Consider the following 57,671-nt stretch of genomic DNA (forward strand, 5'->3'; position numbering starts at 1 on the left):
TTCTGGTTCAGGTGCTACAAATGGGCTTCGCAAATTGTGGGCAGTATATGCAAAGTGCGTAAAATCACGCATATGTGGTACTGGCTCAACCTGCGGCGTTGCGCTTGCTTGGATCTGATCGATAAACTCTTTTTGTTCTGCTATATCATCGTTACAACCCACCAGCAGTAGTAACGTTAAGAGTGACCAAATGTTGTACCTCGTCATGACTCATCACCTTGCCCGTAGCGATAAGTCTTAGCTACCACACTAAATATCAAATTATTATTGCCAGCATTCTCTATTCTAAAGTCATGTAAACTAACAATTCGAGGGAGCTGTGCAACCTTACTGACGAATTCACCAAATTCATGGTACGTGCCAATCACTTCTAATTTAATTGGCAACTCAGTGTAAAACTCTTTCTTATTCTCTGAAAGCCAACCTATTTTTAAAAATGTTAACCCGCTAGACGTACCAACATAGGTTAAATCATCCAATAGACCCGGCGTTTCATTTGATGAAGGCAGTTGACGTAACAATTGTGCAAACTGTGCCTCCATGTCTTTCATTTGTTGGCGATATAAATCAAGGTTATTCGCTCTAGCATACTTCACTCTGTAGCTATTACGTAGCTGAACCTCTTGTTTTACCACATGTTCGTAGCGCTTGATTGACGTTGACACTAACAGGCTATAACCAACCGCAAATGTGATCACGACCACCAGCACACAACACATCAACTTAACAGCAAACGGCCACTCTCCGATGTTATCTAGCTCTATTTCATTCCAGTCTATGTTTTGTAATGATTTTAAATCAAAGTTCACTCTCTAATCTCACTGGTAACGGGTTACTGAGCACGTGCTTCAGTGTCTATTTCTCGAAAGGGCTTTACATAAAAATGCATCGTAAAGTCACTTAATAAACGAGAATTTTGCTCACCTGTGACAATGCCCTGAATGGTTGGTCGCTCAAGCAAATATGAGCTTTCAACGCCACGTAACATTTGCGATAGGCGATTATTCGATTCACTTCGCCCAACCACTTTAATTAAATTTTCTTTGCGCTCCAGACTCGTTAAATAAACCCCTGCAGGAACAACCCGAACTACCTCATCAATAATCTGCGTCCCCAAATTACGATTACTTTGTAACTCCTCAATCAGATTGATACGCCGTTGCAGGTTTTCTTTTTGCTGACTCAAGTCGTTGATCTCTACAATACGGCTATCCAACTTCGCCACCTCGGCGCCCAAGTAATTATTTTTTACCTGCTGCCCTGCGGTAAGGCTGTCGTAAAACGAACCTATCAAATACAAAATAAGCATCACCACGACAATATTCACCGCAATGATGGTTAAAAACTTTTTCTGTGATTCCTTTCTGCGTTGGTCACGCCAAGGCAATAAATTTATATGTGGCATGAAGAAAAGCTCCTCAATGCAAGCCCCGTAGCAACGGCAAACTGCGGTTTGTGGCGCTCTAACACATTGCGGTCTACTTTAGGCGCTATATCCATATCGGCAAATGGATCGGCAACAATAGTATGAATGCCTAGTTCTTCAATCAATAACCTGTCGAGACCTTCCACTAATGCTGTGCCGCCGGTTAGTACAATATAATCCACTTGCTCTTTGCCACTGCTGGTCATAAACATCTGCACCGCTCTTCTGACCTGTTGCAGCAAAGCGGTCTGAAACGGAGCTAGCACTTCAAAAATATAGTTAGGAGGCAAGTCTCCGGTTGTTTTGGCTATCTCTGCTTCATCAAACGACTTGTTGTAATAGGCAACAATGCTATTTGTATACTGCTCTCCACCAAACACCTGATCTCGGGTATAAATTGTCTTACCAGACAGTACCACACTCACTAAACTGATCACTGATCCAATATCAAAGATGGCAACCGTTTTATCAAACGCATCTGCTGGGAGCTGCCCGTACAAGACACTAAGAGAGCGACTTAAGGCATAGTTTTCCACATCTACTACTTTGGCTTGCAACCCACCTTCTTCCAGCGCGCCCACCCGTGCCTCTACGCTCTCAGTGCGTGCCGCTGAAAGTAATACGTTCATCTTGGAAGGATCTGCCTCGTTGACAGAAACCTTTTCGAAATCAATACTCACTTCATCCAGAGAATAAGGGATCAAGCTATCTGCCTCAATCGCGATTTGCGACTCTAATTCAGCATCTGTTAATGCCACGTCCATAAAAATCACTTTCGTGATCACTGTCTGGCCTGATACTGCCACCGCAGCAAAGTGGGTCAATCTTGGGATGCGTTTTTTAATTTTACCTATCACTCGACCAATTGCTTCAATATCTTGAATCGCACGCTCAGTGATCGCTCCTTTTGGAACTGGCTCAATTGCTACCGCCTCAACTCGGTAGCCTGCCTCCGATTTAGATAGCAGCACAGCCTTTACACAATGAGAGCCGATATCAATACCGATCATCATTGGAGCTTGCTTCTGGAATAAATTACTGAGCATGCGCGTGGTCTTTACCCTTTGTTTTAACTTTGAACAAGTTATAATTATAACGACAAAAAATATTAATCGTTTTTTATTCAAGATATACTAGCAGTGTCTACCTATAATTGGGAGTCTAACTAGGGAACATTCCGTGACTTTATTGAGAAGAGCAATACAATTTTTCATCGTTATGAGCATTTTGGCTCTGCTAACGTTAATCAGTCTTTATTACTATGTCAAATCAGATATACCAAGCGTAGAAGTACTACGTGACGTACAGCTGCAAACCCCAATGCAAGTCTTCACTCAGGACGGAAAACTTATTAATCAATTTGGCGAAAAGCGCCGTATTCCGGTCAAAATTGAAGACATTCCAGCTCCCATGTTACAGGCTTTTTTGGCCACCGAAGATAATCGTTTTTATGAACACTTTGGCGTTGATCCCATCGGGATTGTACGCTCTGCATTTGTACTGATCAGCACCGGACAAAAGAAACAAGGTGCCAGCACCATAACCATGCAATTAGCACGAAACTTCTTTTTAACCCGTGAAAAAGCGTATATCCGAAAGGTTAAAGAGATTTTTATTGCGCTACATATTGAGCAATTACTGAGTAAAGACGAAATTCTTGAACTGTATTTAAATAAAATTGAACTCGGTAATCGTGCATTTGGTATCGGCGCAGCAGCGCAAGTCTATTATGGCAAGCAATTACACGAGTTAACCTTAGCGCAAATGGCCATGATTGCAGGTTTACCTAAAGCTCCATCTGCCCTAAACCCAATTCGCAACCCAAGACGCGCCAAGCTACGTCGCAACGTGGTTTTAGGCAGAATGCTCAATGAGAAATACATTACCAAAGCACAATATGATGACGCTCGAAGCGCGCCAATCACCGCCCGCTTTCACGGTGCTGAAATTGAGCTGTATGCACCTTACATAGCAGAAATGGTGCGTAGTTATATGGTGGAGACCTACGGAGAAGATAAAGCATACAACAGCGGCTTTAAGGTATTTACTACGGTAGAGTCTTCCATACAAGAAGCTGCGCAACAGGCATTAATCAACAATTTACACAGTTACGATATGCGTCATGGCTACCGTGGTCCAGAACGCATACTTTGGAGTGCGGAGCAATCGCCACTAAGCACCACCGAGATCTTAGGTACACTGCGCAAAGTGAAGGAAATTGACCCTCTAAAAGCTGCTGTTGTGGTAGATGTTGCTGAACAAAGCGCCACTGCACTGTTGAAATCAGGTGATTACATAACCCTCCCTTGGTCTGGTTTAAGTTGGGCGAGAGCCTACATTTCAGATACTCGTCAGGCGCTACCACCACAAACAGCAACCGAGATACTCACACCGGGGATGCAAATCTGGGTGCGTCAATATGAGCAGCAATGGCAACTTAGTCAGTACCCAAGACCTGCCAGTGCGTTAGTGTCAATGGATCCACAGGACGGGCGCATAAAAGCCCTTGTGGGTGGATACAGCTTCGCACAAAGCCAATATAACAGGGCGACTCAAGCCAAACGACAAGTTGGCTCTAATATTAAGCCTTTCGTATACTCCGCTGCATTTGAAAATGGCTATACGCTAGCAACCATCATCAATGATGCGCCAATTAACCAATGGGATAAGAGTGTAGGCGTGGCATGGCGTCCAAAAAATAGCCCTGAAGTTTACAATGGGCCCATTCGTATTCGCCGAGCGTTAGCGCAGTCTAAAAATGTGGTATCAGTGCGCTTACTTAAGGGGGTTGGGCTAGAACGCACCGCCGATCACCTACTGAAGTTTGGCTTTGCAGATCAAGATATTAATCGCAGCGAATCGCTAGCGCTAGGAAGTGCTGCCATTACTCCTTTAGAAATGGCGCGAGGCATGAGTACCTTTGCAAACGGTGGACACCTGATAGAGCCATATTTCATCCAAGAACTACAGGATGCATTTGGCAATACTCTGGGTAAAGCCGAACCGCTAATCGCTTGTGACGAGCAACAATTGGAAACACATCCACAGCGCTGCGCTCCAAGGGTAATTTCTGAACAGAATGCCTTCTTAGTCGCAAGCGCCATGCACAGTGCAATCTGGGGCGGCGGCAGCTGGCGTCATAAAACTGGTTGGACAGGCACTGGTTGGCGTGCACAAGCGTTGAAACGCCGTGACTTGGTGGGCAAGACGGGCACCACAAACGATTCTGTTGATACGTGGTTTAGTGGCTTTAATCGCAATGTACTAACCACGGTCTGGGTCGGCTTTGACGATGCAGGTAAACCGCTGGGACGTGCAGCTTATAACTCAAACCTTGATAGTAATCAGATTGTTGGGGCTGAGTCAGGGGCAACCACAGCACAACCTGCATGGGTTGAGTTTATGCGCGCCGCACTGGCCGACCAGCCAGTGGCACCAATAGAGCCACCTCCGGGTTTGATCTCAACGCGTATTGATTTGAAAACGGGCCTTTTGAGTAACAAAAATGATCACACCAGCCGCTTCGAGTATTTTGAGTCAGGCACGGCACCGACTAAATACGCGTTGGATGAGGATAACAGCACACCGTTTGACGATGAACCGATACAAGAAGAGCTATTTTAAGCATTAAAAAAGGCGATAGAAATATCGCCTTTTTTGTATTTCCCACAGGTTCACTTCAGCCTTTGTGTCAGCCAGTATAAATCGGAATGGATCCCAGCTGCTGTGACTTCTTTCCCCGCACCAGGACCTTGCAATACCAAGGGATTACTCTCATACCAGATGCTCTTAATGACAAAGATGTTGTCACCTGGCGTTAGGTGCGCAATGGCTGAGTCTTTTGCAACAAAGGCGATACCCACTTTAGCGCTCACTTTACCTTGTTCATCTATACTCAAGGAACCGGTGTAACGTAGCACTTGATTTTGCGCTTTTGCTTGTTGATATTGCTCAGCGTAGAAGGCATCAAGTTGCTCACGACGCGTCAGGAATTCATCCCAACTGCCTTGCGCCATATCTTCAGGCATAAGTGGCTGCAACGCGATATCTTCTAAATCTAACGTTAGGCCAATGTCGCGTGCTAAAATCAGCAGCTTGCGCTGCATGTCTCTGCCAGATAAATCTTCTCGTGGATCGGGTTCCGTATAACCCATTGCTTGTGCTTGTACGACCAACTCAGAAAACGCTGTAGAGCCATCAAAGCTGCTACATAACCATGAGAGTGTCCCAGAAAACACACCATCTATCTGCGTTATCTTATCACCACTGTGCTGCAAATCAGCTAAAGCAAAATTAATCGGTAACCCCGCCCCAACACTGGTGTTATAACGCCAAAATAGGTTGCGCTCGGTTAGCTGCTCACGTAGGTTCTGGTACCAAGTATTGTCTGCTGTGCCTGCGTACTTGTTGGCACTAATCAAATGGCAATCTTGCTTAATAAACTGCGGATAAAGATGACTGAATGCTTCACTTGCGGTGATATCTATCACTACCTTATGTTCGTAGTCTAACTCGCCAATTCGCTCAATTAACTCACTATTTGCATAGTCAACTGCTTCATTTTGCCATTGCTGTTTCCAAGTATCTATTGCAATGCCGCTAGCCGAAAACAACATTTTCCCAGAGCGAACCAAAGCAACCACTTTAACGTCAAACTGCTGTTTTAGATGAGCAACTTGACGCTGACACTGTGCTACAAATACCTCACCAACGTTACCTAAACCAGCAATGATCACGGCAAGCTCTCGGCCTTTGTTCACTAACTTGTCATGTAAGATGGCCAGCACATCGCTATCAATCGCTTGGTCGGTTAAAAACAACACATATTCATCATCGCTGTGTAAAAACCTCACAACCACATTTTGTTCATTCAGTAACTGTGTAGCTTGCACCTGTAGCTGAGCAACATCGCTTGGCGCAGCAACCACAGCAAAGCCTTGTAGCGCACTTTCCACGATATTTGCGCGTCCCGATAATGCTTGCAGCACTTCGTGTGTATGCGCGGCAGGAACCAGTATGTAACATTCGCCTTGCGCTATAAAATGATGAATGCTGTGCTGGATTAGCTGGCTTAACTCACCCACTTCCCCCTGACGCAAAGCGTCCACTCTAATGAGATCCAAGTCTTCAAAAGTAGTGATGAAGCGCTTTGCCTTGCTGTAGCCTTCTTTGACAATTTCAGTCGGTGACGCCTCTACATCAAAACTGCTACGTACTTGCAGTTTAATCTTGGTATTTTTCAAAGGAGACAAAGTTTTTGCATGTAGCACTGGATTGCCCAAGCGAGCTAATAGATGCGCCTGAGATCTACACACCTTGGGGTACTTTATTGCACTTGCAACCTTACGTGGGTCGGTGCTGAACACGCCCTGCGTATCCGTCCAGATAGACACCGCATCGGCATCAAGGTAGTTGGCGAGCAACGTCGCACTATAATCACTGCCATTGCGCCCCAACGTCACGGTTTGATGCTCCACATCGCTGGCGATAAAACCTGTGACCACAAATAACGCATTCGCTTGGAGCAACTCCTTACAAGCTTGTTTATTCTGTTGGTGTAACAGCTGGCCGTTGTGCAAAGTAAACAACTGTCTCGCATCAACGTGCTGAGCTGCAAACCCTAATTGTGTTAACAGGTACGCCAACACTCTTGCTGACCAAAGCTCACCATGAGCTAGCAAAGTGGCTTCATGTAACACCCCATGTTTAGCTTGTTCAGTAATGGTTTGTAGTTCATTATCTAACTGCGCGAGTAAATCGCTGCGATTGTGACCTACAAACAAGGCTGCGATAAGCTCACTTTGATGATTTTCCAACTGTAGTAAAATATCGCTGAACCCTTGGTTGTCATCTTGCTTATAGCTTTGCCAAAGCTTTACTAAGGTGTTGGTGGTTTTCCCTGCGGCTGACACCACAACACAGTCACCAGCTAGGCACTGGCCCAACACAATTTGCGCTACTGCTTGATAACGCGCGGCAGAACTTAAGCTAGAACCACCAAATTTATGTACAACTTTTGTCATCGTCTTACCACAATGCCGTATGAGCCGGCGTTAACTTAAATGCTTTACCTTCATCTGATGCGTGTGCAGATCCAGGCTGTACTTTTGCAAAGGCTTGTTCAAGATCCTTGACGAGATCCTCTACATCTTCAATGCCGACGGAAATACGGATCAAGGTATCACCAACACCAGCTTCTAATCTAGCTTGCGGCTCCATTCCTGCGTGCGTCATGGTCGCAGGGTGACATATCAAGCTTTCAACCCCACCCAGTGACTCAGCCAGTGAGAACTGCTTTAAGCTCGTTAAAAACGCAGCAGAGTCCTTAAGACCACCTTTAATATCAAAGCTCATCATGCCACCAAAACCCGACTGTTGCTTCTTAGCAAGTTCATGCTGTGGATGAGACTCCAAGCCCGGATAATAAACTTGACTGACATAAGGAGACTGTTCAAGGTATTTCGCAATAACCAGTGCATTCTCTTGATGCTGCTTTAAACGAATATTTAAGGTGCGTAACCCTCTTAGGGTTAGGTAGCTATCAAAAGGCGCTCCCGTAATGCCGATATTATTCGCCCACCAAGCCAGCTCCTCACCTAGTTCTGCAGTTTTAGCAACAACCGCACCTCCAACAACATCCGAGTGACCATTAATATACTTGGTTGTAGAGTGCACCACAATATCTGCACCTAGCTTGATCGGATTTTGCAATGCAGGGGATAAAAATGTGTTATCGGCCGCTACCAGTGCTCCTGCTTGTTTAGCAACTTTGGCTACGGCCTCAATGTCAGTGAGTCGTAAAATAGGGTTGCTCGGTGTTTCAATCCAAACCAACTTAGGCTTTATCGTAAGGATCTGCTCATAACTTTGCGCTTTTGTAAGATCTAATACCACGAGCTTTAGCAACCCACGTTTTTGCAAAGAGGTAAATAAACGATAGCTGCCACCGTAACAATCATGGGGGATCACTAAAGTATCATCATGGTTGAGTAGCTGAGTGACTAAGTGCACTGCGGCCATTCCCGTTGCAGTAATAATGCCTCGCTCTGCGCCTTCCAACTGCGCTAACGTTTGCGCCAAAATATCGCGGTTTGGATTACCGCTACGACCATAGTCATAATCACGTTTGGTATCAAAATCAGCAAACGAATAAGTCGTAGACAAATATAACGGCGGCACAACAGCACCGTGGTGCTTATCAGCATCAATGCCATAACGTACTGCGATGGTAGACTTTCCACTCTCACTCATATCATCACCTAGATAGTTGGATGTTTAGACGTCTAAAAGGTTAGATGATCAAAAGTTAGAAGTCAAAACATTTATACCTCTAAATGGCTATTTAACTAGTATTTGACTATCTTTTTTAAACCGATAAAATTTCGCCACTTAACAAACTTGTATTGCTAATAAGACTGCGTTTTTGAATAAACTATCATAGGTATATCTAGGAGTTTATGCCATATAGTGAGTAAACGCGTTGACGAACCCAGTCTTATTAGCATTCCCAACACTGAGGCAATAACAACACTATGGCTAAATGGAATGGTGAGTATATTCACCCATATGCAGAGCACGGTAAAAAATCTGAACAAGTAAAAAAAATAACCGTCTCTATCCCGCTAAACGTATTAAAAGTACTTACTGACGAACGCACACGCCGTCAAGTAAACAACTTGCGCCATGCCACAAACAGCGAACTATTATGTGAAGCTTTTTTACATGCTTTTACTGGCCAGCCGCTACCCAGTGATGAGGACTTGAGAAAAGATAATCCTGAAAAGGTGCCAGAAGAAGTACGTAAGATCATGGAAGAGATGGGGCTTGAAGTACCCATCATCAACGAAGAGTAAACAACTTTCGATGAAGCCCTCTTTTTCTCAATAGAGCTTCATTAATCACTATTCATGCCAAAGTTTGTAGCCGTAGATAACAACATCTAGAGGCTACAACTTACTGGCGCAGTCATAGCCGAAAGCGCCTATTATCGGTGCTCACAGTGCCTGCTCGCGCTATTTAAACATAGACCAAAATACATCTGTATCGGCCTGACCCGTTGTTACTTTCTAGCCGAATAATTCTCACTGTATTAGATACTAACCTTTATAAATGCATGCTCTTGTTCAACCCCTTATATCCTGCCAACTAAAAGTTGAAAACGATAGGTTGAATTCGAGATATGTAAACAGGCCTCGGACACGAAATAAAAACATCGCCCAACACGCAAAAAGCCCCGACCGAGGCCGAGGCTTTTGAAAACAAAGTTTAACTTAGTTTAAAACTAAAATTAAGCTTGCTTAGGACGTGAAACTACTTCAACTAAAGTCCATGATTTCTTTTTAGAAATCGGCGCACATTCACGGATAGTAACTGTATCGCCTGCTTTAGCAGTGTTGCTTTCGTCGTGTGCGTGCAACTTAGTTGTACGCTTGATGAATTTACCATAGATAGGGTGCTTCACCTGACGCTCGATAGCAACAACGATAGATTTGTCCATCTTGTCGCTTAGTACACGACCTTGAAGAGTACGGATCTTATCGCTCATTATGCACCTGCCTTCTGGTTGATAACCGTTTTAACACGCGCAATATTGCGACGTACTTTTTTCAGCTCGTGAGTTTGAGCTAGCTGACCAGTGCTCACTTGCATGCGCAGGTTGAACTGCTCACGTAGTAGCTCTAGAAGTTCAGCATTTAGCTCTTCTACGCTTTTGTCTTTAAGTTCGCTAGCTTTCATCACATTACCGTCCGAGTTACAAATGTTGTTTTGAAAGGTAATTTACGAGCAGCTAGGTTGAATGCTTCACGAGCAAGCTCTTCAGAAACACCTTCCATCTCGTAAAGTACTTTGCCTGGCTGGATTTCAGCAACCCAGTACTCAACAGAACCTTTACCTTTACCCATACGAACTTCAAGCGGCTTTTCAGTGATTGGCTTGTCTGGGAACACACGGATCCAGATTTTACCTTGACGCTTGATGTGACGTGTCATAGCACGACGAGCTGCTTCGATTTGACGAGCAGTCATACGACCACGACCTGTTGCTTTCAAGCCGAAAGAACCGAAGCTTACTTTGTTACCGCTGTTTGCAAGACCACGGTTGCGGCCTTTATGCACTTTACGGAATTTTGTACGTTTTGGCTGTAACATTAATCGCTACCTCTTACTTAGCACTTTTTTTGGCTTTCTTCGGCGCACGTTTAGCTGGCTTCTCTTGCTCTTGAACTAGTGGTAAACCACCAATTACTTCGCCTTTGAAGATCCAAACTTTAACACCGATGATACCGTAAGTGGTTAACGCTTCAGAAGTTGCATAATCGATATCAGCACGTAGAGTATGTAGAGGTACACGACCTTCACGATACCACTCAGAACGTGCGATTTCTGCGCCGCCTAGACGACCGCTTACTTCAACTTTGATACCTTTAGCACCAATGCGCATTGCATTTTGTACCGAACGCTTCATAGCGCGACGGAACATAACACGACGCTCAAGCTGAGATGCGATGCCATCTGCAACTAATTGTGCATCTAGCTCTGGTTTACGTACTTCAGAAATATTGATCTGAGCAGGTACACCCGCAATCTTAGTTACAGCTTGACGAAGCTTTTCAACGTCTTCGCCTTTTTTACCGATAACAACACCAGGACGAGCTGTGTGAATTGTTACACGGATTGATTTAGCTGGACGCTCGATAACGATTTTAGACACAGAAGCTGCTTTCAATTCCTTAGTAAGGTATTGACGCACTTTGTGATCGCCAAAAAGCTGTGCAGAGAAATCTTTTGTATTCGCGTACCAGGTAGAAACCCAAGGTTTAGAGATACCTAGGCGAATACCAGTAGGATGAACTTTTTGTCCCATTACTTATATCTCCTAGCTATCCGAAACCACAACAGTGATGTGGCTTGTACGCTTAAGGATGCGGTCTGCGCGTCCTTTAGCACGTGGCATGATACGTTTCATTGTAGGACCATCGTCCACAAAGATCGTAGCTACACGTAGCTCATCAATGTCAGCACCTTCGTTGTGCTCTGCGTTAGCAATAGCAGACTCAAGTACTTTTTTAACTAATACAGCCGCTTTTTTAGGGCTGTACGCCAGGATTTCTAGAGCGCGATCTACCGGTAGTCCGCGGATCTGATCTGCTACTAGACGTGCTTTTTGCGCCGAACCAGAGGCGAATTTGTGTTTAGCTAATGCTTCCATCATACCCTCCGATTAACGTTTTTTAGCTTTCTTATCCGCAGCGTGACCGCGGTAAGTACGTGTAGGTGCAAATTCACCTAGTTTGTGACCGATCATTTCGTCCGAAACAAATACAGGGACGTGCTGACGACCATTATGGACTGCGATGGTCAATCCGATCATATTAGGGATGATCATTGAACGACGGCTCCAAGTCTTGATAGGCTTCTTGTCACCGCTTTCCAACGCCTTCTCTACCTTCTTCAGCAAGTGTAGGTCAATGAATGGACCCTTCTTGAGAGAACGTGGCATGGCAATTCCTCAACTATTACTTAGTACGACGACGTACGATTAATTTATCAGTACGCTTGTTCTTACGTGTTTTAGCACCTTTGGTAGGCTTGCCCCATGGAGACACAGGGTGACGACCACCAGAAGTACGACCTTCACCACCACCGTGTGGGTGATCAACCGGGTTCATGGCAACACCACGAACTGTCGGACGAATACCACGCCAGCGGTTAGCACCTGCTTTACCTAGTGAACGAAGCATATGCTCAGCATTGCCTACTTCACCTAAGGTAGCGCGACAGTCAGACTCAACTTTACGAACTTCGCCTGAACGAAGACGTAGAGTCACATATTGACCTTCACGTGCTAGGATTTGAACGTATGCACCAGCAGAACGTGCGATTTGAGCACCTTTACCTGGCTTTAATTCTACGTTGTGTACAGTCGAACCTACAGGCATGTTACGCATCGGTAATGTGTTACCAGCTTTGATTGGTGCATCAACACCAGACTGGATCTGATCACCGGCTTTAAGGCCTTTAGGTGCAATGATGTAACGACGCTCACCGTCTGCATATAATACAAGAGCGATGTTTGCGCTACGGTTTGGATCGTACTCTAAACGCTCAACAGTAGCTGGAATGCCATCTTTAGTACGTTTAAAGTCAATTACACGGTAGTGTTGCTTGTGACCACCACCGATGTGACGAACCGTGATACGACCGTTGTTGTTACGACCACCTGATTTAGAGTTTTTCTCTAAAAGCGGAGCGTATGGCTTACCCTTGTGTAGATCAGGGTTAACCACTTTAACGACGTGACGACGACCCGCAGAAGTTGGTTTACACTTTTGAAGTGCCATAATTCTAACTCCCCTTATTACTCGGCGCCGCCGACAAAGTCTAGCTCGCTACCTTCTTTAAGAGTAACGTAGGCTTTCTTCCAGTCTGAACGACGACCGAAACGCATACCAGTACGCTTTGTTTTACCCTTAACATTCAAAGTACGAACACCAGTTACTTCTACTTCAAAAAGCTTCTCAACAGCAGCTTTAACTTCAGCTTTAGTTGCATCTTTAGCTACTTTGAAAACAATCGTGTTGTTCTCTTCAGCAGCGATAGTGCTTTTCTCAGAGATGTGTGGAGCAAGAATTACTTTTAAAAGACGTTCTTCACGGATCATGCTAGCGCCTCCTCAAGTTGCTTAACAGCACCTGCAGTAATAAGTACCTTATCGAAAGCGATTAGGCTTACTGGGTCAATGCCAGCTACATCACGAGTGTCAACCTTATAAAGGTTACGTGCAGAAAGGAATAGATTCTCATCTACTTCTTCAGTCACGATAAGCACGTCTTTAAGCTCAAGCTCTTTAAGCTTAGCTACAAGCTCTTTAGTTTTAGGTGCTTCTAAACCGAAGTTTTCAACAACCACTAAACGCTCTTGACGAACAAGCTCAGACAAGATGCTCTTAATCGCACCGCGATACATCTTACGGTTAACTTTTTGGCTGTGATCTTGCGGCTTAGCTGCAAAGCTCACACCACCGCTGCGCCAAATTGGGCTGCGAATTGTACCAGCACGAGCACGGCCAGTACCTTTTTGGCTGAATGGTTTCTTACCACCGCCTCTTACTTCAGAACGTGTCTTCTGAGCACGAGTACCTTGACGAGCACCTGCTGCATAAGCAACAACTACCTGATGTACTAATGCTTCGTTAAACTCACGTCCAAAAGTAGCTTCGGAAACTTCAAGCGCGCCAGCGCCTTTAATTGCTAATTCCATCACTAAATCTCCAGGACTTATGCTTTAACAGCTGGTTTAACGATAACGTCACCGCCGATAGCGCCAGGTACTGCACCTTTAACTAAAAGCAGGTTACGTTCAGCGTCAACACGTACTAGTTCAAGGTTCTGAGTAGTTGTTTGCACATTACCCATTTGACCAGCCATTTTCTTACCTTTAAACACCTTACCAGGTGATTGGTTTTGACCGATTGAACCAGGAGCACGGTGAGACAAAGAGTTACCGTGAGTAGCGTCTTGCATGCTGAAGTTCCAGCGCTTAACACCACCTTGGAAACCTTTACCTTTTGAAGTACCAGTTACGTCTACTTTGCTTACGTCGTTGAAAAGTTCAACTGTAAGTTCAGCACCTACTTCAAAATCGCCTTCACCACCATTTAGGCGGAATTCCCACAGGCCACGACCCGCTTCAACACCTGCTTTAGCGAAGTGACCCGCTGCTGCTTTGTTTACACGGCTTGCTTTTTTCTCGCCTGCAGTAACTTGAAGCGCTTCATAACCGTCTGTTGCGTCAGATTTGATCTGAGTAACACGGTTAGGCGTCGCTTCGATAACTGTCACAGGGATAGATACACCATCTTCAGTGAAGATACGTGTCATACCCACTTTACGACCGACTAGACCTAATGCCATTTTCCTAAAACCTCTCTAATCTTCCGATTAACCCAGGCTGATTTGAACATCAACACCAGCAGCAAGGTCTAGGCGCATTAGAGCGTCTACAGTCTTATCTGTTGGTTCTACGATGTCGATCAGACGTTTGTGGGTGCGGATTTCATACTGATCACGCGCATCTTTGTTTACGTGCGGAGAGATCAATACAGTAAAACGTTCAAAGCGCGTTGGTAGTGGGATTGGACCACGTACTTGAGCACCAGTGCGTTTCGCAGTTTCCACGATTTCCGCCGTTGATTGGTCAATCAAACGGTGGTCAAAAGCTTTTAGGCGAATACGAATGCGTTGATTTGACATTCTTAAACCTCAATTAAAAGAGCATTTAAAAAGAGCATAAAAAAACCACCAGAACGAAATAAATACTTAAATCGCTGGTTGTCTTCTTATTTCTACCATTGAATTCCAAATCGGAATTCCTGTTTAATTGGCTTGAAATCCAAGCCCTATATTTGCTTTCGAGCTACTTAGTAGCAAGAAAGTCCGCACATTATAATGAGATTGGTGATAAATGCAACAACTAATGCTAAGTTATTTTAAGTACTGACGTAGATTACTAAATAATCCGCACAAGTATGCGAGGCCACTAGAAATGGTCAGTCCAGTTAAAGCTTGCTATGCTATTGCAAATTTTTTGATGTGGTGTTGCCATGGGAATTGTTTCTCGAACCTTAAACCTGTTCGCTCATTGGGCTAATTTATTATTTGTAAAAACAAAATTATTACCAGACAACCCAATAGCGCAATTTGACCTCAACCCCAATTTGCCAACCTTTTATGTCGCAAGGCTCAATTCTCGCGCAGACTTGGCCGCATTAGATGCCGTTTGTAAAAAATTAGGTTTGCCTAGGCCAACCCAACCTCAAAGACTGGGAAATAACGACATTGACCGTTTTCTTGGCTTACAAAACCCAACCCCATTGTTTGCCAAAGTGGCAGCGCCTAGCAACGTATTAACTAAGGGCAGAGCTATTTTTACCGCATTACATGGTGATCCCCAAATACAGGCGCAAATTATCCCTGTCACCATTTTGTGGGGCCGAAATCCGGGCAAAGAAAAAGCTGGTATCGGCACACTCTTCTCTCACTCTTTAACGCCAAGCTGGCTGCGTAAGTTTTTCGTACTATTGTTTTCTGGTCGCGATAATTTAGTGAGATTTAGTCAACCGATAGACTTAAAGCAACTCATTAATGATAAGTCTGATGTTGATGAACTACCACAAAAACTGGTACGTGTGGCTCGCGTGCATTTTCATCGTCAAAAACTGGCCGCAACTGGCCCCAAGCTGCCTTCTCGTGATAAGTTGTTCAGCTCATTATTAGCCGCTCCAGCCATCAAAAAAGCAATAGCTGATGAAGCCAAAAGCAAAGGCTTGAGCTATGAAGAAGCACGCCTAAATGCGCAAGAGTTGCTTGATGAAATCGCGGCAAACTATTCTGATGCTATGGTGCGTGTCGGTGATCGTATACTTACGTGGCTTTGGACCAAACTCTACAATGGTATCGAAGTCAAGTATGCCGACCGCGTACATCAACTCGCCGACAAAGGCCACGAAATCATCTATGTGCCTTGTCACCGCAGCCATATGGACTATTTGTTACTGACGTATGTGATTTACCATCAAGGTCTTGTGCCACCGCACATTGCTGCGGGAGTCAACCTTAACTTCTTCCCTGCCGGTGGTATTTTTAGACGTTCTGGGGCATTTTTCATTCGTCGCTCATTTGCAGGTAATAAGCTCTACTCTGCGGTGTTTAAAGAATATTTAAGTCAGCTGTTTATAAAAGGTTATTCGGTTAAGTTTTACACTGAAGGCGGGCGCAGCCGTACGGGTCGTCTACTGCCACCTAAAACCGGAATGCTCGCAATGACGCTTCAATCTATGCTCAGAGGCATTGACCGTCCCATTTCAATCGTGCCCGTGTATATCGGTTATGAGCACGTTATGGAGATCAATACCTACCTCAAAGAGCTCGCGGGAAATAACAAAAAGAATGAATCTGTGTTTGCCGTGTTCAAGGCCATCAAAAATCTCAAAAACTATGGTCGTGGTTATTTGAATTTTGGCGAGCCCATTAACGTCAATCAGTACCTGACGGAGCATCAAAGTAACTGGCGTGATGCGATTCACCCAACCGACGTCCAAAAACCACAATGGCTAAACACTCAAGTGGCTGAACTGGCCGATACGATCATGACCAACATTAACAGTGCAACTGCACTTAATGCCATCAATCTATTAGCCACAATACTGCTGTGCAATAGCCAGTTTGCTTTGAGCAAACGCAAGTTGCTCACACAACTGTCGTTCTATCTGACCCTACAACGTAGTGCAAAATACAACGCACAGGTCACGGTTCCAGAAGACAGCGCAGAAGAATTACTCTCACACGCGTTGCAACTTAACAAGCTGGATGTTATTGCCGATGAGCTGGGCGAGATCATCGCCATAAAAGAAAAAGAGCGCACACTCTTTAACTACTATCGCAACAACATCCTACATCTATTCGCGGTGCCCAGCGTAATTGCTCAGCTGCTGTTCAATCGCTTCACTGTCAATGTGGATGAATGCAAAAAAATGTTTGCAACCCTATATCCGTTGTTTGCCAAAGAGTGGTTCCTCACACCGCTACGAGACGAATACATAGAGGAAGTATTGGTCTGCTTCGCACAGCAGGGGCTGATCGAATTTAATGGCCAAACCGCACAGGTCAAAAAAGACAGTAGCGTAGTAACACAGCTTGAAATGCTGGGTAAGGTCTGTCACTTAACCCTAGAGCGCTATGCGATTACAGTGAGCCTTATTCAAAATAATCAAGGTATTACCCGCAAAAACTTAGAAATTGAAAGCGACGTAATCGCCAATCGTCTAGGCACGCTACATGGCATCAAAAGCCCAGAATTTTTTGATAAAAAGGTCTTGGTGGCATTTATCAGCAGCTTGAAAGAAAACGGCTTTATCAAAATGTCTGATGAGCAGTGCATACGTGCAGAAGCTAAGCTGGAACATTTACAACACTACCTAGATGAATTACTGCCCGCTAGTATTTCTCATTCAATTCAAGATACGCTGTAACCAAAAACAAGTTGGCCGCTTTCGATAAGCGGCCAAGGCTGTTAACTTCTTTGGCGCATCACCCCTTCTTGAATGGTCGATGCCACCAGCTCCCCCTCGCGGTTGAAGAATTGGCCACGTACTAAACCTCTGCCATTTGATGCACTAGGGCTATCAACACTGTATAGGATCCAATCATCCATTCTAAAAGGACGATGAAACCACATCGCATGATCTATGGTCGCAACCTGCATGTTCGGTTGCATAAATGATAAGCCATGTGGCTGTAAAGCGGTTGGTAAGAACTCAAAGTCAGATGCATAGGCAAGTAAGTAGTTGTGAATACGCCTGTCATCAGGAAGCGGTCCATTTGCCTTAAACCACACGTGACGTTGTGGCTCTGTCACCTCTGGCTGAAATGGGTTTTGAAATTCCACCGGTCGCGTTTCAAGTGGCATATCGCAGGTAAACTTATTGCGTAACTTTTCAGGGATAAGCGCTTTGTTCTCACGATAGAAATCCAATGAGGATTTCAGCTCTTCTGGACCGGGGACATTCGGCATGGTGCTTTGGTGAGATAAGCCGGGTTCGTCGCCCTGAAAAGATGCGGTCATATAAAAGATTGGCTTACCGTATTGGATTGCACGCACTCGGCGAGTACTAAAACTGCGCCCGTCCCTGATCACTTCAACATCGTAGACAATCGGCTTTTTAGCATCCCCTGGGCGCAAAAAATATGAATGTAACGAGTTTACATATCGCCCTTCTGGCAGGGTATATTTCGCAGCTGACAGCGCTTGCCCCATTACTTGGCCGCCAAACACCTGAGGGAAGCCTAAATCCTGACTCTGTCCTCGATAAATACCCTGCTCTATCTCCTCAAGCTTCAATAAAGACAATAAATCGGTAAGAACTTGACTCATCGAGACCTCTTATTTCATCAGTTTAATTAAATAATCATAGTATAATAGTAACCTAAGTGAGTCACTCACCCCCAAGCTATTAGAGAAAATAGTTGTAGGCTCACCGCATCGTTATTCTTATATTTGCAACAAGGTTGGGCGCAACATGGCATATTGGTTATTCAAAACAGAACCCGATACATTTTCTATCGACGATTTAAAATCAGCAGGCGAGCAAGGCACTTTTTGGGAAGGCGTCAGAAACTATCAGGCTCGTAACTTTTTACGAGATAAAGTGCAACTTAATGACTTAGTGTTTATTTACCACTCTAGCTGTAAGGTGCCTGCCATTGTAGGAATCGCCAAAGTCACTAAAGCTGCACAGCCCGACCCACACCAGTTTGATTCAAACAGTGATTATTTTGATGAAAAGTCGAGCGCCGATAATCCACGCTGGTATGGCGTCACTTTGAAATATGTACAGCACCTTAAGCCAGTTAGTCTCGCTGCAATCAAAGCTAACCCCAATATTGTCGAATTAGCGTTGAAAAAAGCCAGCCGCCTGTCGGTAATGCCCGTGTCTGAACATGAGTGGCAGTTACTAACGCAAGCTTAGTGTCGATGACGTGAACGAGTTCTTTTGTCTTTTTCGACTTGCACACCACCTTTTGGCACGATGGAAAAATACAGTAATAACGTGAGCCATGAAAAAACTATCGTGCCGATTAACCAACCGTTTTTTTCATGGCCTTTTGTGCGTTTACTACCTAAAATGATTGCCAGCGGAATCAAATACCCGCACACGGCAATAAATAATAGTATTAGCTCATTCATGACAACCTTTGCCAAGCCACCTCATCAGGTAATACCCGTTCAGCGGCGATGTAGTGTAAAATATCCCCAGCATTGACTAGATAGTCAAGCGGCGGGTTCAAGTCCATATTCTGTGCACTTAAATCATGGGCCACACCCAGTAAAATTGCATCATGCTTTTCTTTAAAATAATGAAATAAAGCGCCAAACTGACAAGTCTTCACACTCGCTGGGAGCTGCAGGCTAAATTGGGTATCGCCATGTAAGGTCGACAACAGCTCTTCTTGCACACGGCTAGAACCTGGGTCCTGCATTGCTCTGACTAGAATTTCCGCAGATTTACTAGCTGAGCACTCCACATTCTGACAATGCGCTCTAAGCAATGCGACTTTGCTTTCATCCACAAAATGCGCACTGATATGCGCCCCTGTTTGTACCATAGGGCTTAGTTTAAGGGCTGTGGTGAAGGTTTGATCATCGTCTTGTCCATCGATGATAATTTTATCGGCAGTACTGATCGCAATACGTGCCAATTCGTCATTATCTGTAAAGCTCGATAACCTCGCAAAATCCACTTCTGAATAACTTAACAAGGGATGTTCAATTTCGTCGACCACTGCCAAAACAATGCGTCTATCCTGCCTTTTGGTATCGGCTAAGATATAGTCGATCATCTTCTTTGTGCGTATTGAGTGCCAACCAAAAATAATGATGTGATTACGTAGGTGGTTAAAGTTTTTATCGCCTGTCATTGCTCTTCTAATCCAAAATGTCATGAACTGACCCGCTTTACCGAGTAAAATACCAAATAAGGCTAGGCCGAACGGAATTTGTACCAATGCCACTATCCAGCGCCCCATACTGGTTGTTGCGCTGAAATCGCCGTAACCGACGGTTGAAGTGGTCACTATGTAGTAATAAATAAAAGTATCAGGCTCAATTAATGCCCGCTCACCCGCATAATTCAGCAACACCCATACAAGTAACAAATGGCAAACAGTGACCGTGATTAACAGCTGCCAGCTCGCTTTGTCAACGTGCGCTCTGAGCAACACCATAAAACGTTTAAAAATTAAAGGCATAATTTAATGCTATCTATTGTCCCATAGTGCCACCTTACTCTATCTCTACAGGCTTGAAAACCTTAAAAAATACGCATTTATGAGCAATAGCACAACGAGTAAAATATTAAATACAAATGTAGACATAGTAGCGAATCATGCAAAGCTCGTATTTTGTCCCAACTTCAGTATACTGGAGTGAGGCAATTGGGAGAAAAAGGTGAAGTAGTATGGGTGGTGTATTAGCTTCTGTTGATCAAAGAACGCAATTAGTAGGCGAAAACCGCTTAGAGCTGTTGCTGTTTCATCTTCATAGCCGTCATTTCTTCGCCCTAAACGTATTTAAAGTTAAAGAGGTGGTAAAACTGCCACACTTAAACATTATGCCCAATGCCCACCCAAAAGTTTGCGGTGTAACAACCATTCGTGGCGAGTCTATTCCCGTTATAGACTTGCGTCGCGCTATTTGCATGCCTGAATGTGACAGGGACGCTGACAGCAATCTGGTGATCACAGAATACAACCGCTCAGTACAGGCTTTTCTGGTCGGCAAGGTTGACCAAATCGTCAATACGACATGGCAAGATATCATGCCAACACCAAGCTCTGTAGGAAAAAACCATTACCTCACGGCATTGACCAAAATCAAACGAGATGGTGTTGAACACATCGTTGAAATCATCGACGTTGAGAAAGTACTGGCTGAAATTGTTGCTTATGATGTGGTGATCTCAGACGACATTCTGGACAAAAGCATTATTGAAGAATTTCAAGGCCGTAAAATTCTTCACGCAGATGACTCTCCAACCGCTCGTCGCCAAGTATCGGATACCCTCGCTCAACTCGGTATAGAAATCATTCCTGCAACGGATGGTCAAGAAGCCTTGAATTTACTCAAGCATTGGGCTGATGAAGGAATTGACGTTAACAAAGAGCTGCTAGCCGTGATCACCGATGCTGAAATGCCAGCAATGGATGGTTATCGACTCACCTACGAAATTCGCAATGACGCACGCTTAAAAGATCTCTACGTCATTTTGAATACGTCACTAAGCGGTAGTTTTAATCAGGCAATGGTTGAAAAAGTAGGATGTAATGCGTTTTTATCCAAGTTCCAACCTGATTTACTGGTAGAAGAAATTCAAAATAGATTAAAGACAGTGTTAGACCACGAATAACTGTTTATTTATACAGTTTTGTATTCTTTATTTCTCTAATTAATTCAAAATGATAGCTTTTATTATGTGAGTTTTTAACCCGTGTAACTGGGCAACGCCCCCCTAACACGGGTATACTTTGCGCTCATTTTACTGAAATAGGCGCGATAATGGACGTTTCTGAATTAATCGATGGCTTAAACGACAAACAACGAGAAGCGGTTGCAGCCCCTCTGAGCAATATGTTGGTTCTGGCAGGCGCTGGGTCAGGAAAAACCCGTGTGCTTGTACATCGCATAGCCTGGTTAATGCAAGTTGAACATGCCTCGCCCTATAGTATTTTTGCCGTAACATTTACCAATAAAGCGGCCAAAGAAATGCGTACGCGCGTTGAAGAAACCTTACGTATGCCCGTCGGTGGCATGTGGATCGGTACATTCCATGGCTTATCTCACCGTATTTTGCGGGCCCATCATCGCGAAGCAAACTTACCTGAAGCGTTTCAGATCCTAGATACCGATGATCAAGTCCGTATGATACGCCGTCTACTCAAAGCGATGAACATTGATGAGAAAAAGTGGCCGCCCAAACAAATTGCTTGGTATATCAGCGCGCGTAAAGATGAGGGACAAAGACCCAAAGACATTCAAGCTTATGATGTCAATGAACAACTGCTGCTGCGCGTTTACACTGCTTATCAAGATGCCTGTGACAGAGCAGGCCTAGTCGACTTTGCTGAAATACTGCTGCGCTGCTATGAATTATTACAACAACACCCAACATTATTGAGACACTACCAGCAACGTTTTCGCCATATGCTCGTTGACGAATTTCAAGATACCAACAGTATTCAATATCAGTGGCTAAAACTGCTAGCAGGGCAAGAAAACAATATGATGATTGTTGGCGATGACGATCAGAGTATTTATGGTTGGCGTGGCGCGAAAATCGAAAATATCAAACGTTTCTTAGAAGACTTTTCGGCAGAAACCATTCGCCTTGAGCAAAACTATCGCTCAACGGCCAACATTCTTAAAGCCTCGAATGCGCTAATTCAAAATAACGCCGAGCGAATGGGCAAAAACCTTTGGACCGATGGCAATCAAGGTGAGCCAATTTCGATTTATGCGGCGTTTAATGAACTCGATGAATCTCGCTTTGTGGTCAGTAAAATTCGCACTTGGCTTAATGCCGGAAATGCACTGCAAGACTGTGCAATTTTGTACCGTAATAACGCGCAATCACGGGTGTTAGAAGAAGCTTTGCTGCAAGAGGGCCTTAAATACCGAATTTACGGCGGTATGCGTTTCTTCGAGCGTCAAGAGATCAAAGATGCGTTGGCGTACCTCAGGCTATTGAGTAACCGTCAGGATGACGCTGCTTTTGAGCGGGTGATCAACACACCTGCTAGAGGGATTGGTGACAAAACACTTAGCCATATTCGCGACTGTGCACGTAATGAGTCGATGCCACTTTGGTACGCTGCCAAAGCCGTACTTGAACAAAAGCATTTAGCGGGTAGAGCCGCCACCGCTGTAGCGCGCTTTATTGAGCTTATTGAGCAACTGGATGACAAAATCACAGAACTGGAACTTTCTGAACAAGCCAAAACAACCATTGAATACTCAGGCTTAATGGCAATGTATCAGGCTGAAAAAGGTGAGAAAGGTCGTGCGCGAGTAGAAAACCTTGAGGAATTGATAAGCGCCTGTGGCCAGTATGAGCCGCCTATTGATGAAGATTTTAGCTCTCCACTGCAGGGCTTTTTGGCCTATACCTCACTAGAATCGGGCGAAGGCCAAGCACAGGAGCATGAAGATGCAGTGCAAATGATGACCCTACACTCAGCAAAAGGTCTGGAGTTTCCGTTAGTCTTTATGGTGGGCGTTGAAGAGGGTATGTTCCCATCGCAGCAAAGCCACGAAGAGTCTGGTCGCTTGGAGGAAGAAAGGCGCTTATGCTATGTTGGCATGACCCGAGCTATGGATAAACTCTACATCAGCCATGCTGAAAGTCGCCGTTTGTACGGACAAGAAAAGCATCATAGCCCTTCTCGCTTCTTACGAGAACTTCCAGAGGAGTGTATCGAAGAGATCCGTATCAAAACCCAAGTATCTCGCCCAGTAAACAGCGGTCGTTTCAGTGCATCCGTTACTCATGCTGCGTTTGAAGACAGTGGCTATAATTTAGGGCAACGTGTATTACATGCAAAGTTTGGGGCGGGCACGGTACTTAATTATGAGGGCAGCGGCGCACAATCTCGTATTCAGGTAAACTTTGATGATGTGGGAAGCAAATGGTTGGTCACCGCCTATGCCCGTTTACAAAGCCTCTGAATTAAAGCCGTTATTTTCCGAGCTGGAAAACAATCAGCACCGTCAGCTATTTTTGATCTGCGGTGCGCACGATTGGGCTGTTGAGCAACTTGGTCGGTTATTCCAGTTATCTGAAGATAGCTTGGTGCTATCTAAACACCAAGGGCTTAGTAACGCTTGCTGGCCTGAGCACCTCCATCAAATCTTAGGACAAGAGTTTGAATTAGCCGTCTACGATGGCTATGCGGGCATTAACCCCAATAAATTGGCAGCGCTTAGCGGCACGGTTAAAGCTGGCGGGCTCATGGTATTACTGCTACCTGAATTGGCAGAACTCGCTAATTGGGTGGATCCTAGCGCCGCTACTTGGTGCTCTTTTGGCTATACCGTCACCGATAGTCCTTTTCTAAAACGCTGGCAAAATAGTCTAACCCATGCGGATATATCCTACTGGTCACAAGTTAATGGCCTGCATCTGTCACTAAATGGTCTAATTCGCCACTCACCAGCTACCTATACTCAGCAACAAGAGGTTGTTTCATCTATCCGGCTTAGCTTAGTAAGCAGCGCGCCCATGCCCGTACTACTAAGCGCTGATCGAGGTCGTGGAAAGTCCGCAGCACTAGGCTTATTGGCAGCCAGTATGGCGCATAAGCAATTCATCATCTGTGCATTACAATATCGCGCGGTTAAAAATAGCTTTAAGCATTTAGCACAAGCATTAGGGCTAACTTATCAAGGACACGAAAAACAATTAGCCAATCTAAAATTTGTGCCACCAGATCAGTTACTTTCGCAAGATTTAGAGGGACAAGTGTTGTTGATTGATGAAGCGGCGTCAATCCCAGTACCAATATTGATAGCTTTGTCTCGCAAAACCAGTCAGTGCGTGTTTTCAAGCACCATTATTGGCTATGAAGGCAATGGACGTGGTTACACTTTGAGATTTCAAAACTACCTCAAGCAACAGTACCCTAATCATGTTTCACTTATCCTACAACACCCTATTCGCTATCAAGACAACGATCCGTTAGAGCGAGTTATCAATCAACTCTTCGCCCTTGATTGTCGGTACCCTATAGTGGAGCACATTGATCAACCCAGTTTTTGTCAGCTTGATAGAACCACCCTCGCTGATGATGAAGCTTTGCTACAACAAGCCTTTGCACTATTGGTATTGGCTCACTACCAAACAACGGTAAACGACCTGCGCCAGCTTCTAGATAGCCCATCTAATGTTATTTTTGCCATACGCAATCAAAAACAGTTGCTAGGTTTGTGTTTAGTCAATCTAGAAGGACAGCTCCCAGATGAATTACACTGTGATATAGCCGCTGGTGTACGTCGTCCTCAAGGCCACCTGTTACCGCAACAACTGTTTTCAGCTCAAGGGGATAACCATTTTCTTAAAGCAAAGTTTGCTCGTGTCGTACGCATCGTCATCACCCCTGAACTCCATCAAAAAGGACTTGGTAGTGACCTGCTGAACTATGCTGAATCACAACTTAGCACTCGGGTTGATTACTTTGGTAGCAGCTTTGGTGCCACTGCACAATTGCTCAACTTTTGGCAGAAAAACAGCTATCAATTAGTTAGATTGGGGTTTAAACAGGATAAGGCGAGCGGTGAATATGCAGCCATGGTTGTGAAAAGTTGCCAAAGTAACCACACCCACATTAATGACCTGAGCGCCCATTTTAGAACCAACTTTAGCTATCAATTACTCAATCATTATCAACGTTTACCTTGGCAACTGGTCAAGCAGATCCTCACAGCCATGCCCAATCAGCCAGTCCCTCCCCCCTTGCAGGCCCAACTCAAATTCTTGGCTACTAGAGGGCAAATGCTTGAGCAAGATAGCGCAACAATTTGGCATATACTGCTACTATCTCCCAAGTTATTACTACATATATCAGATATTTCACAACAATTAGGTATTAGACTACTATTACAAAACAAGACTAAAGCGTGGCTCGCAAGCGATTTAAATTTAACCTCGAGAAAGCAATTTGATCAAGCTCTCAACACTCTGGTGCATGAACTATATGGACAGCTCACTAAGCTACATTAAGGCTCTATTTGCCCTGCTACTACTGGGGGTTAGCGGAGCGAGTATGTCTGAACAAAACACCATTAAGCTTGGCATGTCCATCGCGCTTACGGGGCCTGCTCAAGGCATTGGCAAACAACTGTATGATGGTGCTTTACTCCATTTTAATGCCATCAACAATGAAGGTGGAATTGCGGGCAGACGTATCGAGTTGATAGTCATGGATGATGGCTATGAGCCAAATAGAACCGTCCACAACACACGGCAATTTATCTATACCCATAATGTCGATGTGCTGTTTGGTTTTATGGGTACCCCCACAACCGCTGCAATTCGTCCACTTTTGGAACACAGTAAAGTTCCCTTGCTCATGCCATTTACAGGTGCGGACTTTTTACACCAAGAACCTAAATTCCATGTCTTTAATCTAAGAGCCAGTTATCGTGATGAAGCCAATGAGCACATCAAATTTCTAATAGCCGAAAAAGAGCATCAAAATATCGCTTTGCTCATCCAAGCTGATGAGTTTGGGATCACCGTTGAAAAAAGCCTAACACAGGCACTGGCAAGGCAAGGCCTCAAACCCACCGTTATCTCACGCTTCAAGCGTAACAGCAATGATGTAGAAAAGGCCCATGAACAGATAAAAGAGACCAGTGCCACCGCGGTCATTATGATTGGCACGTACGAGCCCCTTGCCACCTTCATCAGGTTAGCCAATAATGCCAAGCTAGGCCTTGAGTTCACCAGTGTCTCGTTTGTTTCCAGTAAAGAGTTGTTCGCGAGGCTAGAGCCTGGTCAAGCCGTTATGGTCACTGAAGTGGTGCCAGACCCAAATACTTGCCAGGCAAAATTATGTAAACAGTTTCGCCGACGTGTAAAAGCGCACTCTGAGTTGAAGATCGACCATATCCTGTTTGAGGGCTACCTGAATGCGGTAGTTTTTAGTCGTGCTGCCAAACAATGCAAAGCCGACTACTCTCAGCAATGTTTACTCAACAACCTACCTAATGTGTTAGAGCATGATAGTGATTTGAAAACACTTTTTGGACTAACAACTCAACAAAAGAAATTACCTGTGTATCGCTCATATTCACCATAATGTTCTATCCTTAAACAAAACCAATGCGCAAGTTGAGGAAAATATGGATTTAATCAATTTCCGAGTCGGACAAAAAACTATTTCACTGAAGATTCTGGATATTCTGCTCACGGAACGCTACGAAGGAGACTTAACCACTCTGCCCAATGAAAACCCCAGCTTTCTTGGAGTAAAGGACTACATGGGTACACCCACTCCCATTTTCGACTTGGGCATTATTCTCAATAAACAGTCATCTTATGATATTAACAACGCGCTTGTTGAATTACTAAAAAACAGAGAAGAAGAACACAGACAGTGGTTACAAGCACTCGAGCGAAGCGTTATTAAAGGCCAAGACTTCGACAAACCACGAGACCCCAAACAATGTGCTTTCGGCCAATGGTTTTATAGCTTTAAAACAGAAAATGAGGACTTAAAAGCCATTTTAAGTCGCTTTGAAGAGCCACACAATCGACTACACTCGCTGGCTGATAAACTGCTGACGTTATGTGACCAAGATAAAAAGCAGCAAGCTGTTACAATGCTGGAAAGAGAGCGCGCAACCACTTTCATCAAGTTAATGCGCCTATTTGAATCCGCACGCGAGCAAATTAGCCTAGATCACAAGCCCATTATCGTATTTACCACGCAAGATGGTCATAAGCCACATATCGGATTATTGGTTGACCAAGTGGAAGACAACATTCATTGTGAAGAAGATGAAATAAAATCCTTGAGTGAAATTACCAATATCGGCTTTGAAATCGACCCACAAACCAAAAAGATGATGCAAGGGCTCATTAAGCGTGGCAACACACACAGCGTACTGATAGATCCCAGTTCGATTTTCCGCCCCGAGCACCTGCAAGGGTATGAGCCCGAAGAAACAGAAAGCTACGGACTCTTTTAACAAAGACATAAAAAAACGCCGCTATGTAGCGGCGTTTTTTATTCAACAATCGAAATTAATCTTTTGCTTGACGGCTAGCGCGCTTACGCTCGCTTTCCGTTAGTAACTTCTTACGAATACGAATATTCTCAGGCGTTACTTCAACTAGCTCATCATCATCAATGAACTCAAGTGCTTGCTCAAGTGACATCTTGATAGGTGGCACAAGTGTCTGCGCTTCATCAGTACCTGATGCACGCACGTTCGTTAGCTGCTTGCCTTTAAGTGCATTAACAGTTAGGTCGTTATCACGGCTATGAATACCGATGATCATCCCTTCGTAAACTTCAACACCGTGACCGATGAACAATTTGCCACGTTCTTGTAGGTTAAATAGTGCGTTAGTTAGAGCCTTACCAGTCGCGTTGGCAATTAATACACCGTTCTTACGTTTACCGATTGAACCACCTTTGTGCGGACCGTAATGATCAAACGTGTGGTACATGAGGCCTGAACCTGATGTCAAGGTCATGAAATCAGTTTGGAAACCGATCAAGCCACGGCTTGGCATGACAAAGTCTAAACGTACACGACCCTTACCATCTGGCGCCATGTCTGTCATCTCAGCCTTACGCAGACCAAGTTGCTCCATGATAGAACCTTGGTGCTCTTCTTGAACGTCAACCGTTACCGTTTCAAACGGTTCTTCTAACTGACCATCTACTTCACGTAGGATTACTTCAGGACGTGATACCGCTAACTCGTAGCCTTCACGACGCATGTTTTCAATCAAAATACCTAAGTGTAATTCACCACGACCAGAAACACGGAAGCTATCAGGGTTATCAGTCTCTTCAACACGTAATGCAACGTTATGTACTAGCTCGTTTTGTAGACGTTCAAGGATGTTACGAGAAGTCACGAATTTACCTTCTTGACCCGCAAACGGTGAAGTATTAACAGAGAAAGTCATGGTTACTGTTGGTTCATCAACAGACAGCGCCGGTAGGGCTTCAACCGCGTTCACATCACATACTGTGTCAGAGATCTTCAGCTCACCTAAGCCTGTGATGGCAATAATGTCACCAGCTTGTGCTTCTTGTGCTTCATGGCGGTCAAGACCTAAGTAAGTTAGTACCTGGCCAACTTTACCATTACGCTTGCTGCCGTCTGCACCCACAATAGTCACTTGCTGATTTACTTTAACCGTACCACGCTTGATACGACCTACACCGATTACACCAATATATGAGTTGTAATCTAATTGAGAGATCTGCATCTGGAAGCCACCAGCAGGGTCTGCATCTGGTGCAGCAACCTGCTCTACGATTGCTTCAAACATCGGTTGCATGTTGTCAGACGGAGTATCTAAATCAAGTGTTGCCCAGCCATTGATTGCTGATGCATAAATAACTTGGAAATCTAGCTGTTCATCTGTTGCACCTAGGTTGTCAAACAGGTCGAAAACCTGATCCATTACCCAATCAGGACGTGCGCCTGGCTTGTCGATTTTGTTGATAACAACGATAGGCTTTAGTCCCAACGCGAATGCTTTTTGCGTTACGAAACGCGTTTGTGGCATTGGGCCTTCTTGTGCATCAACCAGTAGTAATACTGAGTCAACCATTGACAGAACGCGCTCTACTTCACCACCGAAGTCGGCGTGTCCTGGAGTGTCAACGATATTAATGTGGTAGTCATTCCACTCAATCGCTGTATTTTTAGCTAGGATAGTGATACCGCGCTCTTTCTCGATATCGTTTGAATCCATTACACGTTCTTCGTTACCGCCGCGTGTTTCTAGTGTACCAGATTGCTCTAGTAGCTTATCAACTAGGGTGGTTTTACCGTGGTCTACGTGGGCGATAATCGCGATATTACGTAATTTTTCAATACTCATGTCTATAACTCAGATAATTACTCGAAAGAGTGGGTTAATCCTGTGCACCAAATTGCACAAAACAGTCCATAAAAGTAGACCGCCAGGATTTAAAGTGGCGTATTATCCCCTAATAACGCGGTAGATGAAAGTTTATGCAGCATTATTTTTTAATCACTAAGCATAAATTGTGTACTTTATGGCCGATATTCAGTTTAGCATAGCCTAAATTTAACGTAGCCGAAGCGTATAAATAGGCATTTCTGGTACTAATAAATAGCAACAATAAAGCTCGAAGATGTAAAAGTGATGACAAGCGTAAACTCTCAACAAATGGGCAAGTGTAAGCTGGGAATATAGTCAAGTTGCACTATACTCACCATGCACCAACCCTGTGCATTTGTGGATCATTTTGGTGCATAACTACGATACACTCTGGTGCATCAAAACAAGAAACACTTAATAATCATGAAGTTGAAAAAATGGCACAAATTAAGCTTACAAACAGCGCAATCGCATTAGAATGCAGCAAGCTTAAAAAACCCAACGAGTCGGAGGACACATGTCACAATCGGTTTTAGATTTTATCAAAGAAAATGACGTTAAATTCGTAGATTTACGTTTTACTGATACAAAAGGTAAAGAGCAACACGTTTCTATCCCACATCACCAAGCCGATGAAGACTTCTTCGAAGATGGTAAAATGTTTGATGGTTCTTCAATCGCAGGTTGGAAAGGCATCAACGAATCTGACATGGTATTAATGCCAGATCCTGCATCAGCAAAGCTAGACCCGTTTGCAGAAGAAACAACACTTATCGTTCGCTGCGACGTAGTAGAACCAAACACACACCAAGGCTATGAGCGTGACCCTCGCTCTGTTGCTAAGCGTGCAGAAGAGTACATGCGTTCAACTGGTATTGCTGACACCGTATTGTTCGGTCCAGAACCAGAATTCTTCCTATTTGACGATGTTAAATATAAAACAGATATGTCAGGTTCGATGTATAAAATCGACGCACAAGAAGCATCTTGGAACTCTGATAAAGACTACGAAGGCGGTAACACAGGTCACCGTCCGGGCGTAAAAGGTGGTTATTTCCCTGTTGCTCCTGTTGATTCATCACAAGACTGGCGTTCAGCTACATGTCTAGTACTTGAAGAGCTAGGTCACGTTGTAGAAGCACACCACCATGAAGTAGCAACAGCAGGTCAAAATGAGATCGCAACACGCTTCAACACGATGGTAATTAAGGCTGACGAAATTCAGGAAATGAAGTACGTTATCCATAACATGGCTCACCTATATGGCAAAACAGCAACCTTCATGCCTAAGCCAATCGTAGGTGATAACGGTTCTGGTATGCACTGTCACCAATCTCTTGCTAAAGATGGCAAAAACATCTTCGCTGGCGACAAGTACGGCGGTCTTTCTGAAGATGCTCTTTACTACATCGGTGGTATCATCAAACACGCTAAAGCAATCAACGCATTTGCAAACGCATCTACCAACTCTTATAAGCGTTTGGTACCAGGCTTCGAAGCACCAGTAATGCTTGCTTACTCAGCTCGTAACCGTTCTGCTTCAATCCGTATCCCAGTTGTACCGTCAGAAAAAGCTCGTCGTATCGAAGTACGTTTCCCTGACCCTACAGCTAACCCATACCTTGCGTTCTCAGCAATGCTTATGGCTGGCCTTGACGGCATTAAGAACAAGATCCACCCTGGCGACGCAATGGACAAAGACTTATACGATCTACCTGCTGAAGAAGCAGCAGAGATCCCAACCGTTGCAGCTTCATTAGATGAAGCATTAGCAAGCCTTGATGCTGATCGTGAGTTCTTAACTCAAGGTGGCGTTTTCACTGACGACTTAATCGATGCTTACATCTCACTTAAGTCAAAAGAAGTGGAAAAACTGAACATGACAACTCACCCAGTTGAGTTTGAAATGTACTACAGCGTTTAATCGCGCAATTAAATCATATGTGTTCTCAAGCCCGCTTTAGCGGGCTTTTTTAATGGTAAATCTATCTGTTTCATACTAGAGTATTACCAAGCGAGTCGAGAGTGTGAGGCCTGATTAATGATACGAATTTTGTTGGTATTCAGTATGATACTGACGTTCTGCGCAACGGCTTCACAACCACAGGTTTACCGCTGGAAAGACGAAAATGGCAACTGGGTATTTTCTGATGTTCCCCGCGCAGGCTCAGAAAAAATCAGTTTAAATAAACCCCTTAGTATGCCAACGACCGACACCTCAATTCTTAAACCCAAAAAAGTGAACAAAGCGGTGCAATACGAGCTGAGAATTTCCTCCCCAGGGCATCAACAAACCATCAGAGAAAACACTGGCACCGTGTATGTAAGCGGACAAGTCAAACCTGTTTTTAGCAAAGGCTTAACCGTACAACTATCACTCAACGGCCAATTGGTGAGTGACAAGCAAACCAACACCACTTTTGCGTTACACAATTTAGAGCGTGGCGAGCACCATTTGGTTATGTATCTGTTTGATGAGCACGGTACGAGAATTGCAACCAGCCCACAAAGTACATTTTATTTGCACAAAACCAGCCGTATCAACCCATAGCCCAATCAAATGGCGCATGTTATAGTGCACCAAATTGGTGCAAAAGACTCTACAGGTGACCCAACATGGTACAAAGTACCCACCCTATGCTGAGTGCCCTATGGCATAATCTATCCACATGTGTATTAGTGTTAGATAAAGAGTTTGTGATCCATTATGCCAATAACAGCAGTAGTGAGTTATTCGGATTGGGTCTTAAACGGTTAATAGGCCAACCTATTAACGACATCTTTAGCCACCATCATATTGACTTTGAACGTCTCTCTCAATACGCACTCAACGATGGGGTTGATTGCCAGCAACACAGGGTAGACGTGGTGTTCGTGGATAATCGAGCTGCCACAATCAACCTGCACGCAAGACGCATCAACCACCAACAACAAACCTTTATTTTACTTGAGTGTCGTCGTATCGATGATGAAGTTCGTTTTGATCAAGCCTCCAACCAAATGCATCAATACCAAGCGGCACGAACACTGATAAGAGGTTTGGCACACGAAATTAAAAATCCTTTAGGTGGAATTAGAGGAGCGGCGCAATTATTGCAGTACGAGACCTGTCAGCAAGAACGCGATCAATGTGCACAGTTGATCATAGAACAAGCGGACAGATTAACCGAGTTAGTGGACAGGCTGCTTGGGCCCAATCAATTGCCCAAAAAAGCGCCGTGCAACATTCACCAAACGCTCGAGTCCGTTATTAAGTTGAGTATGTTGGACAACGCCAGTCAAATAACATTATTAAAAGACTATGACCCAAGCATACCCGATATTGTGATCGACCAAGCGAAAATACAACAAGTTGTGCTAAACATCGTGAGAAATGCTCAACAAGCGCTAGAAAGTGCAGGCACCATCACCTTAACGACGCGGATTAAGCACCGCATGAGGCGTGGTGAGCGCTTGATGAAAAAAGCATTGTTGGTAAAAATTTCGGATGATGGACCGGGTATCGCCGAAGAGCTAAAGGATACCTTATTCTATCCCATGATCACCAACAAGGAAGGTGGCTCTGGGTTGGGTTTATCCATTGCACAAACTATTGTTGAGCAACATGGTGGCATGATCGACTGTGACAGCTGGCCCGGACATACAGAATTTAATATTTACTTGCCGTTTGACGACGACGGCACGGGGAGCAAGTAATGAAAACAGTTTGGCTCGTGGATGATGATGCTTCAATCCGCTTTGTTTTAGACAAGGCACTATCTCGCGCAGGGTTTAACACCGAAAGTTTCGCCAACGGCCAAGATGTATTAACAGCCTTACAATACAGCCAACCCGCTGTGTTGATTTCTGATGTCAGAATGCCAGGGCTAGATGGCATGGCATTGCTAGAAGAGATTGTCACACAATATCCAAGTCTGCCTGTGATCATCATGACCGCGCATTCCGATTTGGACTCCGCTGTAAATGCATTTCAAAAAGGTGCGTTCGAATATCTTGCTAAACCCTTCGATTTAAACGAAGCCACATCATTAGTTGAACGAGCCTATCAAGCCAGCCAGCAAGCACGTAAAACCAAACGCCAAACCCAAGAGCAAAAGCACCCAGACATTATTGGTGAAGCGCCTGCTATGCAGGAGGTTTTTAGAGCGATAGGCAAGCTCTCTGCATCTAGCATGAGCGTGTTAATTAATGGCGAATCAGGCACTGGTAAAGAGTTAGTGGCAGGTGCCCTGCACAATCACAGCCCTAGAAAAGAGAAAGAGTTTATTGCGCTCAACATGGCTGCGATTCCAAAAGACTTAGTGGAGTCTGAGCTATTTGGGCATGAAAAAGGGGCGTTTACTGGTGCCGATAGCACACGTAGAGGGCGCTTCGAGCAAGCGAATGGCGGTACCCTCTTTTTAGATGAAATTGGTGATATGCCATTGGATGTGCAAACTCGCTTGCTGCGGGTGCTAGCAGACGGTGAATTTTACCGAGTGGGCGGCCATCAAAGTGTTAAAGTCGATGTGCGTATCATTGCAGCCACGCATCAGGACTTAGAGCAGTTGGTAAAAAAAGGCCAATTTCGAGAAGATTTATTCCATCGTCTCAATGTGGTGCGCTTAAAGCTACCTGCGCTTAGAGAACGCCCTGAGGACATTGCCAAGCTCGCTCAGCACTTTTTAGGCCGCAGTGCCAAAGAACTGCAAGTGGAATGTAAGGTCCTCAACGACGAGGCTATTGATGTAATGCGGCTATATCACTGGCCCGGCAACGTGCGCCAACTCGAAAACACCTGTAGATGGCTGACCGTAATGGCACCTGGCGACCTGATTGGCGCACATGACTTGCCCGATGAGCTCAATCATAAGGCTATCACCGATGAAGCAACAGGCGACTGGTTAGATGCCTTTCAACTTTGGTTAAATCAAGAACTCAAACAGGGTAAGGAAAATATCTGGCCTGCGGTACAAGCGCAACTAGAAGTACGCTTGATAAAGACTGCACTCAGTGCGTGTCATGGACATAAACAAGACGCCGCGTTAAAAATTGGTTGGGGTCGCAATACCCTGACAAGAAAGCTCAAAGAAAGAAATATTCAAGAGTAAGGCTCGATAGGCTGGTGCCTTTGTGCCAGTCTAAGTATTCACCTTTTGAAGCCTTCACACACTATCCACATGCAGCTCTCAGTCACAGACGGGATCTGCCAGCGGTTATCCTTAGTATCAACTCCATAAAATTTCATTGACCCTATTTGCAAAAGCCGCCACTATTTAGTGATAAACCATAAGGCGACTGAAACCAATGAAATTACTTGAAAATGTGCCTCTTATAAAACAATTGGAGATCATTAATCGGCTCGATTTTTTCAAAGACTTTAGCATTGCCGAGCGACAAATATTATTGGAGTCTTTTGGTCGGCTTTACTTGGTGAACGCCAACCGCCACGCTTTCAAGCGCTTTGAACTAGATAACCGCCTATTCATTGTACTCAGTGGAGAGCTGGTGATTTTTAAAAGTAGTCAGCTTCATGAGCTAGGTCGGATCAGGCCTGGGGAGTTTATCGGTGAAGGGGCTTTTATTTGTCATCGCGAGCACTCCACCAGTGCAAAAGCCGTTAAAGACAGTATTTTACTGGCCATCACACCCGATGCCATGACCCGCCTACCCTCTGTAATAAGAGAAAAAGTCAAAGACCAAATTATTGAAGGGATGAGTGTTAGAATTAACACTCTCAGCAGCTTTATTGAAGATAATATGTGATAAAGCAAAACATTAGGCAATTTTCGCTGATATTATGAATAAGTGATGGGATGTGAAATCTAGTGGCATTAAATGAAGTGTATAGGTTACGAACCCTCATAAAAACGGTTATATCGTAAAGGTCGAATCTATATTCGACCTTTACTTTCATTGCTATTAAGAGTTACTTTGCGAATAACTGCTCGAATGCATTGAATAATTTTTCTAGCTCTTCGATAGTGTTGTAATGCATACAACCAATGCGCACGACGCCGCCTTTGTCCATGACACCGAGTTGTTCACATAAGCCCTGTGCATAGAAATTGCCATCCCATACGCACATGTGTTGCTTACCCAAAAACTCAGACACCGCTCGCGGCTCAATGTCTTTGAACGTCAAAGCGAAGGTCGGTGTGCGCTCAGCTAGGCGTGCTTTATCAGCGATACCAAATAACGAAATCTGTGGGAATTCTGCCAGTCGCGTTAAAAAGTAATCGCTGAGCGCCATTTCATGCTGTTTGGTTTTAGCAAACGCCTCCGCCAAACGTTCGCGACGTGGCGTATCTTCGCTCATCCCACTGAGTGAAGCGATATAGTCAATGGCCGCAACGACCCCGGCTAGACCTTCAAAGCTTTGTGTGCCTGTCTCCCAGCGACCTGGGATCACATCCTTAGCAGGCTCTACTTTGTAAGGCGTAAACCCTTCTAAATGTTCGCGCTTCCCGTAGACAATACCGACATGTGGACCAAAGAATTTGTAAGCCGAGCAAGCTAAAAAGTCACACTCTAGTGCTTGAACATCAACCAACTCATGTGGCGCATAATGTACCGCATCAACATAAACCAACGCACCAACTTGGTGCGCAAGCTCAACAATCTGCTTAATGTCGTTTATTGAGCCTGTAGTGTTAGAGGCATACGTCACAGCAACGAGCTTAGTGTTTTCGTTTAGCAGGCTTTTGTAATGTTCAAGATCAAGCGTGCAGTCATCTTCATTGATGCGCACGGCATTCACTGTCGCACCTTTATCTTCGGCCGCTAAGCGCCAAGAAGACACGTTAGAATAGTGATCTGCGTTAGTCACAATCACTTCGTCACCAGCTTGCCATTGGCGAGAAATAGCACGACTAAAACTAAAAGTCAGGCTGGTCATGTTGGCACCAAACACGATTTGCTCTTTGCTTGGTGCATTAAGTAAATCAGCAACAGCTTGGCGAGCGGTGTCCATCAAAGTAACGGTTTTCTCACTTGAGAAAAATGCGCCGCCCAAGTTGGAGTTAAAATAACCTAAATATGCCGACATGGCGCTGAGCACCGATTGAGGCACTTGTGAGCCACCTGGACCGTCTAAGAAGATGGGTGATTGGCCGTTAACCTGTTGCATAAGCGCAGGAAACTGACGACGAAGTTGAGTAAGTTCCATGCTCTGTCCTACGCTGTAAATACGAAACAGTCTAAATAGCCAACTTGGTCGGCATCAAGCTTATTCATTGGGGTTGCGTTGTGCCATACCTGACGGTCGTTGATCAGCGCAAACAAACCGTCTTTGATCTCCATTTTAAAACATGGCTCTGATTCTTTATTCTCATAAACAAGCAGCTCACCACCGGCAATATTTTCATGAGAAACACCACAGACACACACGTGGTCGAAGCCGTCTTGATGAATACCTTCCGGTGCCGGTGGTGTATCAGACTCAATCGCCAGCATACGGAATTGATGCACTTCAATATCGCGCTCATCATCAATGCCGGTCATCTGTTTAAACTCACGCAGCAGATGTTTAAAGCCATCACAGTTGATTAAACTCGTTTCTAGGTTTTCATATACGCGCTCAACATTACCTTGGAAGGTGTTTATTGAGTCATCCTGAACAAATGCTTTGGTTGGCTGTAAGCTCACGGCATCATCGGCAAACTTAAGCACCGAATAACGACGTTTACGAAATGCACCATCTGCATAAGGGTTGTCGGGAAGTTGATCAAATGAGGGCTTAACTGCTTCGATATGCGCCTGTTGGATAAAACGCAGTTGAAGCAGATTCTGGTTGTTTACTGCTGTCATTTTGCTGTCGCCTATTAGTGTGAAATTAGCGACAATTCTAATCGAAAATAAAATAAATTCTGTTTAATTTACCCAGTATTTGGCATCGATATTGGATTAACCATCCTTATAAACAATTAAAACTGGCTATTTAATTTAAGTTTTCCAGCACAAAATTCAACCTAAACTCAGACCAAAAAAAGCCGGTGTTAACACCGGCTTTTTTAGCAATGACTGTGATTAAACAGCTTGCTGAATGATTACGCCATCAGCTTTTTTCGTATACTGAGGCATCTTGTGGAAGTTCAAGTAACGGTATGTATCAGCCGCTGTTGCATTGATCTTCGCTGCGTACTCTTGATACTCAGCTGGAGTCGGTAATTTACCTATGATTGCAGCAACTGCTGCAAGCTCTGCTGACGCTAAGAATACATTTGCACCAGTACCTAAACGGTTCGGGAAGTTACGAGTAGAGGTAGACACTACCGTTGCTTTGTCAGCAACACGTGCTTGGTTACCCATACACAATGAACATCCTGGCGTTTCAATACGCGCACCAACACGGCCGAAGATCCCGTAGTAACCTTCGTCAGTTAGTTGGTCTTTATCCATCTTAGTTGGTGGAGCGACCCAAAGCTGTGTTGGGATACGACCTGTGTAACCGTCTAATAATTTACCAGCGGCACGGAAGTGACCAATGTTTGTCATACAAGAACCGATGAATACTTCATCGATCTTCTCACCTGTTACATCAGAAAGAAGACGTGCATCATCAGGGTCATTCGGCGCACATAAGATTGGCTCTTTGATTTCGCTAAGGTCGATTTCTAGTACATGCTTGTACTCAGCATCTTTGTCAGCTTCCATCAGTTCTGGGTTTGCTAGCCACTCTTGCATTGCGGTGATACGACGCTCAATGGTACGTACATCGCCGTAACCTTCAGAGATCATCCACTTAAGCATCACAATGTTTGACTCAAGATACTCAGCAATTGACTCTTTAGATAGCTTAACAGTACAACCTGCCGCAGAACGCTCTGCCGATGCGTCTGATAGTTCGAACGCTTGCTCAACGGTTAAGTGCTCAACACCTTCGATTTCAAGTACGCGGCCAGAAAACTCGTTGATCTTACCTTTCTTCTCAACAGTCAATAGACCTTCTTTGATACCGTAGTAAGGGATAGCATGTACTAGGTCACGTAATGTGATACCCGGTTGCATTTCACCTTTAAAACGAACCAAGATTGATTCTGGCATATCCAATGGCATAACACCTGTTGCTGCCGCAAAAGCAACTGCACCAGAGCCCGCAGGGAATGAAATACCTAGAGGGAAACGTGTATGCGAGTCACCACCAGTACCTACTGTATCTGGTAACAACATACGGTTTAACCAAGAGTGGATTACACCGTCACCTGGGCGAAGTGATACACCGCCACGGTTCATGATGAAATCAGGGAGTGTGTGGTGTGTGTTTACGTCAATTGGCTTAGGATAAGCTGATGTGTGACAGAATGACTGCATCGTTAAATCAGCTGAGAAACCTAGACATGCTAAGTCTTTAAGCTCGTCACGTGTCATTGGGCCTGTCGTATCCTGAGAACCAACAGTCGTCATCTTAGGCTCACAGTATTGACCTGGACGAACACCCGGCATGTTACATGCCTTACCAACCATCTTCTGAGCAAGCGTGAAGCCTTTGCCTGAATCAGTCACTAGTGCTGGCTTGCGGAAAATATCTTCAGCTTCTAAGCCAAGAGATTTACGCGCTTTATCTGTTAAACCACGACCGATGATCAATGGAATACGACCGCCTGCACGCACTTCGTCAAGAATTACATCTGACTTAAGTGTGAACGTAGAGATAACTTCATCTGTACCGTGACGCTTAACCACACCTTCGTATGGATAGATGTCAATTTGGTCACCCATGTTGAATTCATCAACATTTAGCTCGATTGGTAATGCGCCAGAGTCTTCCATAGTGTTGAAGAAGATAGGTGCGATTTTACCGCCTAGACAAACACCACCAACGCGTTTATTTGGTACGAACGGGATATCATCACCCATGAACCAAAGTACCGAGTTAGTCGCTGATTTACGAGAAGAACCAGTACCTACAACATCACCAACGTACGCCAATGGTAAGCCTTTTGTTTTTAATTCTTCAAGTTGTGAGATTGGACCAATTTCACCGTCTTTCTCTGGGTTGATACCATCACGCGCGTTTTTCAGCATGGCTAATGCGTGTAGCGGGATATCAGGACGTGACCAAGCATCTGGTGCTGGTGACAAATCATCAGTGTTTGTTTCGCCTGTTACTTTAAATACAGTCACAGAGATTTTCTCAGCAACTGCTGGCTTGTTAAGGAACCACTCAGCTTTCGCCCATGATTCAATAACTTGCTTAGCAAATTCGTTACCTGCTTTCGCTTTTTCTTCTACGTCATAAAACGCATCGAACATTAATAATGTGTTTGAAAGACCTTTAACAACGATAGGCGCAAGCGCTTCGTCATCAAGTAAGTCAATCATAGGTGCGATGTTGTAACCACCTAGCATAGTACCTAGCAATTCTGCTGCGTATTCTTTGCTCACAAGTGGTGATGTCGCTTCACCTTTAGCCACTGCCGCTAAAAAACCCGCCTTGATATAAGCGGCATCGTCCACACCTGGTGGTACACGGTTAACTAAAAGGTCTAGGATAAATTCTTCTTCACCTGCTACTGGTGATTTTACTAATTCAATAAGGTCTGCAGTTTGTTGTGCGTCTAACGGCTTAGGTACGATCCCTTGCTCTGCGCGCTCTTCTACATGTTTACGATATTCTTGAAGCACAATTTTGCCCTCTTGGTGACGTGAATCGTCTAGTCTATGTGATTGTTCATACAGACAAGACCGATAAATTCTGGTGGTTAATTATAAGGCCTTTGAGTATAGATGAAAATCTTGCAACTGAAACTGGCGCTTAATAGTGACTATAAATACTATGAATGGTCTTATTGAAACAAGTATATCTTCATGAATGTTTGGTAAGTAGGAATCATTTGCAATTGCAAACAGTAAACCACGCCTGCCGATTTACTGTGTATGAGCAATTAATAGTTCAGCCACGCGCTGCTTAACAGCACGTTTATCGTCAGCGTTAACGCCAAAGCGCTCGGCGAGCAATGCGATTTCTTCGTTACTGAGATTAAAAGACAAGCGCTGCCGAGTCTTTTTAGATTTTACTTCCAAGCTGAGGATTTTTCGGATCATATCCGAGGGGGTCAGCTCCTCATCGATTGCCTGCTTTTTTATTGACTTTTGTACTTCGCTACTGAGATCAAACGCCATTTGCGTTGCCCTTACGGCCTGCTCTTGGCGTTGCCATTTCGCTTTAGCATCACTCACTTAGTCACTCCCTGGAAACAGTTCTACAATATCTGATATCGGTCTGCTAAGCGTTAAAGACACATCCGTTTCACCGCCATCCCAAACCTCTATATTTAAGCTGTGTTTGTCATCATCTGATGCCAAGCTAATCACCTCGCAAGGCTCACCGCCTTGTTGCTCAAATTGAGGTAAAGACTGTTGACGATAATCACGTTGATGAAAATAGCATACAAAAGGAGCTTGAGTTTGATGGTAGCTACGCGCTAAGAACTGGCTAAATCGCTCGGGCGTGTTTGCAACACTAATTTGTGTCAAAGCTTCTTCGTCAAATATTCTGGCAAATTCATCTAAGGTGAAAATCTCGTCGACGTCGTCACGCTCAATTTTTATCGAAAAGTTTGCCCACTGCTCACCATCTTCTTGCTCAATTTGCAAAAACACGACTTGGCCTGAACTGTTTTCCAAAACCATTTCATATTCAGCGCCATATTGATACTGATAAGTATGCACAGCAATGACTCGTAAGCTTTGGCCTTTTAACCATTTTGGATATGCGAAGGAGTCTATCAATGTCAGCATGTCACCCACTTTTAACTGTGAAGGTTCAGTTAGTTGGCGTGTCGGTGCTGTTTTTTTCTTAAAAAAATTAAACATATCTCACCTAAAAAATGGTAGGGGCTCACTGAACAAATAGCGCCCCCCGATTGGGTTACTGACCTTTCTTTGCTTTGATACGTGCTAAAATGTCTTCGCTTTTTGGGTTGCTTGCACCTATACCCGCTTGCGCCATTTTGGCTTTTAGGTCGTCACCATTAGTTTGCGATTCAAGTGCTTTCGCCGCCCCAAGCTGATCTTGGCGGTCTTGCTGGCGCTGCTTGATACGTTCCAATGAAGCTTTTGCTGATGTCATTGATGAACTGTTGGTGTTTAATGTGCTATTGACCGCCATCGTTGCTTGCTGAACACTTTCGGTGGTTTTAACCATGCTTAACTGGCGTTGGTTTTCTTTAATTGACTTTTCCGCTTCTTTTACTTGTTGCTTTAAAGCCACAATATGTTGGCTAAAGCCATTGAGTACTTCTTCATGTTCGGCTTTTTCGGTTTCAAAATCACCAATTTTCTCTGCAATTTCAAGTGCTAGCGCTTCATTACCCTGCTCTAGCGCCTGTCCTGCATAACCTTCATGTTCTGCAATCGAATCTTCAAGCGCTTTCACTTTGCGTGATGTCTGCATTTCTTTCGCCATCACTTCGGTCAAGCTGCGCTTCGCTTTTTCTAGCGCATTCTTAGCATCTGCGATTTCTTGTTCAAAAATACGAATACCGTTAGCATCTATGATTGCTTCTCCGGCTTCACGCGCACCGCCACGCACAGCTGTGAATAATTTTTTTAAAATACTCATAATCTTAACTCCTAAAAACTTATTTAATCTTTTAAATAAGGGGTAACGGCATCTAGCGCTTCTATCGCATTATCTGCAAGTGTCACTAATTCGTGGGTAATATCATCAAATGACGAGTTAACCGACAAGGCACCAAAGATTGCATAGCGATTATCAACTTTGGCAAATGCACTGAGTGGAATAGGTACGTTCAAACGCAATAGCGTTTCATTAAGCTCATCTTTAAGCTCACCTTTAACTTCTTCATCAGCAAACAAATAACTAATACAAAGCAACTGTTCTTGTGTTTGTGTGACAAAAATTGGCAGTTCATCGTTACCATCTACAATCACTTGCAAAACATCTTGTTGCTCAGGGTTGGCTATCATAAATGATTCAAAGCCTACCCCTTCGGTTTCGAAAGCAGCCAGTTTGATTGAAAGTTCATCTAATTCCATTTTATCGCCTTATTAATTTGACATATTATGTCTTAGTTAAGAGTTGCACGGCTGACATATTATGTCAACCTTTCGAACTAATTTTTATACAGCTCATTTTCTATCTGCCAAGCCTGACGATAATAGTCGTACAAAACGCCTGACCCTAGCTGGTTAACATCAATCTGCTTCTCTAGCGCAAAGAATTGGCTTGGAAATACGAACGCAGCCAGCAAATATTCTTTGCTCGCCCAGCGTGATGCAACGGGTAGTTGCTCTGCCCGACGTACTCTGGCACTGGCTGAACTACCCGCTTTAGTTGCTATCGTCCACCCCCATTGGCCAAATGAGGGCACATTTTGCTGATATTGTTCCACATGACTAAACCCCGCTGACTTGACTGTTTTTGCGATGCTGATAAACGCTTTTTTCGCGTGATATGGAGAAGTTGACTGCACGACCATAGCTCCATCTGCTGCCAATAGTTGCCGCAAATGGTTGTAAAAGTAGTCGCTATAAAGTTTGTTTAAATCAGGATGGTTTGGGTCTGGCAAGTCCACAATGATAGTGTCAAACAGCGCGCCCTGAGCTAATAAGTTTTCAACCTCTAAGAATGCATCAGCCACGATAATATTGGCTCTTGGGTCTGACATGGCTGAGCTATTTAATTGCACGAGTCTTTGTTTTATATGATCGGGCGCGTTGTATTGCTCACCCGCATAGCCAAACAGATTGAGTAGCTGTGCATCTAAATCCACCAATGTCACGTTTTTTACAGGCCATTTAAGTACATCTCTGAGTGCCAGTCCGTCACCTCCACCAATGATCAATACCTTATCATGGCGGTTAGAAGCGAGCATGGCTGGGTACACTAACATGGTATGATAAATCTGCTCATCAACGCTTGAGAACTGCAACCGACCATTGAGGTAGAGATCCGTGATTGGCTCACTCTGATTACGGCTCAAACGCTCAGTTAAAACCACATGCTGATACTTGGTCGCCTCAGAATAAATGACCTTGTCTTTGTAAAGCACATTGCTCAGATCCTTCATCCAGCTACTACCAAACAGCAACACGAAACCAAAAAGCACCAATAATAAGGCATGGCAAACAACCAGTACTTTGACATAACGAACATGCTGATGATAACGCCATAAGAACGCCAAGCCCGCTACAATATTGAACAATGCCGTCCAAGCTGCCGCCTGCATTATGGGCATGGCCAGCATGATGCTGACCCAAATGGCAGCGCCAACTCCCGCACCAATATAATCGGCACCATAAATCGTGCCAGCATTGTTTTCCAAAAAGCGCCCATACACCTGCTGACGAATACGCGCGATCAGTGGTATTTCCATGCCTATGAGCATGCCTAATAACAACCCAAATACATAGGGTAAAAACCTTGCAATCTGTTGGAGCTTTTCGAATACATAGCCATTGAGCACAACATCCGCTGGCAAGTTAAAAATTGAAGAAAATAAATGAGGCAAGGAGTAACTGACCGCTATCACACTAGCGATAGCCAGAATACAGCCCATACCAACCAGTGCGATGATGCTTTCTAACCAAGCAAAGGCGGTAAATGCATCTTTGAACCATCTCGCCAAAAAAGCGCCAATCCCCATCGCGACGATCATCGTGCCAATCATGGCATAAATGGCGCTTTCAACCGACCCCAGCACTCGTCCGGCATAGTGAGAAAGTAAGTATTCATAGATCAGGCCGCATCCAGCAAGTACGGCCATCACAGTGATCAGTAAAAAGTCGTGCCCAAGTAGCTCTTTACGGCTTGGGCCTATGGTCGATTCAGACAAGACTATGCACCAAGTAACGTCGCCATGCTGATGCCAATGGCAAAAGAGATGGCTGCGGAGATGGTTGCAACCCCTACATTTTTCTGGCGATTGACCTCATCTGAAATATCGCAGCCAGCCAAAATGATTTTTATCGTCAATAAATGAAGGAGAATAAACACAACCAAACTGACCAGCGCACTTAATGCCCAGCTAGTTAAGCTAACCAGTAAATTATCAGCCGCATACGGCGCTATCCCAGAAGCTGCCGTTACAGCCAGCGCACTGCCAATTAAAAAGCCGGCATAACGCACGCCAACGGCTAAGTTACCATCAACAATGGCTTGTTGTAGGCAGTCACCGCTGCGGTTCGTTCGTTTAAATAACTGCACGCGATATTGGCTCACCAACAACAATGCAATGTTGGCAATAATGAACGCAGCAATCACAATGGGTAAACCATGCCAGCCCTCAGTTGCAACCCACAATAACGCAGAGCGAATAACCACCGCAACGCTCACCACATGGCCGAAGTCAATCAATGAGGCTGTGGTGTTACCTTTTGCAATCTCACTGTGCAGGCTCACCTTAGGTAATGCGACTTTGTCCTGGAAAAAATGACCTAATTTGATGAGAACAATAGCCAGCAGTCCATATCCTCCCATCAGCAGCGCTTCTTGGCTCAAAGATGGGGCAAATGAGCCACTACTAACGCCCGTCAGCACAATTGCTAGAGCCGCAAGCCCACCCGCAAAGCTAATACCAAAGGCAAAGTTGTCTCGCTCAGTGATCTCGTCGTTGGCATGTAGGTTTGATACCCAGCCCTTAATAAACTTTAGGCTCACAAATAATGCGATAATGATTGCAAAATCAATGGCCAAGGCTTGTAAAGACCATATCGCTATTCCATTTAATTCGTACATTTTTATAACTCCAACAATTGTTCTTTACACGCGGCATTACTTGCCACGACTTACGCCACGAGATGTTCGGCTACTACTGTTTCGCACCGTCCCCGAGCCACTTTTACTATAGCTGCTGGTACTTGCATAACTGCTACGCGTGCGCACGGGTGTGTAGCTACTTCGGCTTAAGCCTGATGCGCCGCTGCGCTTTTTGGCGTAAGGGCTAGTAAATTGTTTGCCTTGGCGCTGATAGGACTGACGTGTGCGAGTTTCCAAGGCGGATTGTGTTTTGATCTGTTTAGGACTTGAATAGCGATAGCGTCCATAATCATGGTAATAACTGTATTTTCGACGTTTACTCCAACCGCCGTACTCTACCGCATCAAAGACATCATCTAATAAACGATACATGCCATACCAATGCCAAAACGTCATGCCATTGTCGTTTGTTTGCCACTGACCATAATTTGGGTTGCCAACGAGCTGATTACCCGCTCCTTCCCCTTCAGCACGCTGACTAATTGCTCCCACCCTTGCCAATGCACCATTTGACATATCCGCTAACATGTTGATTGGATCCGTCAATGCATCGTTGAACAAACTGGGTTTCATCGCTTCATGTAACACATCTAAGCGTAACAAAGTATCTTCACTAGGCGGCGTTTTTGGTAGGTTTTTAATGTCTGTGAGACGATTGGCAAGGCCTGTGTAGAGCGGTCCTTGACTCGTGGCATCTTGCGCGATTAACGAGCTTATTTGCGATAGTTCAGGGCGCTGCTGTTGCAATACTTTTTGATACTCTTTTAACAAGGTGGCATTACGAATTCTACCCTGTTCCAGCGCGGCTTTTAATTCTATGAGCTCTGTCTCTGCCTGTTGAATTGATTGCGTGATGGACTGCTGTAATTGCTCTTCTTTTGAAGAGCACGCACTCAGTAAACACACAACCAAAAACAAGCCAACAAGCTCCCATGCTTTGATTTTCGACATTCATGTCACCGTTTGACCAATTCAAGTCTGTTGTGATTGAGCGTTTATAACGCCAAACACACAGCACTCAATCATATTATTTTAATTCCCTGTATTAGTGTCACATAGCTTTTGCACGATGCCAAGCTGCAAATTGCAACAAAATAACCGCTATGGATATATACCGCTATTGCTCTGAATATAAGTGTTTTACGGATCTATCCGTTAGCAAATATAAAAATGTGGCAGCCAAAAGCAGTAAAGCGACCATTTGGTCGCTTTACTCATATCAGATATATCAATACGCTTACTGGAATACAACGTTCTCACTACCTGGCAGTGCCTGAAACTGCGCGACCAGCTTTTCGCAATCATCTAATATCGCTTGCTCTAGCTGCTCTTCTGCACGCCAGCGTGTAGTATCCATCTTGAATACTTCTTTCTTTGAATACTTTTTCCGCGCATCATGTGTGGGCATGTCTTTGACCACTTCATACATTTGATGCACACCCGGGTAAACTTCTGGCAATTTAACCTCATCGGCAAAACTGTATTGAGAGATCAGTACCCACACCCGCAAACACCCTTCAGAATATTCGCACTGTTTTTCTTTCATGGCTCTGGCCAATAGATTAATACTATCGGCAAGTTTGGCGTTGCGCTGTTGGCGAGCTTGCATGAGTTTTTCAGCTTGCTCCGCTTGGTGCTTTGCAATCAGCGCTTTTTGCTCTTTTAATTGCCATAGCAATTTGCCCGCATAAAACGATAACCCTGCAATGATAGCTGCACCACAGATTACGGCAATTACCAGCCCTGTAGACATTACCTTTCCTCGTCTTCGTCAGTTAACCACTCATCCGCTAAGTCATTACTCATAAATTCCGCTAACGGATCATCGTCAATCATGTCTTGCTCTTCAAACTCGTCATCCAAGCCCAATAACTCACAAAGCTCCTGATGGCGCGCAACTGAGCGATTGAAGTATTTCGCATCTTTGCCAGTTAATAACTCACCACGTTCGTGACGCTCTAATAACGACATTAAGCGTTCGTCATTTTCAAGTTGCTCAAGTTCTTGTTCCGGTGACAATGTTGGTTTAACTTTCTTCAACTCTACTTGAGGTTGCAAATGACGCTTCATCACAGGTTCTTGCGTGTGCTCTGATGCTTGAGCAACCAACGGAACAGGCTTTTTACTACCTACGCGCTGATCTTTCGCGCCATTATTCGTGGTTTGCTCTTTATTCACTTTTGCTTCTTGGGCATTACGTGAGCCCGGTTTCGCCCCTTTGGTTTTCTTAGTGCGCTGCTCCTTTATTGCTCGGAGCTCTTTGAGTTTTTCTTTACTCAATCTTGGCGTACCATTACTGGCTACCTTACGGGTTTTCTTCTTTCTGGTCATAATATTTCTTCACTCGGTGCTACGAGCACCTCTGGTTTTGTTAAGATAATGACATCGTTACCAACGAATTCGATATCGCTGCCATAAATTTGTGCCACATATGCAAATGTTTTGCGGCTAAAAAACGAAATATGGGTGAGATCATTTTTGTAGTGCCATGTTGCAAAACGTGTCTTGTCTATTACCAGCTTAGTCATTAACACCAGAGGTGCTCCGGGTTTTAACAATGAAAACAGCTGGCTCAAAATGCTTTTGGGTTGTGCAATATGCTCTATCACTTCGGTACAACTAATAAAGTCATATTGCCCCGTAAGTACCTCAGGATCATTAGCATAGTATAGGTCATATACTGACATCTTATGTCCCGCTTCTGTAAGCATATGTGCAAGCAAAGGGCCCGGCCCACAGCCAAAGTCCAGCCCTATAGCAGGCGGAGAAGTACGCGCTAGTATGGGGTCTGCCACCCTTGAAAGAAAACGCCGATAACCCTCGTCACCTAAATCGTTTTGATGGCTGTCATAAATCACTTTCTCTTGCTGTGGCGTCAATCGTTCACTTTCGTCCACAAATACCAACTGGCAGCATTCACATTGCCAATAATGACGCAATTTATCCTGATGGTAATGTGTAATCTTCACACCACCACACAGGCCACATGATGAGTTTATTTGCACGACTGACTTACAGAATATTAATTAAGGGGCGTATTGTAGCAGGTCTATTTGTAGGCATAAATAAAAAGACGGTAGAGATTGCTCCCTACCGCCTACTAATCTGAGCGTCTCAAAACTGGACACTTCTCCCTTCGACTTTTAAGTCTTTATTATTTTTATTATGCTGTCTTCCATTTTGTTTTTATTGTTACTTCCCTGAGCCTTTCCATATTGTTTTTATTATTAAACTTCCATGGGGCTTTTATTTTTATCGGTCAATCCTGACACTTTATTGTTATTTCCATAATGATGAGTACCAGACTTAGTACTAAACTTGTCACCTACGCTTCCATCGCGCTCAATCCGTATTGTTTTATTGTCTTGGCGACACCAGTTAATCTACGCCTTAATGAAATAGTTACAACTGGTTAATAGTAAATTTCCTATAATGTCTTTAATTAAAAATATGTAAACCTCAAAATTACAAATACTTACACATTAAACAGAAAACAAAATAAGAGATATCTCACAAATTGGAATGGCAAATGTCTCACAAAGGATTGGGTGAATATCGTACCTGTTTACAGAGATCAAAAAAGGCAGCGAGCGCTGCCTTTTTGCACGATTTGCTTAGTTTATACGCGAGTGTACAAACTGCCTATCAGACTTTAGTGTAAGCCACCCAAGTACTTCGAAAGGGTTTCGATGTCTTTGTCTGTCAGCTTTTTCGCAATGTCCTGCATCATGCCATTGAGATCATTTTTGCGAGTTCCATCACGGAATTTAAGCAATTGAGATTTAATATACTCAGGATGCTGGAAAGAGATTTTAGGGAATTTTGCTAACGATGTACCGTTACCACGAGGTCCGTGGCACGCCGCACATGACGGAATACCGCGTTCAGCGTCGCCCGCTTTATAAAGCTTTTGGCCAGCTGCAACCACATCTTCAGGCGTTGTGCCTTCACTCATATTTAAAGTAGAAAAATAGGCAGCTAAGTCCTTCATGTCTTGATCAGAAAGAGGCATGGCCATACCACTCATGACTGGGTCCATACGACCTTCGCTACCACCTGATGTCATGCCAAGCTTAAATTCTTGTAGTTGCTTATAAATGTAGTCAGCATGCTGACCTGCAATTTTCGGATACATAGTTACAGGTGCATTGCCATCTGGGCCGTGACATGCTGCACAAGTTGCAGACTTTGCTTTACCCGCTTCTGCGTCGCCATCAAATGCTGTTGCGTTGCTTGCTGACAACGTACCAAGCAACATTGTTAAAGTTAATGCTATTTTTTTCATGGTAAATTCTCTGTTTCGACCCTGTAATATTTAGTCCCAAGACACGATGACATGCTTTTCAGCGTAACTTGAGTAGACAATCTTTATCTTTACGTTGCAATTTTTACATTCTACACGATATAAATTTTTCTGGCACGTTTTCTGCCCACATTAAGCTTATAAATTATGGGGTTTTGACCTAGATTAAGTTCTAATCCTACCCAAAAGCAGTTTTAAAAGCATCCTGAGTCAACAATGCCTGCTTTTGCAACGCCACTAAGTGTTATAAACTAAGCTTGTTTTAGCCATTTTGTTTTATTGTTAGGAGAGCCAGTGCTCAAATCTCGGATTAAATACCATACTGCTAGTTTCATTACCAGTGCCCCTGATATTTCTAAGCTGCCTGCTGATGCGGGTATCGAGGTCGCGTTTGCGGGTCGCTCCAACGCAGGGAAATCGAGCGCTCTAAATGCCCTAACAGATCAAAAGTTGGCGCGTACTAGTAAAACTCCTGGTCGTACACAGCTCATTAATACCTTTGAATTAGACGAAGAAAAACGATTAATCGACCTTCCTGGGTATGGTTTTGCCAAAGTCCCCATCGAAATGAAAAAGAAATGGCAACGTTCATTGGGCGAGTACCTACAAAAGCGAAAAAGCTTAAAAGGGCTTGTCGTGCTAATGGATATTCGCCACCCTCTGAAAGACTTAGATATGGATCTAATTAACTGGGCTGTTGACAGTGAAATCCCTATTCTGGCACTACTGACCAAAGCAGATAAGCTCAAACAAGGCAAGCGCAAAGCTGAGGTTCTGCAAGTACGCAAAGCACTGGCGGAGTTAGACGCTGATATTACAGTCCATGCATTTTCATCTTTAAAAGGTATTGGTTTAAACGAGCTGGCTTGGAAACTTGATGATTGGTATTTAGGACCCTTTGTTAAGCCTGAGGAACAGACTGAAGATAGTGAATAACCTTAAAGGTTATTCACTTAGATAAAACTGTATGCCTGCTGAGCGCAGATAAACGCCCTGTTTGTCTTGCTCAGCAATCTCAGCCCATTGGTAGTAGACATTTCTCGCCACTCTGGCATGTAGACCATTGCTTAAACCTAGATAGGGTAATTGCTGTTGCTCAAAACAACGCAACTCAAGTGGATACTGCTGGCAAATCGGCCACTTTCTTCCTAAATTATCCACGGCCACCAGCACATCCATATCATCTAACTTATGGCTATACCAACTGGTTACTAGAAAGGCGACATCTTCTACGGCTATTTCGCAGCGTTCAGCAGGAGTCGTTAACCAGTGAGTGTTTTGCTCACAGCTGAGTACACTGGCAAATAACTTCAGTAGCCCCAGTCGCTTTATTTCTCCACCTTGATGAAACCAACGACCCTGCCTATCAATACGCATGTCTAGCATACCACAGGTTTGCCCCGTCCATTTTTCAGTTGGGGCATGTGGGGTAACAAGCTCAGCGACTAATTCACTTAGCTTGCTCATTAAATACCAAGCTAAAGGTTACCGGTACTGTTGTCGCGATACTGTCTAGACCCGCTACTTTTCTTAGAGCTTCAATACCTGCCACCATGTTAAAGTCACTTGCCTTAATCAGGACAGCGCGCTGCGGCGTTACATGTAGTTGCTGGTTATTCTTATTTACCACTAAATCCAATGTTAATGTCTGTTGTTGGCCGTGTAGTGATAACTCAACTGGTACCGATTTAATTACCTGTATGCCGTTATTTAGCGTCTTATAAAATTTGCTTAAATCTGCAGTGATATTCGCCTTAGGAAAGCTACTGACATTAAATAGCATCTCTTGCATGCGCTGATTACGGATAGGGATCATGGACTCAATGGTTTTGAGATCAATTGAAAACTCCAATTCTCCATCATCTGAAAGTGTACCTTCCAGCTCCTTAAAATAGTGATTCTCAGCAATCGCGCTCTTTTTGATAGAAGTGATACTTAAATCACTTTGGCTATTATCTAACTGCCAAGCTGCAAACACTTGAGTTGAAAGCAAACTTGCACACAGTAGTACAGACTTAAGCATGACATGATCCTTTTTATGTAATGAAGAATCCTAATATTAACACGCAATGCTCAATGATACATGAATGAAAAGAAAAACACGGCTCACCAAATTCAGTGAGCCGTTATAGCAATCTGGGGAGAAGCTATCAATACGTTGTATCCTCTTGCGAGAGATACATCATCAACAGGATGTCCTACAGGATGAGGACGCGCGCACTGTAACAAAACCACTTACAGAAATAAACGCCCAGAGGCAAAAATTGGGCCAATTTGATATTTTATAAACATTCCGTTGTCCCTATTTACGCTTTTTTTACTAATAGCCCAGTAAAAAAGGGCGTCACACGCCCTTTTATAAATAAATTAATTTTCCCTATCTAGGTAAAAACCCCTTCGAACTTGCACTTTAATGCGCTTGTTCCCAGTTTTCACCATGATCAGCTTCTACTAATAAAGGCACATCCAAGGTCGCGGCTTCACTCATCAGTGCACAGATTTTATCGCTAAATTGCGCCACTTTGTTTTCTGCCACTTCAAATACCAGTTCATCGTGTACCTGCATAAGTAGTTTTATGTCATCGCGAGATTGGGTATGTAGCCAGTCACTCACCTTAAGCATTGCCTTTTTGATGATATCTGCCGCAGTACCTTGCATCGGTGCATTGATAGCGGCACGCTCAGCCGCTTTTCGACGAGCGCCATTGCGCGCTTTAATATCAGGCAAATGCAAACGACGGCCAAACAATGTCTCCACGTAACCTCGCTCTGCGGCTTCTTCACGCGTGCGCTCCATGTATTCCAATACGCCTGGGAAACGCTCAAAGTACTTATCCATATAATGCTGCGCTTCATGACGCGGAATATCCAACTGGCGAGATAAACCAAATGCGCTCATGCCATATATTAAACCAAAGTTTACCGCTTTCGCTTTACGACGCATGTCTGAGGTAACTTCCTCTAGCGGTACGGAAAAAACTTCTGATGCGGTCGCACTGTGCACATCTTTGCCTTGCGCAAAAGCATTCAGCAGCCCTTGGTCTTGAGATAAGTGCGCCATGATCCGCAATTCAATCTGACTATAATCCGCCGCCAATATCTGCTTACCTTTATCGGCAATAAATGCTTGGCGGATACGACGACCCGTTTCGTTGCGAATAGGAATGTTTTGCAAGTTAGGATCACTGGAGCTTAAGCGACCTGTCGCGGTAACCGCTTGATGATATGACGTATGGACCCGCCCAGTGTCAGGATTAACAAGCTTGGGTAATTTGTCGGTGTAGGTGGACTTTAATTTAGCTAACCCACGGTGCTCTATGATGAGTTTTGGTAGCGGATAATCGTGCGCTAACTCCTGTAGCACTTCTTCAGCGGTGGAAGGCGCGCCCTTGGGCGTTTTCTTAACAACTGGCAATCCCTGCTTTTCAAACAAAATGACTTGAAGCTGTTTTGGTGAACTTAAATTAAACTCTTCACCTGCCAATTCAAATGCTTCTTTTTCAATTTCAGCTAAGCGTTCACTGATTTGCACACTTTGCTGCGCGAGCATTGATGAGTCAATTTTCACGCCGGTGCGTTCAATCTCAGACAGCACAGATAACAGTGGCAATTCGATATCGAGAAACACGTCTTGTAGCTTGTCTTGCTGTTTTAACAATGGCCATAAATGTTCATGTAGTCGCAATGTAATATCAGCATCTTCTGCCGCATATGGGGCCGCTTTTTCCAGCTCAATTTGATTAAACGTCAACTGCGATTTGCCTTTACCGGCAATCTCTTCAAAGCTGATATTTTTATGGCCCAAGTATTTTAGTGCCAATGAGTCCATATCATGGCGTGTTGCCACGCTATTGAACACATACGACTCCAGCATAGTATCAAAGGCGATGCCATTGAGCTCTAACCCCGCTCTGGCCAATACGCTCTTATCATACTTTAAGTTTTGCCCAACCTTTTTTATTTTATCGTCAGCTAAAATCGCACCTAGCTTTTCAAACACCAAGGCTTTTGGTAATTGCTCAGGGGCACCAACATAGTCATGTGCGATAGGTAGGTAGGCAGCTTCACTGGGTGCGACCGCAAAGCTCATTCCTACCAAGTCAGCTTGCATATAATCAAGGCTTGTTGTTTCTGTATCAAAGGCCATCAATGGCGCTGATTGCAATTTATCCAACCAACGCTCTAACTGCTCTTCGGTTAAGATAGTCTCATAATTAGCCTCTGGCTGTTGTGCCATAGGTGCGCTACCTGATGCTTCGATATCGGCAATATCTGGTTTGCTCGCGGCACTGGCATCGTCAAGCAATTCACTTAACCAGCGCTTGAATTCACACTCGGCATACAATTCTATCAGTCTATCTTTATCTATAGGCGCAATCGCAAACTGCTCCAGATCTTGTTCAACCTCAACATCAAGTTTGATAGTCGCAAGTTCATAAGATAGCTCTAACTGCTCTTTATGCTCCTCAAGCTTTTTAGCCATGGTTTTAGAACCACGAAAGCCAAGCGCAGCGATTTCGTCAAGATGCTGATATATACTCTCAATCGATCCAAGGCCTTGTAACATAGCCAATGCCGTTTTTTCACCAACACCAGGCACACCAGGGATGTTATCAACCTTATCACCCATTAACGCTAAGTAATCGATGATAAGCTCTGGACCTATACCAAATTTATCCACCACCCCCTGTGGGTCTAGCACTGTGTTGGTCATGGTGTTAATCAGTGTGACATGTTCATTCACTAGCTGAGCCATATCTTTGTCACCCGTGCTTATCAACACGTGACGTTTTTGCTCCGCCGCGATACGCGCAAATGTACCAATGACGTCATCGGCTTCTACGCCAGTAATACTAACAAGCGGCAACCCCATCGCTTCGATAATGTCGTGAATTGGCTTGATCTGAGACCTCAGATCATCAGGCATGGGCGGTCGATGAGCTTTGTACTCGCTGTACATCTCATTTCTAAATGTTGGTCCCTTGGCATCAAACACGACCACCATGTGACTTGGCTGATATTGCTTCAACAAGCTCTTGAGCATGTTGATCACGCCATAAATAGCACCTGTTGCTTCTCCTTTTGAGTTAGTAAGATGCGGTGGCGCATGGTACGCCCGAAAAAGATAAGAAGAACCATCAACCAAGATCAAAGGATTTTCAGGGATCAAAGACATAATAAAGGGGATCCTAAATGGGCTTTTAAATAACTACATAAGGATGCCATAAGGACACAGATAAAACGAGGGATAAAAACGAAGAAGATAATCAGTGTTGGCTCGAATAAACTGTGGATAACTTTGTAGATAAACACAGCCGATTGCAGCAAGAATGTTTTAAAACATTTACCGTATATTTTAAGTTTTTGATATTAAAGAGAAAAGCAAACTCTTTTTTTATTATTATTTAAGCCTAAAATGTGGAAAAACATTTTGGCGCTCACAAAGATTAGAACAAGCTGTACAAAAATCAAGCTCTATTTTGTGAGCGGACGGGTATACTAACACAATTGATCCAAGATCAAATAAGATCCTTTATAATATTTTTCTTCGCTGTTAATTACAATTAAGCATAAGCCTGTAAGATCTTACATTAGAGGGAGTACATATGAAAAAAATCGCAATAATTTTGAGTGGCTGTGGCGTCTTTGATGGAGCAGAGATCCATGAATCTGTCTTAACGATGCTGCACATCGAGCAACTTGGGGCAAGCTATGAATGCTTCGCACCCAATATTCAACAACATCATGTGCTCAACCACTTAACTGGTGAAGAGCAAGCACAACAACGCAATGTTCTAGAGGAAGCTGCGCGTATCGCACGAGGTAACATTAAGGACTTATCGTTATTAAACGTTGATGAGTTCCACGCTTTAGTGCTCCCTGGTGGCTTTGGTGTTGCCAAGAACCTCAGTAGTTTTGCTTTTGAAGGTGCACAATCAACTATCTTAGAGCTACTAAAACAATGTTGTCAAAGCTTTGCACAACAACATAAACCAATTGCATATTTATGTATAGCGCCAGCACTAATCGGCCATATTCACCCCCAAGGGACCCTTGCCACAATCGGTAATGATGAGCAAACCGCAGCTGCGACAGAACAACTGGGTGCTAAACATGTTACTTGTGGAGTTGAGGAGATTGTTGTTGACGAACAACAAAAAGTAATCAGTACTCCAGCCTATATGCTAGCAGGCTCAATCACAGAAGCATCAAGTGGGATCCAAAAGGCGATCAAAGCACTTTTGGACATGTCCTAAGTGATGGAGCAGTTGCCTATATTTGCGCTAAAGCAATAAATTGGGCATTTTTCTTCTAATATACACAAGTTTAGTTTTATAAATTAGTTGGTGGCGTTATAATCGCTAGAAATTCCGTCATCTTATCGTGATTGATCACGTCCAAATGAAGTGAGCAAGACAAATGAAAAAACTTTCTGCAGCATTATTATTGCTATCAACGGCCGCAGTAGCGCAGCCTTATGACAATGCTTTAACTGAAGAAGCAATTCAGAAACGTATCGCACCTGTTGGCAGCGTATATTTGGCTGGTGCAGAGAGCGCCGCTGAAGCGGCACCAAGCGGGCCTCGCTCTGGTGAACAAGTATATCAAGCCGCATGTTTTGCCTGTCACGGAACTGGCGCGTTAGGTGCACCAAAAACAGCTGATGATTGGGCTCCTCGCCTAGCAAAAGGCGCTGATGTATTGTTAGATCATGCAATCAACGGCTTCAACGCAATGCCACCTCGTGGTACGTGTATGGACTGTTCTGATGATGAGATTGCTGCAGCAATTGAATTTATGACAGCTAAATAATATCAATAAAATTAAGGAGATCGCTCGATCTCCTTCGATATTGCCGTGTAAGTTCAAAAAACCTCAACCAAAGTCACCCATATTGAACTTGACCCTTGCCAATAAAAGTGAAAATATACGGATAATAATTGAGCAGATAATAATAACTATGGGTTAAATCATTGGAAGATCCCTCACCTGTACTTCGAAAACTTGAACGTAATAATAAACGTTTACGGTTTTTACTTAAAAAGTATAAACAGAACAACCACTTACAGCACGCTCTGATTTTATTATCAGAACGGGCAAGTACGGTTGCGGAACTGACTTTGCTTTATCCTGCGATACATGACATTTTAGTCAAGTACCTTCCCAGTCGCAGTTTCTACGTAGTACTTCAAAATCAATATACACAAACCCTTGAATTATCTTATTTTGTCGATGAAAAAGATGGCATTGCTGTACCACTACATGAAGACAGCCACTTTTCCGACGGAGTGACTGGGTACGTTTTTCGCACAGGTGAGACCGTTTACCTCACCAAAGAGAGTATGCTTGAACAAACCAAAAAAGGGGAGTTTAAGGCGCTGGGCAGTCAAGCCGAGCATTGGGTTGGCGTGCCCATTTATCGCGACAGTAACATTATTGGTGTGATGGTGTCGCAAAGTTATCAGGCAAAACAAAGCTACAGCGAGCAACAAATCGAGCTGCTTGAGGTGATGTCTTTATACTTGGCAACCGCCATCGAGCGTGTCAAAAAGCGTGAATTACTTGAGTCTGAGGTTAAAATTCGCACTAGAGCATTGATGCAAAGCAACGAAGCCCTCAACAAAGAGATTGAGCACCGTAAACGAGCGCTGGATCGCCAACAGATCCTCTTCAAGATATCTGAGCTGGCGACGCAATTTAGTGACATCGATGATGTATACAAACAAGTACATGACATCATTCGTTCAATTACCTTCGCTGATAACCTATATATTGCTTTGTATGACAAACATGCAGGCTGGCTAAGCTTCCCTTATAGCGTTGATGAAGTCACACAATATAAACCCAGACCTTTCGCAAAAGGCTATAGTGAACTGGTGATCCGCACGGAGCAAAGCCAGCTCATTGATACTGTGCGGGCAAAAACGCTGATTGCCGAAGGCACCGTACAACGTTCCAAAGAGTATAATAAAATTCAGCTGGCAACTAGCTGGATGGGGGCGCCGTTAAAAACCGCCAATGGTGTGATAGGACTG

At 44.2% G+C, this 57,671-nt stretch carries 56 protein-coding genes (2 of these 56 cut by a window edge); 18 read left to right on the forward strand and 38 right to left on the reverse strand.

What is annotated here, in order from left to right; genetic code table 11:
* The 4 genes in view from BET10_RS14970 to BET10_RS14985 are tightly spaced (at most 23 nt apart) and all read right to left on the reverse strand, a layout consistent with a single transcriptional unit that may run on beyond the window.
* On the reverse strand, positions 1–207 hold the beginning of the coding sequence (locus BET10_RS14970) for a pilus assembly protein PilP (protein WP_070986399.1). The gene continues 339 nt to the left of window position 1, outside the view; the window shows 207 of its 546 coding nt (coding positions 1–207); it begins with the start codon at positions 205–207; its stop codon lies beyond the left edge, outside the window.
* Complete coding sequence (locus BET10_RS14975; protein WP_070986400.1) at positions 204–809, reverse strand: type IV pilus inner membrane component PilO; 606 nt, start codon at positions 807–809, stop codon at positions 204–206. The genes BET10_RS14970 and BET10_RS14975 overlap by 4 nt, the downstream gene beginning before the upstream one ends.
* Before the next feature lie 23 nt (positions 810–832).
* Positions 833–1,405 carry a PilN domain-containing protein gene (locus BET10_RS14980; protein ID WP_070986401.1) on the reverse strand — a complete coding sequence of 191 codons (573 nt, stop codon included), beginning with the start codon at positions 1,403–1,405 and terminating at the stop codon, positions 833–835.
* A complete protein-coding gene (locus BET10_RS14985; RefSeq protein WP_070986402.1) occupies positions 1,393–2,472 on the reverse strand; it encodes a pilus assembly protein PilM in 1,080 nt (359 codons plus the stop codon). Before BET10_RS14985 ends, BET10_RS14980 begins: the two co-directional genes overlap by 13 nt.
* Before the next feature lie 133 nt (positions 2,473–2,605).
* On the opposite strand from BET10_RS14985, the gene BET10_RS14990 reads away from it, so the two are divergent.
* Positions 2,606–5,050: a penicillin-binding protein 1A gene (locus BET10_RS14990; protein ID WP_070986403.1), complete on the forward strand. Its 2,445-nt coding sequence runs from the start codon at positions 2,606–2,608 to the stop codon at positions 5,048–5,050.
* A gap of 50 nt (positions 5,051–5,100) precedes the next feature.
* Here the strand turns inward: BET10_RS14990 and metL are convergent, their stop codons facing one another.
* Together metL and metB are read right to left on the reverse strand one after the other, a co-directional pair.
* The gene (gene metL / locus BET10_RS14995) at positions 5,101–7,449 is read right to left on the reverse strand and encodes a bifunctional aspartate kinase/homoserine dehydrogenase II (protein ID WP_070986404.1); all 2,349 of its coding nucleotides are present in this window, start codon (positions 7,447–7,449) and stop codon (positions 5,101–5,103) included.
* Positions 7,450–7,453: 4 nt separating this feature from the next.
* Positions 7,454–8,677: a cystathionine gamma-synthase gene (gene metB / locus BET10_RS15000; RefSeq protein ID WP_070986405.1), complete on the reverse strand. Its 1,224-nt coding sequence runs from the start codon at positions 8,675–8,677 to the stop codon at positions 7,454–7,456.
* Between the two features lie 281 nt (positions 8,678–8,958).
* Between metB and metJ the strand changes: the two genes are divergently transcribed.
* The gene (metJ, locus tag BET10_RS15005; RefSeq protein WP_070986406.1) at positions 8,959–9,279 is read left to right on the forward strand and encodes a met regulon transcriptional regulator MetJ; all 321 of its coding nucleotides are present in this window, start codon (positions 8,959–8,961) and stop codon (positions 9,277–9,279) included.
* A gap of 434 nt (positions 9,280–9,713) precedes the next feature.
* On the opposite strand, the gene rpsQ is transcribed toward metJ, so the two are convergent.
* Genes rpsQ through rpsJ form a run of 11 tightly spaced genes read right to left on the reverse strand, consistent with a single transcriptional unit; the run spans position 9,714 to position 14,678 of the window.
* Positions 9,714–9,971, reverse strand: coding sequence for a 30S ribosomal protein S17 (gene rpsQ, locus BET10_RS15010; protein WP_070986407.1), 258 nt, complete (start codon positions 9,969–9,971; stop codon positions 9,714–9,716).
* A complete protein-coding gene (gene rpmC / locus BET10_RS15015) occupies positions 9,971–10,162 on the reverse strand; it encodes a 50S ribosomal protein L29 (RefSeq protein WP_070986408.1) in 192 nt (63 codons plus the stop codon). The genes rpsQ and rpmC overlap by 1 nt, the downstream gene beginning before the upstream one ends.
* Positions 10,162–10,575: a 50S ribosomal protein L16 gene (gene rplP, locus BET10_RS15020; protein WP_070986409.1), complete on the reverse strand. Its 414-nt coding sequence runs from the start codon at positions 10,573–10,575 to the stop codon at positions 10,162–10,164. Before rplP ends, rpmC begins: the two co-directional genes overlap by 1 nt.
* A gap of 13 nt (positions 10,576–10,588) precedes the next feature.
* Positions 10,589–11,290 (reverse strand): 30S ribosomal protein S3, encoded by a 702-nt coding sequence (rpsC, locus tag BET10_RS15025; RefSeq protein ID WP_070986410.1) that lies wholly within the window; start codon positions 11,288–11,290, stop codon positions 10,589–10,591.
* Positions 11,291–11,302: 12 nt separating this feature from the next.
* A complete protein-coding gene (gene rplV / locus BET10_RS15030) occupies positions 11,303–11,635 on the reverse strand; it encodes a 50S ribosomal protein L22 (protein ID WP_058031283.1) in 333 nt (110 codons plus the stop codon).
* A 12-nt stretch (positions 11,636–11,647) separates the two neighbouring features.
* On the reverse strand, positions 11,648–11,926 hold the full coding sequence (rpsS, locus tag BET10_RS15035; RefSeq protein ID WP_010561269.1) for a 30S ribosomal protein S19: 279 nt from the start codon (positions 11,924–11,926) through the stop codon (positions 11,648–11,650).
* A 16-nt stretch (positions 11,927–11,942) separates the two neighbouring features.
* Positions 11,943–12,767, reverse strand: coding sequence for a 50S ribosomal protein L2 (gene rplB, locus BET10_RS15040; RefSeq protein WP_070986411.1), 825 nt, complete (start codon positions 12,765–12,767; stop codon positions 11,943–11,945).
* 17 nt (positions 12,768–12,784) lie between these two features.
* Entirely contained in the window at positions 12,785–13,087 is a 303-nt protein-coding gene (rplW, locus tag BET10_RS15045) for a 50S ribosomal protein L23 (RefSeq protein ID WP_070986412.1), read from the reverse strand.
* A complete protein-coding gene (gene rplD / locus BET10_RS15050) occupies positions 13,084–13,686 on the reverse strand; it encodes a 50S ribosomal protein L4 (protein WP_070986413.1) in 603 nt (200 codons plus the stop codon). The genes rplW and rplD overlap by 4 nt, the downstream gene beginning before the upstream one ends.
* A gap of 17 nt (positions 13,687–13,703) precedes the next feature.
* Positions 13,704–14,339, reverse strand: a complete 636-nt coding sequence (gene rplC / locus BET10_RS15055) for a 50S ribosomal protein L3 (RefSeq protein ID WP_070986414.1) — start codon at positions 14,337–14,339, stop codon at positions 13,704–13,706.
* A 27-nt stretch (positions 14,340–14,366) separates the two neighbouring features.
* A complete protein-coding gene (gene rpsJ / locus BET10_RS15060; RefSeq protein ID WP_005495349.1) occupies positions 14,367–14,678 on the reverse strand; it encodes a 30S ribosomal protein S10 in 312 nt (103 codons plus the stop codon).
* Between the two features lie 350 nt (positions 14,679–15,028).
* Here rpsJ and plsB point away from each other — a divergent pair, with 350 nt between their 5' ends.
* Positions 15,029–17,455: a glycerol-3-phosphate 1-O-acyltransferase PlsB gene (gene plsB, locus BET10_RS15065; RefSeq protein ID WP_070986415.1), complete on the forward strand. Its 2,427-nt coding sequence runs from the start codon at positions 15,029–15,031 to the stop codon at positions 17,453–17,455.
* A gap of 41 nt (positions 17,456–17,496) precedes the next feature.
* On the opposite strand, the gene tesB is transcribed toward plsB, so the two are convergent.
* On the reverse strand, positions 17,497–18,357 hold the full coding sequence (gene tesB, locus BET10_RS15070; RefSeq protein WP_070986416.1) for an acyl-CoA thioesterase II: 861 nt from the start codon (positions 18,355–18,357) through the stop codon (positions 17,497–17,499).
* 145 nt (positions 18,358–18,502) lie between these two features.
* Between tesB and BET10_RS15075 the strand changes: the two genes are divergently transcribed.
* A complete protein-coding gene (locus BET10_RS15075) occupies positions 18,503–18,952 on the forward strand; it encodes an EVE domain-containing protein (RefSeq protein WP_070986417.1) in 450 nt (149 codons plus the stop codon).
* Here the strand turns inward: BET10_RS15075 and BET10_RS15080 are convergent.
* Entirely contained in the window at positions 18,949–19,170 is a 222-nt protein-coding gene (locus BET10_RS15080; protein ID WP_070986418.1) for a hypothetical protein, read from the reverse strand. The genes BET10_RS15075 and BET10_RS15080 overlap by 4 nt on opposite strands.
* Positions 19,167–20,231 carry a potassium channel family protein gene (locus BET10_RS15085; protein WP_070986419.1) on the reverse strand — a complete coding sequence of 355 codons (1,065 nt, stop codon included), beginning with the start codon at positions 20,229–20,231 and terminating at the stop codon, positions 19,167–19,169. Before BET10_RS15085 ends, BET10_RS15080 begins: the two co-directional genes overlap by 4 nt.
* A gap of 209 nt (positions 20,232–20,440) precedes the next feature.
* Here BET10_RS15085 and BET10_RS15090 point away from each other — a divergent pair, with 209 nt between their 5' ends.
* The 5 genes from BET10_RS15090 to BET10_RS15110 all read left to right on the forward strand — a co-directional run bounded on the left by BET10_RS15090 (position 20,441) and on the right by BET10_RS15110 (position 27,726).
* Positions 20,441–21,388: a chemotaxis protein CheV gene (locus tag BET10_RS15090; protein ID WP_070986420.1), complete on the forward strand. Its 948-nt coding sequence runs from the start codon at positions 20,441–20,443 to the stop codon at positions 21,386–21,388.
* 149 nt (positions 21,389–21,537) lie between these two features.
* Positions 21,538–23,703 carry a DNA helicase II gene (uvrD, locus tag BET10_RS15095; RefSeq protein WP_070986421.1) on the forward strand — a complete coding sequence of 722 codons (2,166 nt, stop codon included), beginning with the start codon at positions 21,538–21,540 and terminating at the stop codon, positions 23,701–23,703.
* A complete protein-coding gene (locus BET10_RS15100) occupies positions 23,648–25,753 on the forward strand; it encodes a tRNA(Met) cytidine acetyltransferase TmcA domain-containing protein (protein WP_083330569.1) in 2,106 nt (701 codons plus the stop codon). Before uvrD ends, BET10_RS15100 begins: the two co-directional genes overlap by 56 nt.
* A gap of 43 nt (positions 25,754–25,796) precedes the next feature.
* Positions 25,797–26,834, forward strand: coding sequence for an ABC transporter substrate-binding protein (locus tag BET10_RS15105; protein WP_240503706.1), 1,038 nt, complete (start codon positions 25,797–25,799; stop codon positions 26,832–26,834).
* Between the two features lie 43 nt (positions 26,835–26,877).
* Positions 26,878–27,726, forward strand: coding sequence for a CZB domain-containing protein (locus BET10_RS15110; protein ID WP_070986422.1), 849 nt, complete (start codon positions 26,878–26,880; stop codon positions 27,724–27,726).
* Between the two features lie 55 nt (positions 27,727–27,781).
* Here the strand turns inward: BET10_RS15110 and typA are convergent, their stop codons facing one another.
* Positions 27,782–29,605, reverse strand: a complete 1,824-nt coding sequence (gene typA, locus BET10_RS15115; RefSeq protein ID WP_070986423.1) for a translational GTPase TypA — start codon at positions 29,603–29,605, stop codon at positions 27,782–27,784.
* 541 nt (positions 29,606–30,146) lie between these two features.
* Here typA and glnA point away from each other — a divergent pair.
* The 5 genes from glnA (at position 30,147) to BET10_RS15140 (ending at position 35,374) form a co-directional block, all read left to right on the forward strand.
* Entirely contained in the window at positions 30,147–31,553 is a 1,407-nt protein-coding gene (gene glnA, locus BET10_RS15120; RefSeq protein WP_070986424.1) for a glutamate--ammonia ligase, read from the forward strand.
* A gap of 117 nt (positions 31,554–31,670) precedes the next feature.
* Complete coding sequence (locus BET10_RS15125; protein ID WP_070986425.1) at positions 31,671–32,180, forward strand: DUF4124 domain-containing protein; 510 nt, start codon at positions 31,671–31,673, stop codon at positions 32,178–32,180.
* Between the two features lie 65 nt (positions 32,181–32,245).
* Positions 32,246–33,325, forward strand: coding sequence for a nitrogen regulation protein NR(II) (gene glnL / locus BET10_RS15130; RefSeq protein ID WP_070986426.1), 1,080 nt, complete (start codon positions 32,246–32,248; stop codon positions 33,323–33,325).
* Positions 33,325–34,719, forward strand: a complete 1,395-nt coding sequence (ntrC, locus tag BET10_RS15135) for a nitrogen regulation protein NR(I) (RefSeq protein WP_070986427.1) — start codon at positions 33,325–33,327, stop codon at positions 34,717–34,719. Before glnL ends, ntrC begins: the two co-directional genes overlap by 1 nt.
* A 196-nt stretch (positions 34,720–34,915) precedes the next feature.
* On the forward strand, positions 34,916–35,374 hold the full coding sequence (locus tag BET10_RS15140; RefSeq protein WP_070986428.1) for a cyclic nucleotide-binding domain-containing protein: 459 nt from the start codon (positions 34,916–34,918) through the stop codon (positions 35,372–35,374).
* A gap of 163 nt (positions 35,375–35,537) precedes the next feature.
* Here the strand turns inward: BET10_RS15140 and BET10_RS15145 are convergent, their stop codons facing one another.
* The 14 genes from BET10_RS15145 to BET10_RS15210 form a co-directional block, all read right to left on the reverse strand.
* Positions 35,538–36,776 (reverse strand): cysteine desulfurase-like protein, encoded by a 1,239-nt coding sequence (locus BET10_RS15145; RefSeq protein WP_070986429.1) that lies wholly within the window; start codon positions 36,774–36,776, stop codon positions 35,538–35,540.
* An 8-nt stretch (positions 36,777–36,784) separates the two neighbouring features.
* Positions 36,785–37,417 carry a 2OG-Fe dioxygenase family protein gene (locus BET10_RS15150; RefSeq protein ID WP_070986430.1) on the reverse strand — a complete coding sequence of 211 codons (633 nt, stop codon included), beginning with the start codon at positions 37,415–37,417 and terminating at the stop codon, positions 36,785–36,787.
* A 219-nt stretch (positions 37,418–37,636) separates the two neighbouring features.
* Positions 37,637–40,234: a bifunctional aconitate hydratase 2/2-methylisocitrate dehydratase gene (acnB, locus tag BET10_RS15155; RefSeq protein ID WP_070986431.1), complete on the reverse strand. Its 2,598-nt coding sequence runs from the start codon at positions 40,232–40,234 to the stop codon at positions 37,637–37,639.
* A gap of 243 nt (positions 40,235–40,477) precedes the next feature.
* Complete coding sequence (locus BET10_RS15160) at positions 40,478–40,789, reverse strand: hypothetical protein (protein WP_070986432.1); 312 nt, start codon at positions 40,787–40,789, stop codon at positions 40,478–40,480.
* Positions 40,790–41,425, reverse strand: a complete 636-nt coding sequence (locus BET10_RS15165; protein WP_070986433.1) for a hypothetical protein — start codon at positions 41,423–41,425, stop codon at positions 40,790–40,792.
* Positions 41,426–41,480: 55 nt separating this feature from the next.
* Complete coding sequence (locus BET10_RS15170) at positions 41,481–42,173, reverse strand: PspA/IM30 family protein (protein ID WP_070986434.1); 693 nt, start codon at positions 42,171–42,173, stop codon at positions 41,481–41,483.
* Between the two features lie 23 nt (positions 42,174–42,196).
* The gene (locus BET10_RS15175; RefSeq protein ID WP_070986435.1) at positions 42,197–42,610 is read right to left on the reverse strand and encodes a DUF2170 family protein; all 414 of its coding nucleotides are present in this window, start codon (positions 42,608–42,610) and stop codon (positions 42,197–42,199) included.
* A gap of 77 nt (positions 42,611–42,687) precedes the next feature.
* Positions 42,688–44,409, reverse strand: a complete 1,722-nt coding sequence (locus BET10_RS15180; RefSeq protein ID WP_070986436.1) for a polyamine aminopropyltransferase — start codon at positions 44,407–44,409, stop codon at positions 42,688–42,690.
* 2 nt (positions 44,410–44,411) lie between these two features.
* Positions 44,412–45,311, reverse strand: a complete 900-nt coding sequence (locus BET10_RS15185) for a DUF350 domain-containing protein (RefSeq protein WP_070986437.1) — start codon at positions 45,309–45,311, stop codon at positions 44,412–44,414.
* Positions 45,312–45,347: 36 nt separating this feature from the next.
* Positions 45,348–46,283: a hypothetical protein gene (locus tag BET10_RS15190; protein WP_070986438.1), complete on the reverse strand. Its 936-nt coding sequence runs from the start codon at positions 46,281–46,283 to the stop codon at positions 45,348–45,350.
* A 286-nt stretch (positions 46,284–46,569) separates the two neighbouring features.
* Positions 46,570–47,085 (reverse strand): DUF2489 domain-containing protein, encoded by a 516-nt coding sequence (locus BET10_RS15195; RefSeq protein WP_070986439.1) that lies wholly within the window; start codon positions 47,083–47,085, stop codon positions 46,570–46,572.
* On the reverse strand, positions 47,085–47,663 hold the full coding sequence (gene yihI, locus BET10_RS15200) for a Der GTPase-activating protein YihI (RefSeq protein ID WP_070986440.1): 579 nt from the start codon (positions 47,661–47,663) through the stop codon (positions 47,085–47,087). Before yihI ends, BET10_RS15195 begins: the two co-directional genes overlap by 1 nt.
* Positions 47,660–48,301: a class I SAM-dependent methyltransferase gene (locus BET10_RS15205; protein ID WP_420820126.1), complete on the reverse strand. Its 642-nt coding sequence runs from the start codon at positions 48,299–48,301 to the stop codon at positions 47,660–47,662. Before BET10_RS15205 ends, yihI begins: the two co-directional genes overlap by 4 nt.
* A gap of 683 nt (positions 48,302–48,984) precedes the next feature.
* Positions 48,985–49,617 carry a c-type cytochrome gene (locus BET10_RS15210; RefSeq protein WP_070986442.1) on the reverse strand — a complete coding sequence of 211 codons (633 nt, stop codon included), beginning with the start codon at positions 49,615–49,617 and terminating at the stop codon, positions 48,985–48,987.
* A 312-nt stretch (positions 49,618–49,929) separates the two neighbouring features.
* Between BET10_RS15210 and yihA the strand changes: the two genes are divergently transcribed.
* On the forward strand, positions 49,930–50,571 hold the full coding sequence (gene yihA / locus BET10_RS15215; RefSeq protein WP_070986443.1) for a ribosome biogenesis GTP-binding protein YihA/YsxC: 642 nt from the start codon (positions 49,930–49,932) through the stop codon (positions 50,569–50,571).
* Positions 50,572–50,580: 9 nt separating this feature from the next.
* Here the strand turns inward: yihA and BET10_RS15220 are convergent, their stop codons facing one another.
* From BET10_RS15220 to polA, 3 genes are all read right to left on the reverse strand, one after another.
* Positions 50,581–51,102: a DUF1285 domain-containing protein gene (locus tag BET10_RS15220; protein ID WP_070986444.1), complete on the reverse strand. Its 522-nt coding sequence runs from the start codon at positions 51,100–51,102 to the stop codon at positions 50,581–50,583.
* The gene (locus BET10_RS15225; protein ID WP_070986445.1) at positions 51,086–51,658 is read right to left on the reverse strand and encodes a YceI family protein; all 573 of its coding nucleotides are present in this window, start codon (positions 51,656–51,658) and stop codon (positions 51,086–51,088) included. Before BET10_RS15225 ends, BET10_RS15220 begins: the two co-directional genes overlap by 17 nt.
* 387 nt (positions 51,659–52,045) lie before the next feature.
* Positions 52,046–54,811: a DNA polymerase I gene (gene polA, locus BET10_RS15230; RefSeq protein WP_070986446.1), complete on the reverse strand. Its 2,766-nt coding sequence runs from the start codon at positions 54,809–54,811 to the stop codon at positions 52,046–52,048.
* A gap of 430 nt (positions 54,812–55,241) precedes the next feature.
* On the opposite strand from polA, the gene elbB reads away from it, so the two are divergent.
* The 3 genes from elbB to BET10_RS15245 all read left to right on the forward strand — a co-directional run.
* A complete protein-coding gene (elbB, locus tag BET10_RS15235) occupies positions 55,242–55,892 on the forward strand; it encodes an isoprenoid biosynthesis glyoxalase ElbB (protein ID WP_070986447.1) in 651 nt (216 codons plus the stop codon).
* Positions 55,893–56,055: 163 nt separating this feature from the next.
* Positions 56,056–56,448, forward strand: coding sequence for a c-type cytochrome (locus BET10_RS15240; RefSeq protein ID WP_070986448.1), 393 nt, complete (start codon positions 56,056–56,058; stop codon positions 56,446–56,448).
* Positions 56,449–56,609: 161 nt separating this feature from the next.
* Positions 56,610–57,671 carry the beginning of a sensor domain-containing diguanylate cyclase gene (locus BET10_RS15245; protein WP_070986449.1) on the forward strand. The gene runs 1,518 nt beyond the window's last position, so the window shows 1,062 of its 2,580 coding nt (coding positions 1–1,062); the start codon lies at positions 56,610–56,612; the stop codon falls past the right edge of the window.

Source organism: Pseudoalteromonas amylolytica (assembly GCF_001854605.1).
GTDB classification, from domain to species: Bacteria; Pseudomonadota; Gammaproteobacteria; order Enterobacterales; family Alteromonadaceae; genus Pseudoalteromonas; species Pseudoalteromonas amylolytica.

Coding starts and splice junctions, on each gene's coding strand:
- rplD (WP_070986413.1), bottom strand. CDS start 13,686: ATGGAATTAGCAATTAAAGGCGCTGGCGCGCTTGAAGTTTCCGAAGCT.
- BET10_RS15210 (WP_070986442.1), bottom strand. CDS start 49,617: ATGAAAAAAATAGCATTAACTTTAACAATGTTGCTTGGTACGTTGTCA.
- BET10_RS15080 (WP_070986418.1), bottom strand. CDS start 19,170: ATGAATGAGCTAATACTATTATTTATTGCCGTGTGCGGGTATTTGATT.
- BET10_RS15240 (WP_070986448.1), top strand. CDS start 56,056: ATGAAAAAACTTTCTGCAGCATTATTATTGCTATCAACGGCCGCAGTA.
- rpsJ (WP_005495349.1), bottom strand. CDS start 14,678: ATGTCAAATCAACGCATTCGTATTCGCCTAAAAGCTTTTGACCACCGT.
- BET10_RS15090 (WP_070986420.1), top strand. CDS start 20,441: ATGGGTGGTGTATTAGCTTCTGTTGATCAAAGAACGCAATTAGTAGGC.
- rpsQ (WP_070986407.1), bottom strand. CDS start 9,971: ATGAGCGATAAGATCCGTACTCTTCAAGGTCGTGTACTAAGCGACAAG.
- BET10_RS15110 (WP_070986422.1), top strand. CDS start 26,878: ATGGATTTAATCAATTTCCGAGTCGGACAAAAAACTATTTCACTGAAG.
- elbB (WP_070986447.1), top strand. CDS start 55,242: ATGAAAAAAATCGCAATAATTTTGAGTGGCTGTGGCGTCTTTGATGGA.
- rpsC (WP_070986410.1), bottom strand. CDS start 11,290: ATGGGACAAAAAGTTCATCCTACTGGTATTCGCCTAGGTATCTCTAAA.
- BET10_RS14980 (WP_070986401.1), bottom strand. CDS start 1,405: ATGCCACATATAAATTTATTGCCTTGGCGTGACCAACGCAGAAAGGAA.
- rpmC (WP_070986408.1), bottom strand. CDS start 10,162: ATGAAAGCTAGCGAACTTAAAGACAAAAGCGTAGAAGAGCTAAATGCT.
- BET10_RS14985 (WP_070986402.1), bottom strand. CDS start 2,472: ATGCTCAGTAATTTATTCCAGAAGCAAGCTCCAATGATGATCGGTATT.
- rplP (WP_070986409.1), bottom strand. CDS start 10,575: ATGTTACAGCCAAAACGTACAAAATTCCGTAAAGTGCATAAAGGCCGC.
- rplW (WP_070986412.1), bottom strand. CDS start 13,087: ATGATCCGTGAAGAACGTCTTTTAAAAGTAATTCTTGCTCCACACATC.
- BET10_RS15185 (WP_070986437.1), bottom strand. CDS start 45,311: ATGTACGAATTAAATGGAATAGCGATATGGTCTTTACAAGCCTTGGCC.
- rplV (WP_058031283.1), bottom strand. CDS start 11,635: ATGGAAGCATTAGCTAAACACAAATTCGCCTCTGGTTCGGCGCAAAAA.
- typA (WP_070986423.1), bottom strand. CDS start 29,605: ATGAGTATTGAAAAATTACGTAATATCGCGATTATCGCCCACGTAGAC.
- metB (WP_070986405.1), bottom strand. CDS start 8,677: ATGAGTGAGAGTGGAAAGTCTACCATCGCAGTACGTTATGGCATTGAT.
- BET10_RS15100 (WP_083330569.1), top strand. CDS start 23,648: ATGATGTGGGAAGCAAATGGTTGGTCACCGCCTATGCCCGTTTACAAA.
- ntrC (WP_070986427.1), top strand. CDS start 33,325: ATGAAAACAGTTTGGCTCGTGGATGATGATGCTTCAATCCGCTTTGTT.
- BET10_RS15145 (WP_070986429.1), bottom strand. CDS start 36,776: ATGGAACTTACTCAACTTCGTCGTCAGTTTCCTGCGCTTATGCAACAG.
- BET10_RS15140 (WP_070986428.1), top strand. CDS start 34,916: ATGAAATTACTTGAAAATGTGCCTCTTATAAAACAATTGGAGATCATT.
- metJ (WP_070986406.1), top strand. CDS start 8,959: ATGGCTAAATGGAATGGTGAGTATATTCACCCATATGCAGAGCACGGT.
- rplC (WP_070986414.1), bottom strand. CDS start 14,339: ATGGCATTAGGTCTAGTCGGTCGTAAAGTGGGTATGACACGTATCTTC.
- BET10_RS15195 (WP_070986439.1), bottom strand. CDS start 47,085: ATGTCTACAGGGCTGGTAATTGCCGTAATCTGTGGTGCAGCTATCATT.
- rpsS (WP_010561269.1), bottom strand. CDS start 11,926: ATGCCACGTTCTCTCAAGAAGGGTCCATTCATTGACCTACACTTGCTG.
- BET10_RS15220 (WP_070986444.1), bottom strand. CDS start 51,102: ATGAGCAAGCTAAGTGAATTAGTCGCTGAGCTTGTTACCCCACATGCC.
- BET10_RS15225 (WP_070986445.1), bottom strand. CDS start 51,658: ATGCTTAAGTCTGTACTACTGTGTGCAAGTTTGCTTTCAACTCAAGTG.
- BET10_RS15125 (WP_070986425.1), top strand. CDS start 31,671: ATGATACGAATTTTGTTGGTATTCAGTATGATACTGACGTTCTGCGCA.
- glnL (WP_070986426.1), top strand. CDS start 32,246: ATGGTACAAAGTACCCACCCTATGCTGAGTGCCCTATGGCATAATCTA.
- tesB (WP_070986416.1), bottom strand. CDS start 18,357: ATGAGTCAAGTTCTTACCGATTTATTGTCTTTATTGAAGCTTGAGGAG.
- BET10_RS15175 (WP_070986435.1), bottom strand. CDS start 42,610: ATGGAATTAGATGAACTTTCAATCAAACTGGCTGCTTTCGAAACCGAA.
- BET10_RS15075 (WP_070986417.1), top strand. CDS start 18,503: ATGGCATATTGGTTATTCAAAACAGAACCCGATACATTTTCTATCGAC.
- BET10_RS15150 (WP_070986430.1), bottom strand. CDS start 37,417: ATGACAGCAGTAAACAACCAGAATCTGCTTCAACTGCGTTTTATCCAA.
- BET10_RS15170 (WP_070986434.1), bottom strand. CDS start 42,173: ATGAGTATTTTAAAAAAATTATTCACAGCTGTGCGTGGCGGTGCGCGT.
- BET10_RS15085 (WP_070986419.1), bottom strand. CDS start 20,231: ATGCCTTTAATTTTTAAACGTTTTATGGTGTTGCTCAGAGCGCACGTT.
- metL (WP_070986404.1), bottom strand. CDS start 7,449: ATGACAAAAGTTGTACATAAATTTGGTGGTTCTAGCTTAAGTTCTGCC.
- yihI (WP_070986440.1), bottom strand. CDS start 47,663: ATGACCAGAAAGAAGAAAACCCGTAAGGTAGCCAGTAATGGTACGCCA.
- plsB (WP_070986415.1), top strand. CDS start 15,029: ATGGGAATTGTTTCTCGAACCTTAAACCTGTTCGCTCATTGGGCTAAT.
- BET10_RS15165 (WP_070986433.1), bottom strand. CDS start 41,425: ATGTTTAATTTTTTTAAGAAAAAAACAGCACCGACACGCCAACTAACT.
- uvrD (WP_070986421.1), top strand. CDS start 21,538: ATGGACGTTTCTGAATTAATCGATGGCTTAAACGACAAACAACGAGAA.
- BET10_RS15190 (WP_070986438.1), bottom strand. CDS start 46,283: ATGTCGAAAATCAAAGCATGGGAGCTTGTTGGCTTGTTTTTGGTTGTG.
- BET10_RS15105 (WP_240503706.1), top strand. CDS start 25,797: ATGTCTGAACAAAACACCATTAAGCTTGGCATGTCCATCGCGCTTACG.
- polA (WP_070986446.1), bottom strand. CDS start 54,811: ATGTCTTTGATCCCTGAAAATCCTTTGATCTTGGTTGATGGTTCTTCT.
- rplB (WP_070986411.1), bottom strand. CDS start 12,767: ATGGCACTTCAAAAGTGTAAACCAACTTCTGCGGGTCGTCGTCACGTC.
- glnA (WP_070986424.1), top strand. CDS start 30,147: ATGTCACAATCGGTTTTAGATTTTATCAAAGAAAATGACGTTAAATTC.